The following is a 57671-nucleotide window of genomic DNA, read 5'->3' as shown; positions in this document are numbered from 1 at the left end:
GCGCAAGACCAAGGCTACCATCGGTGTTGCCGTCTTCACATGGAACAATGATGATGATAACAATACATATATAGCTGCGCCTGATGAAGATGAAAAGAAGTTTGATGTGGATAAGGTGACTGGTTTTGAGTTAAGTGGAGCATTCAGAAGCTCGGGGCTCTCTGTTGACGCTGAATACAACCTCTTCAAGGCTGACACAGTGGATGCAAATGTTACCAAAGGTATCTACAAAAACGGCAGCACTGATCTTAAAAACTACTCCATTGAGGGAGGGTACATGATAGTGCCGGACAAGCTTGAGATCGTTGCAGCTTATCAGGCACAGGATGCTGATAACTACGCAGACGTATGGACCCGCACATCTGTTGGTACCAACTGGTTCATACAGAAACATGACATCAAGATGCAGCTTACATACAGGATGGGCAAAAACCTGAAGGGCGTTTCGAATGATGATGAGAACGAGCTCTTCCTGCAGGCACAATACGTATTTTAAGGATTGCGGAATCAGGATTAACGGATAATGCCGGCACTCATTTCCAACCCTCCTTTGGGCAGGGGCTAAAGCCCCTGCCCATATTTTTGTACAGGATGAAGTCGAAGAATTCCGGCTTAAGGTTAAGTTGATTTTTTAATCCTGCCTTCAACTAAAACACGAAAGAGCCGAAAACTTAAAGGTACCTTAATAATCACGTAACATAGCTGTGCTACTATTGAGCTTATCAATACAGGCAGAAACCTGCATATACGGAATGCCGAGGATTGCAGGGCAATTGGCTGCTTTTTCATCAAAACACTTTTAAGAAGGGGGTAAAAATTATGTGTCCCAAGTTTAAGGATGGTATTTGTGAGGTTGCCGGTATTGAGCCGGAACATCTTGAGTGTGCAGATGGGCGTTGCTGCTACATGAACAGTTATGAATACGAAACCTGCAGGCTCTACATGGTGGATTGTATAGTGAATTGCAAAAACACACTTGATGTGACGGCTGATGTGGCGGCATAAAAAAGAGGGGGAAAGATAGATGGAATCAGTACAGGAGCATTCCCTGTCAGTTGGAAGACTGGTAACATCCAGGGAATATATACCACCGTGCACTGCAGTCACCTGTGTGGCTGAAAGGTTTTTTAATTCGAGCAGTATGGATGCTGTGGCACTGGTTGAATGCAGAGAACCCGTAGGACTTGCCACAAGGTCCAAACTGCTCTTCAGGTTGTTCAGGAGATTCGGGTTTGAGCTTTACGGGAAAAAGCCTATCATATCAATAGCCGATTCCGAACCGCTTATTATACACGAAGATGAAAGGCTGGATGTGGCTATGGATACAGCATTGGACAGGCCCACAGATAATGTTTATGACGATATAATAGTGGTGAACAACAGTGGAAATTATATGGGGCTTCTTTCCGTAAAGCAGATGGTGATACAGCAGAGTAATGCCCTTGTAAACAGCGTTATCCAGAAAGAGATGGCAAGGGAAAAGGCAAAGGACCTTGAGAAGATTAACAGGATCAAATCACAGTTTATCGCAAATGTCACACATGAGCTCAGGTCGCCGTTAAATGCCATAATCGGGCTGACAGAACTTATGAAGATGTCGTATGAGAAAGGGAATATAGAACAGATGAAGAACCGCCTGGCCATGCTGATGTCCAGCTCAACCTATTTAAGGGCCATTGTAACCAATGTCCTTGACCTTTCAAAGCTTGAGGCCGGAAAGATGGAGGCCGTCAACGAGAGATTTGATATGGTCCCGATACTCCGTGAGGTAGCTGCCACTACACGAGTGCTCCTTGGGAACAAACCTGTAAGTGTTGAAGTGATTGCCCATGATGGACCTGTATTCATGGTATCAGACCCGGTCAAGGTCAGGCAGATTCTGACCAACATTATTAACAATGCTGCAAAGTTTACAGAGAGCGGCAGGATTGTTCTGGCCCTTGGCTCTGAAAAAGAGAGGCTGAAAATATCAGTAAGCGATACCGGTATAGGCATCAGGGAAGACAACCTCAAGAAGATATTTGAGGCATTCAGTCAAATAGAGTATGCCGGGACCAAAAGGTATGAGGGGACAGGGCTCGGCCTGACCATAACCAGAAACCTGCTGACTATTTTGGGAGGCAGTATCTCGGTCTCGAGCAAGCCTGGTGAAGGCACGACCGTGGATATTTATCTGCCATTTAAAAATAATGGGAAGAAGGAGTTATAGATGGAAAGAACTGCAAGAAAGATACTGGTTATAGATGATGATGAGAGGCATCTTGTTGCTGCAAAAGGGCTTTTGGAGGATGCAGGGTATGAGGTGGTTACCCACAATCACTGGATCGGCTCTACCAGTGCAGTGATGAAACTCAAGCCTGACCTTGTGCTGCTCGATATTAATATGCCGGCACTGTCCGGTGACAGACTCTCCATGCTGTTCCGTACTAACGGCAGTACCAGGAATGTGCCGGTGGTGTTTTACTCATCAAATGATGAAGACAGCCTGAGAAAGTCGGCTTTGAAATGCGGGGTTGCAGGGTATATATGTAAGGGGGATGTCTTTGAACTAAGGAGAAAGGTCGGGTTTTATCTCGATACGGCCTGCCGGGAGACGTGAAATTAAAGCACGAATCCGTTGTCCGGAGGTAAATGGTTGTTGGAAGCGATATGACAGACTCTTCACTCATTCTCGTCGGGCATCCGGCCCTCCTCCGAGGAAAGTATCACGATTCACCATCCAGGTGAATCTTTTGTGATACTTAAATCCGTTCAGAGTCAATCATATCACTTCCTTTTCTTGATCAAGGCTTTTTGCTGAATCCGGTAAAAATTAACATTTCTTTAATACCCCTGTAACATGCACCTGCTATCTTAGAGTCATGGTATTCAGAGAATTCCATGACTGGGAAGGTGAATAAAGGACCTGTTTTTTCTGGAAGCGCGCTGTTTGGTAAAAACACTGCTTTTTTATGGAGGAGGGAAGGATTAATGAAATGCCCGTTTCTTAGAGACTGGATAGTATCATCCTGCAGGGCTGGAGATACCCCTTATATGCCGAGCCGTTTTCAGCTTCTGGAGTATTGTAAAAACAAGGACCACAGAAAATGTCCTTTCTATTCTGATATGCAGGGTCAGGTAGCGAGTCTTCAGGGTGCTAAATTAGCGCCGGGTTGAGGACTGATGACTAGTAATCGCATGCATAAAAATCCAGGCCTTTTCGTGACTATGGTAAACGGAGAGATTATACAATGAAACAGCTCTATAGATCGGACCTGCATGTGCATTCAAACTTTTCCAACAAATCCTCCATCTGGGCAATGAGAAAGCTTAACTGTCCGGAGAGTTTTACCTCGCCCCGTTTTATTTACAATACAGCCAGAAAGATGGGCATGGACTATGTAACGATAACAGACCATAACACAATAGATGGTGCACTGGAGATTGCCCACATGCCCGGTGTCTTTATAAGTGCTGAGGTTACAGCATACTTTCCGGAAAACGGATGCAAGATTCACGTTATCGTTCTGGACGTATCCGAGAGCAGTTTCAGGGAGCTTATGACCCTGGGAAGAAATGTTTACGAACTTGTAGCATATCTCCAGACGGAGGGCATTGTCCATTTTGTCTCTCATCCCCTTTACGACATGAATGAAAAGCTGACTGTGGATGTCATTGAGAAGATGCTGATGATGTTTGATGTCTTTGAGGTGAAGAATGGTGCAAGGGCGGAGCAATTTAATTCGTTGATAAGCAGCGTTGTATCTTCACTCGACCCTGATAGTTATGAAAGACTGTTGGACCGGCATGATATATCTCCGTGCAGTGTGACCTCCTGGCATAAGGCAACGGTTGGGGGCTCTGATGACCATAGCGGATTTTTTATTGCGAGGGCATATACGGTTACCCGGAAAGGCAGGACTTTGGATGATTTCCTGGCCTCGATAGGAGAGAAACGTGTGTGGGCAGAGGGGGATGACGGCGACCCCTTGACCCTTGCCCACAGCATATATGGTATTGGCTACAGATTTTACTCTGAGAGACTGAAATCAGGGACCAGGAATGCGACCCCGTTTATCGACTATCTGTTAAACAGATTATTTGACGAGAATTCAGGAAAGGTTTCCCTTATCGACAAGATAAAGTTCTTTGTAAGAAAGAATATCCCTGAGATGTATAACTCTTATGATGACAGGAGTTTTGAGGAGATACTCGACCGTGAGGCAAAGAGACTTGTTAATGATATGAGCTTTCTGAAGAGCATCAACAGTGAGGACAGAAACAGGAGGATATTCAGGATAACGAGTTATCTTGCAAACAGGATGATATACATCTATACAAATCAGTTGCTGAAGATACCATCCAGTAACGGCATTTTCAGGATACTACAGTTATTAAACAGTATCGGGATGGTTCATCTGCTCATCTCGCCATACTATGTCGCATTCTTTCATCAGCACCGGAGTAAGAGGCTTATGAGCGGGTTAAAGGGACGGTTTGGACTCAATGGCTCCGGGGGCTGCGAAAAGACCGTGCTCTTTACAGATACCATTAATGAAATAAACGGCGTGGCCATTACAATAAAGAAGCTGATCGAGACATCAAAAACCAGGGGTGTTGAGCTGACAGTGGTTACATGCAATAATCAGGAGACAGGGGCAGGGGACGGAATAATGAATTTCAAGTCTGTTGGAGAATTTGCAATTCCGGAATACCCTGAGCTCCGCCTGCACTTCCCCCCTATTCTTGATGTGGTTGATTTTCTTGAAAAGGAAGGGTTTACCAGGATTCATGCAAGCACTCCCGGAATCCTTGGTCTCCTGGCCCTCCTTGTATCAAAGTTGATGGACATCCCGATCTCGGCAACGTATCACACGGATATCCCTCAATACGTAAAGAGTCTTACGGACGATGTCTTTCTTGAAAACACTGCCTGGAACTATATAATCTGGTTTTACAGTCAGATGGATGAAGTGCTCGTCCCGTCCAAAAGCACCGAGAATCAACTTATTGAAAAGGGTCTGTCCCCTGAAAAGATAAGGCCGTTGCCCAGATGGGTTGATACCGGGGTCTTTTCTCCAGAGAAGAGGAACGAGGCCATGTGGCAGAGATACAGTCTGAACGGAGAGATGAAGTTTCTCTACGTTGGGCGTATCTCAAAGGAGAAAAACCTTGAGCTTCTGGCCGATGCCTTTATTGAGACGATCAACCGGGGGTTTTGTGTTGACCTTGTTGTGGTCGGAGACGGGCCGTACAGGTCTGAACTTGAGAAGAGATTGAGTGGATATCCTGTTTTGTTTACAGGTTTTCTTGAAGGAGAAGCACTCTCTGCAATATATGCCTCTTCAGATGTCTTTGTCTTTCCAAGTACAACCGATACCTTTGGAAATGTAGTGCTTGAGGCACAGGCGTCGGGTTTGCCGGTTATAGTTTCTGACAAGGGGGGGCCAAGGGAGTTAATGATAAACAATGAAACAGGTATTGTTATAAGTGCCGACAACAAAACATTGTTGGCAGACGCCCTTGCGCTTTTTTTAATGAACAGGGAAAAGACCGGAATCATGGGTGAGAGTGCAAGGCGGTTTGTCGAGAACAAGGCCATACACCCCAAGGATATGTACTCTACAATTCTCAGGGATTCCTTTGCCGGGGCCGTGGTTGAATGACCGCAATCGGAACACTTTTGAAGAAAACCATCCCCGGACAACTCGTTATTCAGTACACGGATATCTGCAATGCACGCTGTCCGCAGTGCGGGATGAGGGTTTCTGAAAAATTCCCAAGATCAAAACTCTCTACTGATGTGGTAAAACAGATAATTGATTCTGCCTCACAGAGGGGGATGCAGGCCATCTCTTTTACCGGCGGCGAGCCCTTTCTCTTTTTTGATGAGATAATCAGGATGATAAAGTATGCAGGGGATGCCGGCATTAAATATATAAGGACCGGGACAAACGGTTTTCTCTTTGCAGATCATGACAGCCCGGGATACCGCGACAGGATTGCCGGGATTGCAGAAAAACTTGCTGAAACCGGGATTTATACCTTCTGGATAAGTATTGACTCAGCAGTTCCCGAGGTTCACGAATCCATGAGGGGGTTACCGGGGGTAATCGAGGGCATTAAAAAGGCCCTGCCCATATTTCACGAGCACGGGATTTACCCGTCGGCAAACCTTGGGATAAACAGAAATATAAACGGCCTTTTTCCCGGAAGAAAAATGGATGCAGTGGAGTTTTATGAGTATTTCAGGGGGGCATTCAAGAACTTTTTTGACTTTATCATAGATATGGGTTTTACTATTTCAAATGCATGTTATCCCATGAGCAGTGACAGCGGTCCTGTACATAATGACGCTGTTTACAGGGCAACGTCAGAGGATGATGTTGTGAAGTTTGCAGCACATCAGAAACCGCTGCTCTTTAAAGCCCTTTTTGATACTATTCCAGCCTACAGGTCGAGGATAAGGATCTTCTCTCCAAGGAGCTCCCTCTTCAGCCTGATAAGGCAATATACTGCCGGAGACTGGAACTGCTATCCCTGCAGGGGTGGAGAGGAGTTTTTCTTTATAGATGCCCGCAGTGGTGACACCTATCCGTGCGGATACAGGGGAGACGAGAGCCTCGGCAAGTTCTGGGAGATGGATTTATCAGATAAGGATTGCAGGCCTGTTTGCAGGAAATGCGACTGGGAGTGTTTCAGGGATCCCTCTGAACTTTTTGGCCCCTTCCGGGACCTCACCTCATCCCCCCTCGGTTTCTTTAAGCGGATGGTGACGGACCGTGCATACATGAAACTATGGATTCAGGACATCCAGTACTACAGGGCCTGCGACTTCTTCAATGGCCGGACGTTGCCTGATTTAAAGAAACTTTCAAAATGGGGTAGTGCCTGATCCTGAAGGTGTCGCATGAGCAATTTATGCGATTCTTCTGTCCTGTTTTGACAGTGATAAAGACCCCATTGACATTGTGATTTGAGTCTTGAACTGGCAACGCTACTCGTGACTAAACCGGTTTTTTTATTTTCAATGAATTACGTTTAAACCATTCTGCTGCGTCTTCCACAGGGATTTTTCCATGTGCCATACCAAGGGTAAAACGCTCAAGATCCTTTTGACTTGTTTCTATTATGAATCCATTCATCTGAAGAAGAATACCGGCAGACGTTATTGCTGTCCTTTTGTTGCCATCTACAAATGGATGATTCTTGATGAGGGATTCCATAAGGGCAGCAACCTTATGAAAGATATCAGGATAAAGGTCCTTTCCGTCGTATGTCGCTTTTGATCGTCCCACAGCTGACTGAAGAAGTCCAACATCCCTGATACCATGGGACCCCCCTGTTTCATCAATCAGCCTGCTATGTATGAAGAGTACCTGTTCTGCAGAGAGATATCTCACTTTTTGGCAAGTTCTTTAAGGGCAGGACGGTATTTTTTGACGAAATCATTTACCTGTGCAACAAAATCCCTGTTAATTCCTTCTGGATATTCCTTTATCCTTGCCGGTTCAATAATAATGCGGGAATGTTCCTCGTCCAGCTTTACATCAACTTCAGACCCTCGAGAAAGGCGTAGTTTCTCGAGAAGGTCATTAGGGATTGAGACCCCCTGGCTGTTCCCTATTTTGCATATCTTTCTGTGCATAACTACCTCCGGTGTTTGTTATAACCTTATTATAACACAGGCCCGGGGGCAGGGCAACATCAGCCCCAGGTTCCCGCCGTTTTTCGGTGCTTTTTGTGCTTTCCCGGACTGTTATGTTGTGCTGACTCCAGTTTTAAATCTTCTCCCTCCATCGCGGATTACCTTCCGCTTTTAGCGAAAACAGCATTGTCCCGGCACCTTAATTCCGAAGGTGCCTGTAACATTTGCAATTATCCGGGTTTCCTGATAATATTACATAAAGAGGGGTATTTTGTTATGAAATCGAGAAGAAATCAAAAAAAGCTTGTTAATTGCCATTATTTTTGCTATATTTACAGAAAGCATCCAAGCTGGTTAAAAAGAGATCGCAAGTAACGGTACAGAAGTGCCAAATTTGACAGGTTGTTTATCACTCAAAAGTCTGTTGGTATCGTGCAGTCCCGCAGGGGCAGCTTATGGAGGGGGAGGAGTTCAGTCGGGGGGAAACTATCACGTACGGTTCTTGAGGGGGAACCTGGCCGAAAGGCACAGCGACCTGCCAACGCCGCAAATAACCGGGATATTCGCATAAACTGAAAATAGAGAAGCGTCCTATGAACAAATCAAACTTTAAAAGTGATCCCTGGCTCTGGGTTATTTTTGTATCAGTGCTGGCAATCGGGGTCATTGCCGGAGGCTATTGGTACGACCAGAAACAGATCCAGATGATTCGCAACTCAAAATGTCATGAATTGAGAACCATAGCGCAGCTTAAAATTAATCAGATTGTTGCTTGGCGTAATAAATCCATCTTTGGCATTCAGGTCTATGCATCGAGTCCTTTATTCAGGGGATCTGCCGTGCGATGGCTACAGGAAAGTGAAAACCCCCGCCTGAAAGATCAAATCCTTAAAGAATGGGAACTAACCCGAAAACTTGACGGGTTTAAGAACATTATACTCGCCGATTTGGATGGTAATATAAAATTATCGCTCAATCCTGATGTAACAAGGCTGAGTCCCCTTACAAGAAAAATGGTTAATAAAGCAGCAACCACGGAAGATGTTGTGTTTGGTGATTTTTTTCAAAGTCCCTCCAACAGTGCTATATATATTGACGTGACTGCACCGATTCTCAACACAGCCGGCCAGCCGGTTGCAGTGCTTGTTTTACAACTCGATCCGGCAAAAGATCTGTATCCGTTCATCAAGTTCTGGCCGAACCCGAGCCCGAGTTCAGAAACGCTGCTTGTAAGTAAGGATGGAAAGGTACTGTTTCTGAACAAGCTGCGGTACAATCCTCAGAGTGCTCTGACCAAAAGCCTTCCGCTAACACGGCTAACTAATCCGGCAGTTCAGTCGGCTTTAGGGCAGGAAGACATTTTCGATGGCAAAGACTATCGCGGTGTAACGGTCGTAGCCGATATTTCTCATGTGCCGGATACGGATTGGTTTCTGGTTACCAAGGTGGACAAAAGTGAGATTCTGGCTGATGCCCGCGAACGCTCACTTTATATCGAGATGATTGTGGTTCTTCTTTTAGTGTTGGCCGGTACAGGAAGCGGATTCATTTACAGACACCAACGTGAAAGAATCTACCGGAAATTATATAGTGCTGAAAAAGAGCACAATGATATCCTGGAGGAGTTCCGCATTACCCTTTACAGTATCGGTGACGGGGTTATCTCGATGGATAAATTCGGCAGGATTCGTCATATGAATCCTGTGGCTGAAAAGCTTACCGGCTGGAATGAAGCCGAGGCCCGGGGCAAGCCGCTTGGGGAGGTGTTCCACATAATCCATGAAAAAACGCGCAAAGTGTTGAACGATCCAGGTGAGAGTGTTCTCCATAAAGGGGGGATGGTTAAGCTGCCCGAGGATGTCCTTTTAATAGCCCGTGACGGTACGGAACATCCAATTGCCGACAGTGCCGCACCTATAAACGGAAACAGGGATAAGCTGATAGGCATTGTGCTGGTTTTCAGTGACGTTACAAAGGAGAGGGAGGCCCGGCGTGCATTGCGTGAAAGCGAAAGACGCTATCGTAATTTTTTCATGGATGACATTACCGGAGATTTTATTGCGACTCCAGATGGAGAGCTGCTGGATTGCAACCCGGCATTTCTCAGGATGCTGGGGTTTAAATCCGTAGAAGAGGCCAGGAAACACAATATGACAACCCTGTTTTCCTCACCTGAAGCAAGTGATGATCTTTTGAACCTTCTTATCAAAGACAAGAAAGTGCTTGATCATGAACTGGAAATGCGGCGTGTGGACGGAAAGCCCATCCAGGTGATTGAGAACGTCTTTGGGAAATTTGACAGCAACGGTAATCTTATCGAAATCCAGGGTTATCTGATTGACATTACTGAGCGGAAAAGACTGGAACAGCAGCTCCTGCAGGCTCAGAAGATGGAGGCCGTGGGCCGACTGGCCGGAGGTGTGGCCCATGATTTCAACAATCAACTTAGTGTGATTATGGGATACAGTGAAATGGCGTTAGAGGAGACTGCCAAAGCAGGCAGCGTCCGGCACGACTACCTTCAGGAAATCCTGAGAGCCGCTCAGCACTCTGCCGATCTTACCCGCCAGTTGCTGGCCTTTGCCAGAAAGCAGATTATTTCACCCAGGGTGCTCGACCTGAACAATACGGTAACGGACATACTCAAGATGTTGCAGCGGCTTATCGGCGAGGATATTGAGCTGATCTGGAAGCCTGGCGCTGATCTTGGTAAGGTGAAGATCGACCCGTCACAGATTGACCAGATACTGGCAAATTTATTGGTCAATGCCCGGGACGCTATCAGCGGTGTTGGAAGGATTATCATCAGAACAGAGAATGTCGTATTCGATGAGGCCTATTGCGCCGATCATTTCGGATTTATCCCCGGCGAGTTTGTTCTGCTGGAGGTAAGCGATAATGGTTGCGGCATGGACAAGGAGACGATGGACAATATCTTCGAACCCTTCTTTTCTACAAAGGAACATGGTAAGGGAACCGGCCTTGGACTGGCGACCGTATATGGCATCGTAAAGCAGAATGAGGGCTTTATCAACGTCTACAGCGAGCCGGGAGAAGGGACAACGTTCCGGATTTATCTGAGCCGGTTTGCCGAAGAAGCTTCCTGTGTTCCGGCGGCACCCGCACCTGAGACAGTTCAGCAGGGGACAGAAACTGTTCTGTTAGTGGAAGATGAGGTAACGATTATGAAAATGGCAAAACATATGCTTGAAAAGCTGGGCTATACGGTATTGGCTGTCAGTACCCCGGCGGAAGCTCTGCGACAGATCGAGACCTATCCGGAAGACATTCACTTGCTGATTACAGATATAGTGATGCCGGAGATGAACGGTCGGCATTTAGCTGACCAGCTCTGTTCCATAAAGCCTTCACTGAAGTGTTTGTTCATGTCTGGATACACGGCCAATGCCATCGCCCACCGCGGCATACTGGAAGAAGGAGTGCACTTTATCCAGAAGCCGTTTTCGATCAAGGACCTTTCAGCCAAAGTACGTGAAGCACTGGCATCTGAATAGAAGGTTAAAAAAAACTGACAAACTTATCCTCTTTTATGTGATAAACAAGTCTGGCTTTCAAGGATGATATATTGCACCATCTATCGTATTGAGTTTCAACACGGGGTACTCTATTAGTATGAACACAGTTTCCGGAAAGGATTCTGCCCAGCTGATAGAGAAGAAAGTTTGGGAATTGTGGAGGCCCCCCCTGGAAAGATGGTCTTTCCAGGGGGAAGTAAAGTTTATATATCGTAGTAAAGGAAGAACTCATAGGGGTGAGGCCTGAGCCTCAGTTCATTAACCTCGTTCTCTCTCTTGTATTTTATCCATGTCGTAAGTGCATCTTCAGTGAAGACATTTCCCTTGAGCAGGAACTCATGGTCTTTTTCAAGACTCTCAAGTGCCTCATCAAGGCTGCCTACCATCTGGGGTACCTTTGAGAGTTCCTCTGGCGGAAGCTCATAGAGGTCCTTATCAAGTGCCTCGCCGGGATCAATCTTGTTCTCTATTCCGTCAAGGCCGGCCATCAGCAATGCTGCAAAGGCAAGATAGGGGTTGCATGAGGGATCCGGGAATCTTACCTCCACCCTCTTTGCCTTTGGAGAAGGAGAATACATTGGAATCCTTATTGCCGCAGAGCGGTTTCTTGCTGAATATGCAAGATTAACCGGTGCCTCAAACCCCGGAACAAGTCTCTTGTATGAATTGGTTGTGGGGTTTGTGAGTGCGGCAAGCGCCCTGGCATGTTTCAGAAGTCCTCCGATGTAGTGAAGCGCCATCTCACTGAGGCCTGCGTATTCATTACCTGCAAACAGGGGTTTGCCATCCTTCCAGATGCTCTGGTGGGTGTGCATTCCTGAGCCATTGTCTTCAAAGATGGGCTTTGGCATGAAGGTAGCAGTCTTTCCATGTGCATGGGCCACGTTCTTGACTATGTATTTGAACAGCATGAGCTTGTCGGCCATATTTACAAGGGGGGAGAATCTCATGTCAATCTCGCCCTGGCCTGCTGTTGCCACCTCGTGGTGCTGGGCTTCGATATGTATTCCACACCTTTGCATTATAACGACCATCTCCGTCCTTAAATCCTCAAGGCTGTCTGTAGGCGGTACAGGGAAATACCCCTCCTTGTGTCTTGGTTTGTAACCGAGGTTGGGGCCCTCATCCTTTCCGGAGTTCCAGATGCCTTCTTTTGAATCAATAAAGTAATAGCCGCTCTGGGCATTCTGGTCAAACCTTATGTCGTCAAAGATAAAAAACTCTGCCTCCGGGCCAAAGTATGCAGTATCACCTAACCCTGTGGACTTGAGATACTGAACTGCCTTCTGTGAGATGTATCTTGGATCTCTTGAGTAAGGTTCCTTGGTAATCGGGTCTACAATGTTGCAGACAAGACCGAGAGTCGGGTATTTTCTGAATGGATCAAGCATTGTGGTCTCAGGGTCAGGAATAATCAGCATATCCGATGCATTGATTGCCTGCCAGCCCCTTATGGATGAGCCGTCAAAACCAACACCCTCTTCAAAAGTCTCTTCTTTCAGTTCATCAACAGGTACTGAAAAGTGCTGCCATACCCCTGGAAAATCAATGAACTTGAAGTCAACCATTACTACGTCGTTTTCCTGAGCAAACGTTAAGACATCCTTTGGCGTCATAGACTACCTCCTAAAGAATTAAAATTCGTTGGTTTATCGGTATTGGGTTTGCCGATAAATTTACTATAAATTTTTCGGCTTTGTCAAGACAAAGTTTTGTCAAGAAAAAAATTTATCATAAAAATTCATTGCCCTTTTATGATATTCAGGGTATATCTTCTGCGTATGCGCAAGCATCTCTTCAACGTCAACCCCTTCTTCGTCCTTAAACCATTCCCTGAGTATCTCCGGTGTAACCTCTATATGAAACTGCAGGGCATATACCCGGCTGCCGTACCTGAATGCCTGATTGGGATAGGCTGATGACGAGGCAATCCTTACCGCGCCTTCAGGCAGGTCAAAGGTGTCACCGTGCCACTGAAAGACCTCTGCAACGGGTTTCCCGTCAATCGCAATGGTTGAGAAGACCTCGTCTTCCATTCCCTCAGGTGTTATGTCAACCTTATACCAGCCTACCTCCTTGACATCACCGGGATAAACCCTTGCCCCAAGGCAATGAGCGACCATTTGGGCTCCCAGGCAGACACCAAGGACGGACTTGCCCCTGTTAATGAAGTCCTTTATCAAGTCCGTCTCCTGACGGAGGTAGGCGTATCTGTCCATCTCGTAAACAGCCATCGGTCCACCCATTACTATCAGATGCGAATACTCCCCTGTGTCGGTAATCAGCTCGCCCTTTGAGAGCTCGAGTATGGTATAGGAAATACCCTTGTCCTTGAGAAAGTCCTCAATCGTTCCCGGCCCTTCGACCGGGATGTTCTTTACAATCAATACCGGCATAACCTTTTAATCTCCTTGACAAGATTTTTAATTCCGCCTGCGGCCCGGCGGTTCCGTTTACAGGTTATATCCTGTCTCACCGTGCTGGCTGAGATCAAGTCCCACAACCTCTTCTTCCTCTTTAACCCTGAGTCCGATTGTCCAGTCAATCACCTTCAGTATGATAAGGGTGACAACTCCGGAATAAAGAATGGTTGCAGCACTCGCAATAACCTGGGCTGTAAAGAGAGACGGGTTTCCGAAAAACAGGCCATCGGCACCACCGGAATTTACTGCGGTTGATGCAAAAAGACCTGTAGCCAGTGCCCCCCACAGACCTCCTACTCCATGGATGCCGAGTACATCAAGTGAATCATCATATCCGATCTTCGGTCTGACATTAACGGCAAGATAACAGAAGACGCCTGCACCGAGACCTATCAGGATGGCAGACATGGGACTTACAAAGCCTGCTGCAGGCGTTATGGCAACAAGTCCGGCTACAGCGCCGCTGACCGCACCAAAGGCTGTGGGTTTTCCCCTGTAGCCCCACTCTGTAAGTGCCCAGCTCATGGCCGCTGCTGCAGCAGCGGTGTTTGTTGTTACAAAGGCAAGGGAGGCCAGTCCTCCGGCTGTAAGTGCACTGCCGGCATTAAACCCGAACCAGCCGAACCACAGCAGTGCAGCCCCCAGGATAGTCATTGGAAGGTTATGAGGCATTATAGCCTCCTCCAGATACCCCTTTCTCTTTCCAATAATAACCGCGGCAGTAATGGCTGCAATGGCTGAGTTTATATGGACAACTGTGCCGCCGGCAAAATCAAGGGCGCCAATTTTTGTTCCGATCCATCCGCCCCCCCATACCCAGTGACAAACCGGAGAGTAGACAAAGGTTGTCCATAGCACAGTAAAGATCACCAGGGCCGAAAACTTCATCCTCTCTGCAAAGGCCCCTGTTATAAGGGCAGGTGTGATGATGGCAAACATCCCCTGAAACATCATGAATGCAAGGTGGGGCACTGTTGGGGCCAGTGGAGCGGGTTCCTGTCCAACACCCTGCAGGCCCAACCACTTCAGTCCGCCAACAAACCCGCCTATGTCAGGGCCAAAGGCAAGTGTATACCCCCACAATACCCAGACAATACTCACAATACACAGGATTATAAAACTATGCATTATGGTGCCGAGGACATTTTTGCTCCTCACCATTCCGCCATAAAAAAAGGCAAGCCCCGGGGTCATCAGCATGACAAGAGCTGTGGACATCAATAGCCAGGCAGTATCGCCTGTATCGATCCCCGTTGCTTCCCCTGCAAATGCGCTGTTGCAGGAAAGGAATACCAGAAAACCTGTGAATAGCGAAATCAAAACCAGTTTTCCATTTATCAAGGAGCCCTGGCTTCCAACTCCTGAGTCCTCTTTTTTCATCATATCGCTTCCTCTCCTCTCTCCCCTGTCCTGATCCTCACCACATCCTGCAGGTTATAAATAAATATCTTGCCATCCCCTATCTCGCCTGTCCTTGCAGCTTCCTGAATAACATCAATAACCTGATCGAGTTTTTCATCAGTCACGGCCACCTCTACCTTGATCTTTGGCAGGAATCTCACCTCATACTCCACACCCCTGTATACCTCCATGTGACCCTTCTGACGCCCAAAACCCTTTACCTCAATAATGGTCATACCTTCCACCCCGATGTCCGTCAGGGCTTTCCGTACATTGTCAAGCCGAAAATGCTTGATTACAGCAGAAACCATCTTCATTGGAAATACCTCCTGTAGTATTTAAAATTCTAAGAGATTTACGTCCGGCAATAATCCGGCGATTGCCGGCAGTCTGCGATAATTTACAATATTCGTGCCATCCGTGAAATGCCCTGTTTTCAGGGACAGTGAGCCCTGCCTGTCCTACATTTTTGTATGGCCTACAAAAATGTCATACAAAAATGTAGGAATGCGCGTCCGATCAGAAAAAGACCTGATTCAGATATCCATATTAAAGATTTATTTAATCACATCCATCCCCATATACGGTCTCAGCGCTTCAGGAATAACCACTGTGCCGTCCTTCTGCTGGTAGTTTTCAAGGATTGCCACAACCGTTCTTCCTATTGCAAGCCCGGAGCCATTCAGTGTATGAACGAATCCTGCGCCCTTTTTGCCTTCCCTGCGGAAACGGATGTTTGCCCTGCGGGCCTGAAAGTCCTCGAAATTTGAGCAGGAAGATATCTCCCTGTAACGGCCCTGCCCCGGCAGCCACACCTCAATATCGTATGTCTTTGCAGCGGAAAAGCCAAGGTCTCCGGTACATAGCACCACCACCCTGTAAGGAAGTCCAAGTCTCTGCAGGATATCCTCTGCATTTCCTGTAAGTCTCTCAAGCTCTTCATAGGATTCTTCGGGCCTGACGAACTTTACCAGCTCAACCTTGTTGAACTGGTGCTGCCTGATGAGTCCTCGGGTGTCCTTGCCATAGGAGCCTGCCTCACGTCTGAAGCAGGGGGTGTAAGCCGTGTAGTAGATGGGCAGGTCTTTTTCATTCAGGATCTCATCCCTGTGGATGTTGGTCACCGGCACCTCTGCTGTCGGGATGAGATACAGCTCCGGATCAGCAATTCTGAAGAGATCCGGCTCAAACTTCGGGAGCTGGCCTGTAGCGGTCATGCTCTCCCGGTTAACCAGGATTGGCGGGAAGACCTCTTTATAGCCTTTTGAGGTGTTCAGGTCAAGCATGAAGTTCATGAGTGCCCTCTCAAGCCTTGCCCCATGGCCCTTCATCAGGGCAAACCTTGCCCCTGCAATCTTTGATGCCCTGTCGAAATCAACAATATCAAGGGTTTCGGCGATATCCCAGTGGTTCAGGGGTTCAAAATCGAACTCTTCAGGCTTTCCCCACTGCCTGATCTCCAGGTTATCACTCTCATCCCTGCCAACGGGTACTGATTCATGGGGAATGTTGGGCAGATTCAGGAGAAAATCCCTGACCTTTATATCAACACCCTTCAGCTCCTCATCCAGGGCCTTTATCCTCTCCGAGACCTTTTTCATCTCGCTGATCAGGTCTGTGGCATCACCGCCGCCCTTCTTCAGGCTTCCAATCTGATCAGAGACCACATTGCGCCTGTTTCTGAGCTCCTCCACCTCCCTGATTACCTCCCTGCGCTTCTCCTCAAGAGAGAGGAACTCATCAAGTGCTATCTCATAACCCCTCTTTTGCAGTGCATCCCTGACAACCTGAACATTCTCTCTGACAAACCTTGCATCAAGCATATAAAGCTCCTTTTCAGTAAGATACGATAAGTAAATAAATTATACTATAAGTGACCGGTTTATATTAAAATACAGGGGACTTGAAAAAGGCAAAATGCAGGGCCGTTAATTAGAAAATGCAAGGGCCGTTGATTAATAAGACAGGAAAGTTTATAAACCTTCTTATCAGGGACAGGCCGGCCCTCACCTTAAAGATAGGGGATATTGTCAAGGCCGAGGTTTTGAATATCACTTCCGGCAACACTGTCTCCATCAGGCTGAAAAACACGGTTCTTAAGGCAACGACAGACATTCCCCTGCAAAAGAATGAAACCCTTATGCTCAGGGTAGAGGGCAAGGGAAACGAGATAAGGCTGAGGTTGGTTGGAGGAGGGAGGGAGTCTTCAGAGACTCTGAAAAGCTCCATCCTCTCTGCCCTTGATAACCTCAGGGGTGCAAGACTTGAGGCGGGGGAGATGGGAAGACTGAGGAGCCTGATTGAGACGCTTCCCGGATCCGTCAGGGAAGTGCTCCCCCAGCTTGCATCACTAAAAAGATTCTTCCCTCAGATTGAGATGCTCGCATCGGGTATTTCGAAGGATCTAATAGAGTCCTCCGGCATATTTTTTGAGTCAAAATTAAGGCTGCTTACCCTGAGGCTCGTTACAGATGATATGCTGAAACAGGAGCTTCAACAGAAGACCATGCTCAATACCGGTACTGAGCCGGATGTTGAAAAAGGACTTGCACGGATTATCAGGGACGACCTCAAGGGTACCCTTCTCAGCATTAAAGGCGCGCTAAGGGATGCAGGTGTAATTGAGCAATTAATTCAGAACAACATAAAGCCTGATAATCTGAACACGGCTATAGACAAACTCATCAAAAACATAGAGTTCTTTCAGCTTCAGTCAAGACTGAATGAATCGTTACAGGTCTTTATCCCCCTCTTCTGGAAGGATTTGCGGGATGGAGAATTGATATTCAGGGAATCATACAGGGGGAAGCCCGAAGAGAGGGCGTATTCCTGCATTGTCAACCTTGATATAGAGGGGACCGGCAGGATAATGGCCCATATCCTTATGCAGTCAGGGCGTTTCCATATCAGGTTCATTACAGAGAACCGGGCCTTTGTTGAAGCGCTGAAGGAGGGCTTGCCCATGCTTGAGAAACAGTTTAAAGCCTCCGGCCTTAAAGTCGGCAGCATCAGTGCGAGGCATGAGGAGAAAGCAGACTTCAGCAGCGCCATTTCAGAAGGACTTGATATAAGGGTATGAAGGAAGAGCGGAAAAAGGCAGCAGCCCTGAAATACAGACAGGGTGTTGATGCGGCACCGAAAGTAGTGGCCAGGGGCAGGGGATGGCTTGCCGAGAGGATAATCGCCCTTGCCCGTGAGCACGGGGTGCCCATCCATGAGGACAAGGCCCTGGTGGAGATACTCTCCACCCTTGATATGTATGAAGAGACACCGCCGGAACTCTACAGGGCTGTGGCTGAGGTGCTGACATTTATTTATAAAATGAACGGAAGGTGCAAATGACAGGGTATACAGGAAAAAGCATCAGGATAGACCTCTCGGAAGGAGTTTGGGATATATTTGAGACCCCGCCGGAACTGTGCGAGAAATATATCGGGGGACGGGGTTTTGGTGTGGCGCTGATCAGGGAGCACATTACAAAACCGTTTGATTCAGAGGATATGCCGATAATATTTGCCTCCGGCCCACTGGTCGGTACCTCTGCCCCCACATCAGGAAGGCTCTCCGTGGTCTCAAGGTCTCCACTCACATCAACGGTTTTTGACTGCTCTGTCGGGGGCAGGTTTGCAACCGAGCTGAAGAGGGCGGGGTTTGATATGCTCATTATCTCCGGTCTATCCAGAGAGTGGGTGACGATAGATATTCAGGACGGTAATATATCCATAAAGGACGCAGGGGGGCTTTATGGCAGGAATGTAGAAGAGACGGCAGCAATTCTTGGTGATGACGGGTCCACGGCCATAATCGGCCGTGCAGGAGAGCGGGGCGTCAGGTTTGCTTCAATTGTATTTGACGGACACTACCTTGCAGGCAGGGGCGGGCTTGGGGCTGTTATGGGGGCCAAGAGATTGAAGGCAATAAAGATAAGGGGGACAGGAGAGGTAAAGGTCGCTGATCCCGGGGCATTGAAAAAGGCAAGGGAGGAGATAATGAGGCTGCTCAGGGCCTCACCTGCAGTATTTGGTGAGTTCGGCCTCAGCGAATTCGGTACGGCAGCCCTTGTTGACCTTATCCATGCAAGGAGGATGGAGCCTACGGAGAATTTCAGAAAGAGTGTATTCCCCAAGTCCGGCCAATACTCGGGTTATTCAATGAAGACCGCCTATCATACAAAAAAGAAAGGTTGCAGGGGGTGCCCCATACTATGCAAGAAAGTGGGCAGGGCAGGTGAGGTTATGCCTGAATTCGAGACGGTCTCACATTTTGGCGCCCTCAACGGCAACAGTGACCTCCAAAGTATTGTCGAGGCAAACCGCCTCTGTAATGATTACGGCCTTGACACCATTACAACTGCATCCACCATTGCCTGTTATTCAGAGTTTTCAGGCAAGAGGCTGTCGCCTGAGGAGCTCCTCAGGCATGTAGTGCTTATAGGGGAGAGGCAGGGTATTGGAGACGCCCTGTCCGAGGGTTCAAGGAGGTTTGCAGAGTCAAAGGGTGTGCCTGAGCTCAGCATGACGGTAAAGGGACTTGAGCTTCCGGCCTACGACCCCCGGGGCGCCTATGGCATGGCCCTTTCCTATGTCACCTCAAACCGAGGAGGCTGCCACCTCAGGGCATATCCGATAAGTTACGAGATACTCAGAAAGCCTGTGGCTGTTGACAGGTTCTCCTTTGTGGGCAAGGCCAGGATGGTCAAGATATCCGAGGATATAAACACAGTAATAGATTCCCTTACAGCATGCAAGTTTGTCTTCTTTGCAGCCTCCCTTGAGGAGTATGCAAAGGCCATAAATGCAGTGACGGCAAGGGAGTATGATGTGCAGTCACTCGTGAGGGCAGGGGAGCGTACGTGGCTTCTTGAAAGGCATCTCAATACACTGAACGGCTTTTCAAGAAAGGATGACGACCTGCCGGAGAGGTTTTTCAGGGATGCGGGGTATTCAGACGAGAACGTGACAATCCCGCCAATCAGGAGGAAGGATTTTGATGATACCCTTGACAGGTATTACAGAATCAGGGGCTATGACGAGGAGGGGAGAGTTACAGAAGAAGATGAAAGAGCTGATTGACAAATATGCCGACAAGCTCGTTTCACAGGGGCTTGCCAAAGGGTCTGAAATACTCTCCCTTGCCATAGATGAGGAGATATACTCAAACACTACCTCAGACCTTCACTTCATCAGCCTTCAGGCCCTGAAAGAGGTTTTTGGTCTGATGAATATCAATTCCCTGCTCTTTGCAGTTCCGGAAGAACCCCGCAGAAGCATCATCAGGGCCCTGCTCAGGTACGGTCTGTCCGAACTCCCGGACTACAGGGCCATTATCCCTGAGGATTGTGAGACAAGGACATTTTTTCATGATATACCGGTGATAGATTCTCCGGACCCGCAGAAGATAGCCCATGTCCTTTCAGAGAGGAAGTCAGCCGTTGTTGAGACCGGGACCGCCATTGTAAGCTACGGGACCATCTCTCCGGAGCAGGCATTTATCTCATACAGCTCGGCCTGCTTCTCCACCTTTGTTAAATACTTCCATGACCACCTGATCTATCTTGAAACCTGCAAAAAAAATAATCTGAAACCGGACAGGGAAAGAATCAACGGGTTTGACAGGATAAAGGCTTTTTTGTATCCACAGCAGGCAGGCCTTGAAGATAGCGGAAGTCTTCATCAATTGCTCAAAGGCCCGCCGGAAGACGAAGCCATGGTATATTCAATGATGGTAGAGGCAGGCAAAAGACTTGTGACGGAAAGGCTGGTGGATTCCTTCTTCGGAAATATGTCCTCTTATTTTGACAGCAGAATATATATCAGTGAAACCGCTGCCTCCCTTGACGAGCTTGAGGGCTGTATAGATGCCGTGCCTGTTGACGGCTCCTCATCCGTCGGAATAACCTCCTCATCCGAGTTTGCAACCCACAGGGCCATATACCGGATGACCCCATTCCGCTTCATACTGCATGGTCACCCGAAGTTCTCTGTTATTATGTCCATGCACTGTCTCAAGGAGTGTCACTTGCGGGGGCAGTGCTACAAGGCATGTCCTGAAAAAAGGTATGTCTGCGGTGTGCCGGTTGTTCCTGGTGAAGTAGGAACCGGTCCAACAGGCATGGTCAGAACCGTTCCAGAGGCATTTAAGGAATCAGACGCTGCCATTGTATACGGACATGGTATCTTTACAGCAGCAGAAGAGGATTTTAACCGGCCCTTTCAGAGGATGAAGGAAATAGAGGAAAACTGTGAAAAAGAGTACTTCAGGATAGTTGGCGAATTAATGCAGGAGGTTTCCACCTGCTGATACCACACCCTAAGGACAACCTGTTGATGGATATCTACTCAAGGCTCTTCTCAACCTTTGGCCGTCAGCACTGGTGGCCGGGTGACGGCCCTTTTGAGGTGATGGTGGGGGCAATACTTACCCAGAACACTAACTGGGGAAATGTGGAGCGCGCAATAGAGAACCTGAAGCGGGCAGGGGCCCTGACACCTGCGGCCATCCATGAGATGAGCCAAGAGAGGCTTGCCGAACTGATCCGGCCTGCAGGGTATTTTAATGTTAAGGCCAAGAGGTTGAAGGCCTTTATTGAGTTCTTTATCAAGCACTATTCGGGAAGGGTTTCGAAGATGAGAAAGGTTGATACCGAAACCCTGAGGCGTCAGCTGCTGAGTGTTAACGGCATTGGGCCCGAGACCGCTGACTCCATGCTCCTCTACGCCCTTGAAAGGCCGGTTTTCGTTATAGATGCCTATACAAAGAGGGTGCTTTCAAGACATGGGATTATGGACGGCTCAGAGTCCTATGAGAGATTTCAGGAACTTTTTCATGCCGCCCTGCCCCGTGATGTGCAGTTGTTCAACGAGTATCATGCACTCCTTGTAAGGCTGGGCAAGGATTTCTGCAAACCAGGGCCCCGCTGTGAGGGGTGTCCGCTATCCGGACTCTTTTCTTAGCCATTCCACTATATAATACCCCCCGCACGGAGGGCCGGGATTGCCTCCCCTGAAGTCACAGCCATCAGCGAAAAACTCACACCTCCTGCATATCTCCTCCAGTATATAGGCGTCCCCTGAAAAGTCAGGTGTAATCTCCTCCGGTACCCTCTCCAACTCCCCGGTTGAGTATCTCTCTGCCAAAAACCTGTAAGTCCCGCAGAGGAGGTCCTCTTTCCCTTCCTTATAATACCTGCAGTATCTCCTGCATATAATTTCAGTTATTTTTCTCGTCTTCACGGGTAGCCAACGCTGTTTTGCGTCCTTAATCTGATTATACCGGAACAGGCCAGGGAAGGAAAGGGGTCAGGTCTCAACATTTGACATAAGGGGGTGTAAATGATAAGATTTACCCATGGCAAGACCTTTAAGACTATCCTTTGAGAATGCTGTTTATCATATAACAGCAAGGGGAAACCGTAAGGAAAATATCTTTTATGGTGATGATGACAGGCGGATATTCCTTGATAAAACAGGAGAGACGTGCGATAAATATTCCCTTGTGTGCTATGCCTATTGCCTGATGGATAATCATTATCACCTTTTTATAAAGACCCCGCTTGCCAACATATCAGAGGGGATGCACTACCTGAATGCCTCCTATACCAACTGGTTTAAGGCAAAGCATAAGGTCGTGGGTGTAGTGTTTCAGGGGAGATACAAGTCAATTGTAGTTGAAGAAGACAGTTATGCAGTTCAGCTCTCGGCCTACATCCATGCAAATCCTGTTCGGGCCGGTATGGTTAATAATCCCGAAGAATACCGATGGAGCAGTTATCCTGAATATATCGGGAAAAGGAGGCCTGTAGCACGGCTTGATACCGAGTTTATCCTTAAACAGTTTGATAAAGACCCCCGCAGGGCACAAAAGAAGTATGAAAACTATGTGCTTAAAAATCTTTATATGGAAAATCCTCTGAAGGACTCATATAAGGGCATTGTCCTTGGTAAGGGAAGGTTTATAGAAACAGTTAAAGAAAAGATTCAGTCCGTTGGGCGTAAAAGAGAGATATCTGAGACAAGAGAAGCAGAAGCATATACGCCGGAGGAGATTATTCAGCACGTCATGGGGGAACTTTCGATCAGCCGTGAAGAGATATTCAGCAAGAAACGTGGAAATATGTATCGTCAGATGGCGCTTTACCTGCTGAAGAGATATACATCACTGAGCCTCAAAGAGATAGGCGAGATGTTTCGAATGGACTATGCTGCAGTATCTCAGGCATGTAAAAGGTATGAAGACAAGATAGGAAAGACAAGTAAAGACAGTTAGTTATGTTGAATGTTGAGACCTGACCCCTCCCCTTTTAGGCTTTGCGGCTCCTCCTGAACATATTAAAAAGTGTTTTGACCTCTTCGCTTTTCAGTATCAGGGCAAGGAGGAAGTAGAGACCTGCACATAATAGGATGGTTCCGCCAAGGTAAAGGCTCTTTTTAAGCACCTCTCCGCTGCCCCTCCAGAGGGGGCCATGCAGTATTGACCATGCTGCGAGGCCCATTATGATTGAGGCAATGAGGGTCTTCAGGAAAGAGGTCAAAACCCTCCTGTACTCCACACTCACTATCTTCCTGTTGAGGAGGTAGAAGAGGAGGGAGAAGTTGACACCTGATGATACGGAGTTTGCAAGTGCAAGCCCTCCGTGCTTCAGCGGTCCCATGAGCAGGAGGCTCAGGATGATATTCGTTGCCAGGGAGAGCAGGGCCACCTTTACCGGAGTCCGGGTATCCTGCATTGAATAGAATGCCGCAACCACAACCCTTACCCCCACCATGGACCATATGCCCAGAGAATAAAAGACAAGGGCAAAGGCAGTGCCTCTTGTAGCAGTGTAGTCAAACTCTCCCCGCTGAAAGAGGAGATTTACGATTGGATATCTCAGGGCGATCAGCCCCACCATTGACGGAACGGTTATAAAGAAGAGGAGCCTGAGGGTAGAGGAAAAATCCTTTCCCAGTGATTCCATATCACCCTTGGCAGCATGTGATGAGAGCGCCGGCAGGGCAGCCATTCCCATGGCAACCCCGAATATCCCCACGGGAAACTGAATGAGACGCATGGAGTAATAGAGGTAGGCGATGCTTCCCTGCGGCAGAAAGGATGCGAGGATAGTGCTCACGAATATATTGATCTGTGATACTGCAAGGCCGAGGGTTAACGGAAGCACCAGTACCGCCATCCTTTTGAGCCCTTCGTTCCTGAAGTTGGTATCTATCCCATAGGTGTAGCCCTTTCTCAGATACAAGGGTATCTGGGTGGCATACTGTACGATCCCCCCCACTGTGACCCCAATGGCAACAGCGAGGATCGGCCTGCTGAGATGGGATGACAGCAGGATTATTGTAAAGATAATCGCTATATTAAACCATGCAGATGAAAGGGCGGGTATAAAAAATACCCTCTCTACATTAAGGACACCCATTGTCAGGGCTGCAAGGCTGACAAACAGGAGGAAGGGAAACATTATCCTTGTCAAAAGCACTGTGGTGGCTAACTGCTCAGGTTGGGTAAACCCCGGGGCTATGATTCTGACTATTACCGGGGCAAAGATAATCCCTGCAACGCATATTGATCCAACAACAATAAGTATGAATGTGAAGGTTATTTTCGCAAGCCTCCGAGCCTCTTCCTCTCCTTTTTTTATCTTGGTCTCTGTAAGCACCGGGATAAAGGCTGACGACATTGAGCCCTCGGCAAACAGCTCCCTCAAGAGATTGGGGATGCGGAAGGCCACAAAAAAGGTGTCTGAAAGCCCGGTTGCACCGAAAAACCCTGCTATTACCACATCTCTGACAAATCCGAGGATACGGCTGATAAAGGTAGCAAAGGAGATAAGGGAGGCTGACCTTGCAATCTTCCTGCTTTCTGTCATGGGGTTGATTATATCAAGTCGCCAGCCCGTCTTGCCAGGCTATTAAAAAATAGTGATAAGTCAGCTGCGTGGTTGACAGCATTGAGAAGCAAACAAAAACGTACGATAATAACAAAATTGTAGTCCCATACAATTTTGTATGGTTGCATTGAAAGTTAAAAGTCAAATAAATCAACAGGTTATCAGGTGGCACGGTTTTAGCTATAGTATTAACTAATTGTATTTATGAGGTGAGAAGCAATGGATTCCCTGAAACACAAAATTGAAGACCTGGAGCGGGGGGAGATACTCAATGCCCTCAGGGAGAGTAACTGGGTCAAGGCAAAGGCAGCAAGGACCCTTGGAATTACGGAGAGGATGATAGGCTATAAGATCAGAAAATACGGCATTAAGGCAGGAATGGGAAAGGCGGAGGGGACTTCCCTTGAGAGATAGGACCCCTGGGGCCTGTTCAACAATATTCAAGGAGGTGATGTGTAGAAGGACTTTTGTGAGCTTTTTGTGTAAAGGACAGGATGTAAAAGGCATAATGAAAAAAAATTTAAAAAAAAAGATTATAGGAGGATAGCATGAAGACTCTCAGGATATTAGCTGTAAGCATTGTGGCTTTAGTTTTATTTTCCGGCATTGCCAATGCCACACCATCTACACAGATATGGATTCCCTCAACGGATATTCAGCCGTACAAAACGCCTCATTACGGTTTTGATTCGTATATTGGAACAGAGGGAAACGGAATAGTGACAAACATTGGATTGACTGTCGGCGTGTTACCATTTGAGAAAATTCAGATGGAAGCCGGGATCGATTACAGGGACATGGATGGAGCGCATGATTCTCCCATGTTGTTCAATGCAAAGCTTGGCGTACCGGAAGGGATACTTTTCAAAGGAGCCCCTGCACTTGCTGTCGGTGGTTATGATTTTGGTACAGAAAAGGATGTCTCTGACTCCAACATATATTATGGTCTTGTAGCAAAGAGCTTTGACAAGATCGGAAGGCTCTCTGCAGGCTACTACGTCGGTAATGATAAGGTACTGGTTGACATCAATGGCGATAAGGACAATACCGGCGTTTTACTCTCATGGGACAGGACGATTTCCGAGGTATCAGACAAACTCTGGGCCGCTATAGACTATCAGGGCGGGGACAATGGTTACGGTGCACTGAGTTTTGGAGTTGCTTGGAAGTTCGCCCCAAACGTTGGAGTGATTGTCGGCTATGACATTTATAACGAAAGCAGCTACAAACCAACTGCAACACTACAGTTGGATATAGATTTTTAAATAAGAGCAGAGAGTCTTGATTTTAAAACTGGAGCTCTGGAGGCAATAAATGAAACGATTTTTAGTTGTAATGATAATAGCCCTACTGTTGTCTTCGGCAGGCATTTTGTTTGCTGAAGAACAGGGGAGTTCCAACCCTCCTGAAGTTGTCGTGGTTGAGCAGTCGGTGACTGCTCAACCGGCAACTGAGGAAGCGGTGATAACGGCAGCTGAAGTGCAGACAAACGCAGACTTTGTCTGGACCCTGATAGCTGCGTTTCTGGTCTTTTTCATGCAGGCGGGATTTGCCATGGTGGAGACCGGTTTTACGCGGGCAAAGAATACCGTAAATATCCTGATGAAGAACCTGATGGATATGTCCATGGGTGCACTTGCATACTGGGCGGTCGGTTTTGCAATAATGTTCGGAGTTACCACAACAGGCTGGTTTGGAACCACAGGCTTTTTTCTGAGTGATTTTGCGCAGGACAAGGACCCGTGGACACTTGCTTTCTGGATGTTTCAGGTGGTATTTGCCGCCACTGCAGCCACTATTGTCTCGGGAGCCATGGCAGAGCGGACAAAGTTTGTGGCCTACCTCGCATACTCAGTAGTGATAAGCGGCCTGATCTATCCGGTATTTGGTTCATGGGCATGGGGCAGTCTCTACAAGGGTAACGGCTGGCTCGAAGGACTTGGCTTTATTGACTTTGCAGGCTCTACTGTTGTCCACTCCGTGGGCGGATGGGCTGCCCTTGCAGGGGCCATTGTCCTGGGTCCCAGAATCGGAAAATATGTTGATGGGAAGACCAAGGCCATCCCCGGCCACAATATCGCACTCGGCGCACTGGGTGTCTTTATCCTCTGGTTTGGCTGGTATGGGTTTAACGCCGGCAGTACCACCACTGCCACCAAGGATATAGCTTTAATAGCGGTCAATACAACTCTGGCTGCTGCTGCCGGCTCAGTGGGTGCAATGCTGATGTCATGGATAATGTTCAAGAAGCCTGAGGCAACCATGACGTTAAACGGTGCCCTTGCCGGTCTTGTGGGTATCACTGCAGGCTGTGCCAATGTCCTTCCGGGCAGTGCCATACTGATAGGCCTCATTGCCGGATTTATAGTCGTCCTCTCGGTGGTCTTCGTAGACCAGGTACTGAAGGTTGATGACCCTGTCGGTGCAGTCTCTGTTCATGGAGTCTGTGGTGCGTGGGGCACATTTGCTGCTGGACTATTCAATGCCGAGGGTGTTACCTTAAAGATACTTGGGGTACAGCTTATTGGTATAGGGGCTGCATTCCTGTGGGTATTTCCAACGGCATTTATCCTGTTCAAGTTGATTAAGGTGACTATCGGCATAAGGGTAAGCGCTGAAGAAGAACTTGAAGGTCTTGATGTTGGAGAGCACGGTATTGAGGCTTATCCTGACTTTCAGATTCATCCATCTGCAAAGGGTTTAAAGTCATGATGAACTGGCTTAAAAAGTGAACAGGAGGAGAAGATGAAGAAGATAGAGGCAATAATAAAACCCTTTAAACTTGATGAAGTAAAGGATGAACTGCATAAGTTGGGGGTTCAGGGTATGACCGTGACGGAGGTGAAGGGGTTTGGCAGGCAGAAGGGCCATGTTGAGGTATACAGGGGTGCAGAGTATGAAGTTACCTTTGTGCCGAAAGTAAAGTTGGAGATAGTGGTTCCTGATGATATGGCGGAAAAGGTAATTGAGAAGATTATCGAGAGTGCAAAGACGGGCAAGATTGGTGACGGAAAGATATTTGTCACGCCAGTTGGCGAAGCTTACAGAATCAGGACCGGAGAAAAAGGAGAAACAGCGCTTTAGCTTTAAAGGAAGGGGGGCTGGTCAGCCCCCCTTCCTTTATTTCAGGTTCTGCAGTTCAATTCCATACTTTTTTATTCTGTAACCAAGCTGTCTGGGGGTAATGCCAAGTGCCCTTGCAGCCCTGTGCTGAATATAATTGTGTTCCATTAATGCCCGTATAATTCTCTCGCGTTCAAGGTTCTGAACCTCGTGACCAAGGGTATGCTCTTCGTAAAAACAGGAGTTTTTCTTTGTGGAGATTCGTGTATCGGTAGATGCAAGATTAAACGGGAGGTCTTCCGGTACAATTATATCTTTTTCCGTCATTATGACAAGCCGTTCCACTGTGTTGGCAAGCTCCCTTACATTACCCGGCCAGGAGTAATCACTGAAGATAGAAAGCGCATCTTCTGAAATCAGCACCCGTTTATTATAGGTTTTGTTGAACTTGTCCAGATAATAGTTCAGAAGCAAGGGAACATCCCGTTTTCTCTCTCTCAGGGACGGAAGGACAATGGGAACCACATTTAATCTCCAGTAAAGGTCTTCCCTGAAATTTCCCTGCTTGACCTCTTCCAGCAGGTTTTTGTTGGTAGCAGAAATAACCCTTACATCAGCCTTTCTGGACCTGGAAGAGCCGACACGCTCAAACGTGCGTTCCTGCAGCACCCTTAGCAGTTTTGCCTGGAGCCCTAAAGGAATCTCGCCTATTTCATCGAGGAATATACTTCCTCCGCCAGCAAGCTCAAACCTGCCTGTCCTGCTCGTTGTTGCTCCCGTAAAAGCCCCTTTCTCCACACCAAAGAGTTCGACCTCAAGGAGATTGTCAGGCAGGGCTGCACAGTTTACAGCAACATAAGGACCTTTTGCACGGTGGCTCTGATAATGAAGCGTTCTTGCAATCAGTTCCTTTCCTGTTCCGCTCTCACCCAAAAGCAGGACGGTTGTATCTGTACCGGCAACCTTCATCACGGCCTTCAGCACACTCTGGAACTTTTCGGATTCGCCGATAATGTTTGGCAGGCTGTACCTTTCCTTCAACTGGACCCTGAGAGACTCCCTCTCCTGTTCGGCCTTTCTGTAGTTTTCCCAGAGTTTTACAAACTGGGCAATCAGTGATGCCACTATTTTCAATACCCTCAGGTCGTCATCCACACTGCCGTGTTCTTCAGCATATATCCTGTCTGCACTGATCACCCCAAGTATCTCGCCCTTCAGTTCAATAGGAATACAGAGGAAAGAGACCCCGTGTTTTTTTGGTCTTGATGCTGTTCTGTTCAGAAACTTTGGTTCTTCTCCAATGTTAGGTATAAACATGGGGGAGCCTGTTTTTATGACCCTGCCGACTATTCCTTCACCTATCCGGTATTTACCGCGCTTGACTTCCTCTTTTGTCAGTCCATGAGCAGCCACTATGCGCAGTTCATCTGAAAGCGGGTCGAGCAGAAAGACACATCCCCTCTGCATTTCGAGAAGGCTTCCGAGTATTTTCATTGCAGCGCGGAGGTTCTCTTCAAGGTCAAAAGAAGCAGTGAGGACACGGCTCACTTCGAGGATAGCACTCAGTTCCCTGTTCTTCCTGACTATCAGTTCTTTTTCTTTATCCATAAGGGTCTTCATTTCTTTGTTATCTGTGTTTCTTCTGCATCAAAGGGAACGTAGTGAAGTTGTTCATAGCTGTGAAGTATCCGTAATAGAATCACGTTATGATTTGGGCCCTGCTTTTGTATGAGGTCGGCATAAAATTGCCGTAGCAGTATTTTCCTATTTTAAAACAAAAATGTAAGAAAATGTCAAGAAAAGGAGGGTGGGGTCAAACCAATGTTGCATAAATGTGAGGTTTTTGGGCTATAATATGACGTCATGTCAATACTTACAGATTTCTTAGATGAGCCCAAGATAGCCTACTTCTCAATGGAGATAGGTCTTCGCAGGGAGATGCCCACTTACAGTGGTGGTCTGGGTGTGCTTGCAGGCGACACCATCAAGTCTTCTGCGGACCTGAAACTGCCTCTGATTGCTGTAACCCTATTGAGCAGGAAAGGTTTTTTTGAGCAGGATATTACACCGGAGGGCAGGCAGGTTGAGTACCCCTCGGAGTGGAACCCATCTGACTTCATGCAGCTGCTGCCGGAAAAGGTGACAGTTGAGATAGAAGGCCGAGAGGTTTTTGTCAGGGCCTGGCTCTATATTGTGGAGAGTATAGTTGGTGGCAGGGTGCCCGTCCTCTTCCTTGATACCGATATAGAGGAAAACAGCCCTGAGGACAGGACAATAACGGATTATCTTTACGGGGGCGACCGCTTATACAGGATAAAGCAGGAGATAGTCCTTGGCATAGGCGGGGTCAGGCTGATAAGTGCCCTTGGTTTTGAGATAAAAAAGTATCACATGAATGAAGGACACTCAGCCTTTCTTACCCTTGATCTTCTCAGACGGTACAGGAGGAGTATAGAGGAGGTCTGGGATGAAAAGCTGGTCTGGGATACAGAGAAGGTAAGGGAAATGTGTGTCTTTACCACGCATACCCCGATTGAGGCAGGACATGACAGGTTTTCTTTTGACCTGGTGGAAAAGTGTCTTGGTGACTTTATTCCACTTGACATACTCAGGGAGCTTGGCGGAGAGGAGGAAAACCTCAACATGACCCTCCTTGCCCTTAATCTCAGTGATTATGTAAACGGTGTTGCAAAGAAGCACCGGGATGTCTCGCGGATTATGTTTCCCGGATATGAGATACACGCGATCACTAACGGCGTCCATTCCTTCACCTGGACATCGAACAGCTTTAAGAGACTGTTTGACCGCTACTTTCCCGGCTGGGCCAATGAGCCGGAGCTGCTTGTTCGTGTTGAAAAGATACCACATGAAGAGATATGGCAGGCCCACATGGATGCGAAAAAGAATTTGATAGATTATGTTAATGAAACGACCGGAACGGGCATGGATCATGATACCCTGACCATTGGGTTTGCAAGAAGGGCGACAGCTTACAAGAGGGGCGACCTGCTCTTCAGGGATATTGAAAGACTGAAAAAGATTGCCGGCGGGAAGGTACAGATCATTTATGCCGGCAAGGCACACCCTCAGGATGAACCGGGAAAGAAGGCGATAGAGAGGATATTTTCCTATATCGGACAACTTCGGGACGATTTAAAGATTGCCTATCTGAAAAATTACAACATGGATATTGCACTCAGGATGGTTTCAGGGGTGGATGTATGGCTTAATACCCCCTTAAGACCCCTGGAGGCATCCGGGACGAGTGGTATGAAGGCAGCCCATAACGGGGTGTTGAACTTCAGTGTCCTTGATGGCTGGTGGATTGAGGGATACATTGAGGGATATACAGGCTGGTCCATAGGGGCAGCACCCTCGGAGTTGGTTCCTGATGAGAACGCTGCAGACAGAAGGGACTCAGAGGACCTTTACAACAAGCTTGAACATGAGATTATTCCTCTTTACTATAATGATCGTGACGGCTGGATACGGATGATGCAGCATGCCATAGGAAAGCTTGCATACTATTTCAATACTCACCGGATGATGCGCCGTTATGTTACAGAGGGATATCTTTAGCGGCTGGATTTCCCCCCTTCTTTCCTCATACGCAGAAACCTGGTAAACAGCGTGTCTCTTCGTACTTCAGTCCTGAACCCCGCTGACTCAAAGGCATCACGGGTCTTGTCCATTGCCTCCCTTCCAACCTCAATTGCAGGCTCATAGATGGAGAGGATGCCGTTGACCTTAACGGCCCGTGCAATTTTTCTTACGCCTTCCGGTTTCCTCTCTATTTCGTGGAAGGCATAATAAATAAAGGCCACATCAGCAAACGCATCCGGAAGATCAATATCCGAGACGTTCCCGTGCAGTACCTCTACTTTTCCGGCACACCCGGCAATACGCTTTTTCAGTTTCTCCAGCATCCCCGCCTGCAGTTCAACGGCATACACCTTCTTTGCCGTCCGGGCAAGCATCTCGGTAAAAAAGCCGTTTCCTGCACCCACCTCAAGGACAACGCTCTCCCCGGTTATGCCGGATTCCTTCAGGACTTTCTCCCTGTTGGTCAGCGCCTTCCTGGCAGGGTTATACAGCATAAACGACAGCCACGATGGACAGACCATTTTAAAAGCTCCCTTGTGCCGATGGTTAAATTGTTACATCACCTTTGCTTTAGTAACTCCAAGGTATTATAATTAAAGATTACAGAGTAATAAAACCTTAAAGAAGGAGGGAGTTTTTGAACGGTTTTGGATATCAGAAAAAGAAGGGGAGCAGGATCAAGAAACTGGCCGTGATTCTGCTGCTCCCATTTATCATACTTGTTCTCTCTTACACGGCATATAAACTATTTCTTATCCCACCCCCAGTGGTAGCGGGGATAGATGCCTTTAAGCTCCTGCCTGCTGACAAAACCATAACGGTTCATGGTAAAAACCTGAAATCCATCGAGGTCTCTGTTACCCAGGACCTGAAATCCGTGGAATTGTTGCAGGATGAGCCTGCAGTTATGGAGAAGACTTACATACTGCAGATAAAACCAAAGGACCTGGGGCTCAGGGACGGCCCTGCAGTTATTACAGTACGTGCAAAGTCGGGGATTTTAAAGAAAGTGGAGTATAAGATAGATGCCTTGATTGATACAGTGGCTCCAAAACTCAGGGTAGTGAATGCCCCGTCGGTGGTTTACCAGGGCATGGGCACGGTTGCCCTGCTCATGGCAGAGGGGGCTGATTCCGTCTTCATAAGGATTGATGATGGAGAGCCATTTAAGGCATACAAAACTTCTGACGGGTCAGACAGTGATTATGTTGTTTTCTTTCCTGTTCCTTTTGATATAAAAGACAAGGCGGTCTTTTATGCGGTAGCCCGGGACCATGCCGGAAATCAGACCATAAGGACCCTGCCTGCAAAGGTAAAGAAAAAGACCTTCAGGAGGTCATCCATCAGGATAAGTGATGATTTTATAAACCGTGTGGTTTATCCATTGTTTAATGAATCCGAGCTCCCCGATCCGGTCAGCGCCTTCCTCAAGGTCAACGGGGAATGGAGAGACAGGGACGTCAAAAGGCTTGGCGAAATAGGCCGGAAATCTGAACCCCGGATGCTCTGGAAGGGGCGTTTCCTGCAGTTAAAGAACAGCAAGGTTATGGCTGCATATGGCGATCGCAGGGAATACCTGTATAAGGGAAAACCTGTCAGCCGGAGCGTACATCTTGGGTATGACCTTGCCTCGGTCTCAAATGCCCCGGTTAAGGCGGCAAATTCAGGTATTGTGAAATTTGCAGGCGACCTTGGCATATATGGAAACACCGTGATAATAGACCATGGACTCGGGTTGATGAGTCTGTATGGACATCTGTCTGAAATCCTGGTAAAGGAGGGACAACCGGTCAAAAAAGGAGAGTTGATTGCAAGGACGGGATCAAGCGGTCTTGCAGGTGGAGACCACCTTCATTTCGGAATCCTTGTCCAGGGAATCGAGGTCTCTCCTTTATACTGGTGGGATTCGCGGTGGATAAAGGCTAATGTTGGTTTAATCGATTCTATGGTCTCAAAAGGCCTCAGGAAAAACCGGTAAAACAGGTGCATGGGCAATAATCTTCCTTTCAGAAAGAGCAAAAAAGGGATAGTCCTGAATATCCGTGTTGAGCCCCGTTCCTCAAGGGCCGGGGTAGTCGGTGCGTTGGGTGATGCCCTTAAGGTAAAGCTCACATCAGCCCCTGTGGACGGAGCTGCCAACAGGCAGCTCATAGAAGTGCTTTCAAAGTTTTTCAGCATCAAAAAGGGTGCAATTCATATCCTCAGGGGAGAGACCTCCAAAAACAAGGTCGTCGAGATAGAGGGGCTTGAGGAGATGCCCTTCTGTAATCCAGAGTTGTGTAATCCAGAGTAATGATCGAGATAGAGAGTCTTCCCTTAAAGGAACTGCCCGTACGATACCTCTTGATGCATTTGAAGGAAGAGCCGTTTCCCCCGTTCGAGTCTGCCGTTGTTATGCCGACAACAAGGTCTATCAGGCACCTCATCCATTTAATAAGCAACGACTCTTCAGTTCCCGTTGTCCTGCCATATTGCTTTGAGATGAAGGAGTTTGCCCTCAGATGTCTTGACTCAGGCGGCTCAGGGGTTGTTCCGGATGAACTGAGGCTTCTTTATCTGCAAAAGGCTGTCAGAGGGCTTGATACAGAGAATCTCCTGAGGCTCTTTGGAAGGGAGCATGCGAGGTATTATGAAGACTTCATGAGGTTTGCCTCTGTCGGCAGGAGGCTGCTGAGATTCTATGAAGAGGTCTTTGCCGAGGGGGTCGGGTTTGAAGACCTCAGGATAAACGCCCTGTACACGGATTACGAAAAGGATGTGATGATACTTGAAGAGATTGCATCCATTTACAGGGATATATTAAAGCGAAACGGCCTCATTGATCTGATGTTTCTCAAAGGAGACTTCCTCTCTTCAGGGATGTCACGATTCTATAGCCCCACCTTCTTAAAAAGGTTCAAAAAGATTTATATCCTTATTGCCGGCAGGCTCAGCAGTTTTGAATTGAGACTCATGGAAAAGGCCTCGGATGTGGTGGATATAAAGGTGTTTCTCCATTATGAAGGTGTTGCGGATAGCGAGATAAAGAGGATATCCCGGACCCTTGCCGGGGAGGCCTCTTTGCCTCCTGAAATACCCGTAGCCCCCTACCCTGCCTTTATTGAGGTTGAAGAGTTTTCACTTCCCGAGGAACAGACCGGGTTTATAATGGACTCCATCAGGAAGTCAATCGGTATGGGTATAAGCCCTGAGGAGACGGTTGTGGTTCTTCCTGACGATGGATTAAAAAGGACCCTTCATGCCTTTGACAGAGACGGTATACTAAACTTTGCAATGGGTTTTGAGATGAGAGATACGGTCTTCTACTCATTCCTGAAATCCCTTGAGACAATGCTCACCTCGTGTGACGAGAGGGGCACTTATGACACACGGGCTGCCTTGAACTTTCTGAGCCATCCCTTTGTACGGGGACTTGCAGGTGAGGGCTATGAGCTCTTTGTAAGGGATGTAAAGAGGAGGAACAGGCTCTTTGTCGGCCCGGAGGAGTTATGCATGACAGGGGAACTTAAAGAGGTTTTTCAGGAGATTGAAGGGATATTCAGCAGGAAGACGGGTTTTAAGGAGTTCAGCAGCCGTATCAGGGAGTTCATGGGATGGATAATGGAGAGGAACTCCTCATTGATTGAGAAGATCCGGGAGAGTCCCGAGTTTGTGGGTGCGTGCAAGGTCTTTTTTGAAAGGTTGATCATGCTCGGCATGCTTCCATATGAGGTCTTCTGGCCCAAGGGGTCTCCTCTGGGGCATCTCGTCTATCTGAACGAATACATCAAGAGTGTCACCTATCCTCATACGTGGGGTGGGCCTGTTACAGTGATGGGTATGCTTGAAACGAGGGCACTGGGATTCAAGGCTGTCATTATCCCTGATATGAACGAAGAGTTCATGCCACCGGCAAGTGAAAAGGATATGTTCCTGAATACAGAGATAAGAAAGCGGGTGGGACTGCCGACCTTCCTTGACAGGGAGGAATTAAGCAGGACGTATTTTAACGGTCTCCTGAAAAAGGCAAGGGCGGTCTTTTTAAGTTATGCCGGCTCTGAGGGGAGGAGGCCGAAGAGCAGGTTCATTGAAGAGATAGCAATACAGCGCGGAGGGGGGCAATTCGAGACAACCTCGTCATACAGTGCCGGGAAAGTGGCTCCTTCATTGCCGACTGTCTCTATCCAGGCGAAGTCTTTTGTTCCGGTAAAGGACAGCCGAGTCCTGAGGCTGATTGAGACGATGGAGCTGACCCCTACGTCTCTCAGGACATACAGGGAGTGCAAGTTCAGATTCTATCTGAAATACATAAGGAAGCTCAGGGAGAAGGAGGAGATATCAGAGGAGTTGCAGAGGGTCGATGTCGGCAATATCTTTCATAGTGCGATAAAAAATGTCTACAGCAGGCTCTTTGGGTCCTCTCTACAGGACAGAAGTCAGAAGACAGGAATCAGAAAACAGAAGTCTGAAGACGGAAGTCAGGCCGGTCTCTTTACCCCCCAGCCATCCGATTCCCCTGCCATTTCCTGTGAGAAACTGACAAGTGAGCTGAAAAGCGAGGTCCTCAGAGAGGCAGCAAGTTACGATATATTCAGAAAAAGCCATCATGCAAGGCTTGAGATCGAGGTATTTATTGAGAAGCTGAGGGATTTTGTGGACTCAGAGAAGGGGGTATTTGAAGCAGGATGGATGCCGGCATATCTTGAGTTTCCTGTTTCCATGAAACTGAAAGGGATGAGGTTCAGGGGAAAGATAGACAGGGTTGACATCTTTCAGGGCCCTGCTGAGTCCGCGCGCACCAGGGGTCTTATTATTGATTACAAGCTCTCCGAGATAAACGTCAGGGACAGGACGGTCCTGGATGAAAATTTCAAGGAGTTTCAGCTCCCGCTTTACCGCCTTATGCTCAGGGAGACGATTAAGGGAATGGACGTGGAGGGCCTTGCATACTATGACCTGAAGAGGAGCTTTCGGCTCAGGAGGGTCTTTGAAGATCTGACGGACGGGGAGTTCGCAGGACATATCGAGGGGCTTGTAATGGAATTGAGAGACAGGGAGCAGGGGTTTGAGAAGACAGCTCAGGAAAAGAACTGCAGGTACTGCTCTTATACGGATATATGCCGGTGAATATGGATAGAGGCGCACTCGATATACTCTCCCCGGAGAAAAGCATAGCGCTTAAGGCATCTGCCGGAAGCGGCAAGACCTTCAATCTGAGCCTCAGGGTGGTGAACCTGCTTTTAGCGGGCGTTGAGCCTGACAGGATACTCTGCCTCACCTTTACAAACAAGGCGACCAATGAGATGTATGAGCGGATAATCAAAACCCTCAAATACCTTGCACATGAGCTTCCGGAGGATAGTGGACAGGGGGCCCTGCAGGCACCAAGGGAAGAAGCTCTCCTGCTTGCAGAGTACTGGATGCAGCAAGGGGTGGGAGAAGAGCGTGCCGGGGTTCTGAGGTATCTAAGGAAAAAGGCGGGGAGCATATATGAAGGGGTTGTCAGGGAGATTTCACGGCTGAGGGTTTCTACGATAGACAGCTTTTTTAACTCCGTTCTCAGACTCTTCCCCTTTGAGGCGGGAGTATTGCCGGATTTCAGGATAATTACAGAGTCTGAAGAAGACGGGATTTACAGAAGGGCCTATGATGAGTTTATTGCAGGGATTCATTCTGATGATTCCATGAGGCAGCTCCTTAAAAACCTCGTGCTGCTGAGCGGTTCTGCTGAACTTTCACCATTCAGGGTCCTTGATGGTTATTTCAGGGAAATGCTTTCAATAAGGACGGAGATCGAGGGGAGAGAGCAGGAAGTCAGGAGTCAGGAGTCGGAAGCGGGAAGTCGGAAGCAGGAAGTCAGAGGGCTGCTTGATGAGTTTGATGTGCTGAGAGGGCTTGAGAAGAAGGTGAGGGCTGATGCAGCGTCTCTTGCCGGAAGAATGAGGCGTCTCTATCCGGAGCTGGGCAAGAGGGCGATTTCAGAACTTAAAAAATATGAGGAATCCCGAATAAAAGACCTGCCTGCCCTTACGAGCCTTGCAAAGGAGCAGTACACTGATTACAAATACTTTTCCTCCCTTGAGTATTTACCGGAGATACAGGATTCCTTTGATCTGCTTAAGGAGGAGATGAGGGATTCCTTCAGATATAAAAACCGCATATTTCAGCGCATAACCCTTTACCTCTTCCTGAGGTTTCTCCAATACCCGGACAGGACGAAGCAGAGCCTCAACGCCCTGAGCTTCAATGATGTTACGAGGATATGTTACAACCTCCTCATCGGTAATGCCCTGATCGATGAAAATCCCGATTATTTTTACTTCCGCCTTGACAGCCGGATCGAGCACCTGCTGATCGATGAGTTTCAGGATACAAGTATTACTCAGTGGAAGATTTTAAAACCCGTTGCAGATGAACTGACCTCGGGAATGGGACAGAAGGAGAGGGTAGGGTCTTTTTTCTATGTTGGTGACCCAAAACAGTCTATTTACAGGTTCAGGGGTGGTGAGAGCAGGCTCTTTGATGCCGTACTTTCCCATTATCCCGAAAAGCTGCAGGCCCGGAGCCTCAGGAGAAACTTCCGTAGCGGCAGGGTTATCGTGGATTTTGTCAACAGGGTTTTTTACGATGTTGCAACACAATACGGATACGACTATCAGGAGCAGGAATCCACACTCGAGCGGGAAGGATACGTTGACGTGAGGTTTATCACAAGGAAAAAGGGAGCAGCTTCAGACATGGATTGTTTCACGGACCTGAAGATGCAGACAGTGCTTTCTTTTGTGGAAACCCTTCTTAACAGGGGTGTTCTTCCGGGCGATATAGCCGTGCTCTGTCAGAAAAACAGGACCTGCGAGGAGTATGCCGAGTTTTTGAGAGTCCGCGGCTACGATGTGCTGACAGAATCCTCCGAGGCTCTTTTAGAGCAGCCTTCGGTCAGGGCGGTAATGAACCTGTTAAACTGGCTTGCAGACCCTCAGCAGGCAGTCTATCTCTTTGGCTTCCTCTTCTCTGTTGAGGGTCTCCTTGATGAGGGAGGTATCAGGCAGTTTTTTCATAAACGGGATAATCTTTCTGCAATATCCCCTATCCTTTCAGAAAAACTCTCCAGGCTGCAAAGTGTATCGGGTCTGATACCTGTTTACAGGCTTGTAGAGAAGATTATCTGGGAGTTTGACCTGCACAGGGCCTTTAATTACGATCCCAACCTTCTCTGCCTTGCAGGTATGGCGACCTCAGAGGAGATTTCGGATCCGTTAGGCATTGAGGATTTTATAGCATTTATGAATAGCCGTTCCTCCACAAAGGCCCTTATTCCCTCAGGTGTCTCGGAAAAGTCCGTGCGGCTCATGACCATTCATAAGGCAAAGGGGCTTGAGTTTCCATATGTAATCCTGCCTGAACTGGATATCAGGATGACGTTTGATGCCAGAAATACGCCAATCATAATAGACCATAACGAAGATATGACGGTAAAGGGGCTGTACCTGAGCGAGAACAAAAATATTGCCGCACTTGTTACCGAGCTTAATGACATACGGGTTCGGGAGGAGGCAAGGATAAGGACGGACCGCCTGAATTATCTCTATGTTGCCCTGACAAGGGCAAGGGATGGACTTATGGTGGTTGCGGAGAAGCCAGAAGTGTCAGACTCCCGGCACTTGTCTGATATTCTTTGCAGGGTTTTGGAGACCGGGGGGCAGGATGCAGGCAGCATATACCGGGCCGGCTCACTCCCTGATGAAGAAAAAGGGTTGGAGTCGACTGTAATTAAAAGAGATGCCCCCTCCACTGGATCCGTCTCCTTTGCCGGGTCGACAGTCTCCCTGAAAGATATGCTCCAGGGTGGGCCTTCCCGCATTGAGGGCCCCTCCCTGGATGATGATGGAAGTTTAGAGAACCCGGATGAATACAGGGACAGGCTTTTCGGAGAGGCATTTCATTATGCTGTAGAGATGCTGGGGGATTTTTCTGCAGATTCAATACCGGAATCAATTGACAGGGTCAGGCAGAGATATGTATCGTTGGATGAGGGTGCAATAATCTCCATTGAAAGGCGGCTGTCAAGCCTTGTTGATGACAGTACTTTCCTTGAGCTCGTACACGGGCAGGTCCGGTTGCCGGAGGTGTCTTTTGTAAAGAATGACTCTCCGTACAGGGTTGACTTACTCGTCTTTGATGGTGAGATAATAAGGGTCATGGATTTCAAGACAGGTCATGACACCTCACTCCTGGAGGGATATATAAAGCAGGTCGGTAATTATATGCAGATAGTGCGGGAATGTTTTAGAGAGGGTGTTTCAGCAGTAGAGGGATACCTTGTGTTTGCCGGAGAGGATACCGTGAGATTTCACAAGGTGCAACTGCAGCAACCTATGCAGTAAACTATATAAAACCTTTAAAGATTATTGGGGTGTGATATGATTAGAAGGCTAACGGTTGTATTTTGTGTATCGCTCTTTTTTACTCTCTTGATGATTGGTTCGTGTGCTTCTGTCCCTGTTATTCCGAATGAAACAATAGTTGAAGGTACGGTATCCGAGTATGCAATTGTTTCCTCGAGGCTGGCAGGTATTCAGCCTGAACAGGTCCTTTACAGAATAACCATATACATTGAGACGACCAAAGCCGTTGGTAATGGGCCGGATTTCCTCAGGGACAAGGTTGGTAAGGATATCCCTTTTTATACAAAAGAGAAACTGCCTCCGCAATTGTTTGGCAGGAAGGTGCGGGCAAGGGTTCAGTTCAGGGGTGATGAAAGGGGAGGTCTCTTCTGGGTAAGGGATATAGAGATGAGATGAGGGCAGGATTGGTTAGCATTGTTGTCTGTGTATTTCAGGTCTGTTTTTTAATCGGACTCATGTGGATGGAGAAGGCCGAAGCGGTTGTGGCTGCCCCGGTTGAGCAAATTCTCAGGCAGGCTGACGGGAGCGAGTTTCCTGCCCGGCAGTGGGGTGACAAGTGGTCGCACGGTTGGGAGACGTTAGACGGGTATACCGTTATCCGTGATAAAGTTACGGGAAACTGGATTTATGCCACTACAGACGGCAAGGGAAGGCTTGCACCTACGTCCCTGGTTGTTGAAATTGAACTCCCCGTTGGGTTAAAACTGCATCTCAGGCCGACCGGAAAGGCCGCGCTGAAAACCCCTCAGGACAAGGCAGTAAAATCTGCCAATACGCCTCAAAGAGTGGTGCCTCCCTCAGGGACTGCGAATATCCCCGTCATCCTCATAAATTTTAATAATACGACAACGATATACAACACGCCGGATTTTGATACCCTCCTTTTTGGTACAGGAAACAAGAGCATGAAGGACTACTACGAGGAGGTCTCCTACGGTGCCTTCAGCATATCACCCGGCCCGGCCAGTGTTGTGGGATGGTACACGGCGGCGAATACTCATGACTACTATGGCACTAATGATGCAAAGGGGTGGGATAAGTGGCCCGGTGATCTCGTTTACGAGGCTGTTGTGGCAGCAGATGCCACGGTTGATTTTTCCGCCTATGATTCAGACGGGAACTGTTACGTGGATGTAGTGGGAATAGTCCATCAGGGTACCGGTGAGGAGGTAGGTGAATCCTCGACAGATATATGGTCCCATAGCTGGGACCTCGCCAGTGCCAGGAACTCCGGGAACAGTAACTACGGTGCCTATACCACGGCCGATTCAGATGCGGCCTGTCCGGACGGTTATATTATTAACAACTACATCATCATGCCGGAGCTTTATCAGTCCACTCCTTCGGCAGCACAGTCAACGATAGGTGTCTTCACCCACGAGTATGCCCATGCCCTGGGGCTACCAGACCTTTACGATACTGATGGCAGTTCGTCCGGAATAGGCAAGTGGGGTTTGATGGGTGCCGGCACATGGAACTATGTAACGACCCTTGGAGACACCCCTGCACATATGTCGGCATGGAGCAAATACCGCCTTGGATGGATAGCTCCGACTCAGGTTACAGACAGCCTCACTAATGAGGCAATTGATTCGGCAGCCACAGCGATGGATGTGTATCAGCTTCTCCCCGGGAGTCCGGCTACCGGTGGCGAATATTTTCTGGTTGAAAACCGGTATCGTGTAAGTGGTACTTTTGATGAGGGATTGCCGGGAGAGGGACTTGCCATATGGCATATAGACGAAAGCCGGCCAGATAATAACAATGAATGTTCTCCACCCGCTGACTGTTCGAAAAACCATTACAAGGTTTCCGTTGTGCAGGCCGACGGCAATTGGGATCTTGAGAGACGGAATAACAGCGGGGATGACGGCGACCTTTATCCCGGTTCTACGAATAATACGTCTTTTACAGGCTCCAGCACTCCGGCCAGTCAGTTATACAGTGGTCTGAGCAATATAGCTGAGGTAACTTCAATCAGTCCTCCTCAGTCAACCATGACGGCAACCCTTTCAGTGTATCCAAATATATCGGTTGATCCATTATCAATCGATTTTGGAATCGTAGAGTTGAGTGATAACCCCTTATCCCGAAGCTTAACTGTTACCAACTCAGGGCAAACACCTCTGGTGACAGGCACGATCAGCATTCAAGGTAGAGATATGCAGGATTTTGTCATCCGGCAGGATGAGTGTTCAGATCTGACCATAGCGCCCCGGGAAAACTGTAAGGTTGATCTGATTTTTTCGGCTACTTCATATGGATTAAAGGAAGCAACCCTTGTTATACCATCCAATGACCCTGATACACCTGATGCAGAGGTATCCCTGAAAGGTTTGGCAGGGGCTGCCGGTGATAACTGGGACTGCTTTATTGCGACAGCAGCATACGGCAGTTACCTTGACCCGCATGTTAAGGTTTTAAGGGAGTTCAGGGACAGATGGCTTATTCCGGATTTCAGATTCCGGATTTTAGATCTCAGGTTTAAGGTCCCCAATATTATTGGAAGGAAGTTTGTGAGGCTCTACTACAGATATTCTCCGCCTGTAGCTGATTACATAAGGGCGAATGAGGGACTGAGGGCGGCTACCAGGTTGGCATTGACGCCCCTGGTTTACGGTATAAAATATCCTGGAGCTGCAATTGCAGCCGGAATGTTCCTTGTTGTACTTGTAATACGTAGAATACGTAGAGCAGCAGTTCAGTAGAAAACTGACCCGCCGCCGTGGACTTGTCATTCAGTCGACGACGGCGGGGTCGGGAAAAAATCATCTCTTTTACGGAACGGTTATGGAATCTCGAGTCTCTATGTTGGCATCGGGGTTATATATCCAGCCACTCAATGTTACATCTCGTACAGTAAAGGTAAAGGTCGTTCCGCTTGCCGGTCTTCTTATCCCGTCCGAGACCAGTGTTACTTTCCCTGCCGTGTTTGTTGTGCCATAGTCAGAATCAGATGTGGCCCCGCTCCAGTAACCTGAGACTGTTGCTCCGGCAACCGGAGCCCCATAGGCATCTACAATGGTGACAGTCGCCAGTGCTGAGGTGATGTTCCTTCTTGATGTTGTCTGGAGTGCCATGTTAATACTTGCTACGTGCATGGAAGGCTGTTCAACAACATTGGTAATGGTAACCGTAACGCTTTTTGAGTTATCAGAGGTGTTTGTCTCCCCTGCAACAACAGAGGCGCTGGCCTTCAGGACATGGTCTCCCAGGGTGGCATTGAGGGTATCCCAGTAAAAGGTCTCTGTTGTTGAGGTACCTGAAGTGAGGGCAACTGATCTGGAGCCTATCTCCACGCCGTCTGTGACGTCGGTTAGGGTTAAGGTGAAGGTTTCATAAAAATCGCCGGGGTTTGCCACGGTTACGTCAATAGATACCGTGTCTCCCGAAAAGGCTGAGTCAGGAGCAGTGATCTTCGTTACTGCAACATTATGAACAGGCTCTGGTGTGTATCCCAGCGCTGCAGCGGCATCCACCCTTCCCCATCCGTAAGTCTTATCCCATCCCGGCGCCCCCAGGTCCTTGGCTGTGCTCTGCAGGACCTGCCTGACATTATCCGGCCCGGTAACACCTGAAGCGATTACAAGGGCGGCAACCCCGGCAACATGCGGAGTGGCCATGGAGGTGCCCTGGTAGTAATAATAGCCCCAATCTGTTGGGCTGCTTCCAAAGGTCTGCTGAAGGATACCGTCTCCGTATCCATCGCCATTCTGGTCTACATTTGTGTCTCCTCCCGGAGCGACCAGATCCAGGCCAGGGCCGTAGTTGGAATAATAAGACAATGTTTCATCATACCGGGTAGCGCCTACTGCAATGACGTAAGCATTATAAGCAGCAGGATAGCTGATAACGTCTGTACCATCATTGCCGGCTGCAGCTACAATGGTTACACCTTTGTTGTAAGCATAAGCAAGGGCATCTTCCAGGGTAGTGGATGCACTGGACCCTCCTAAACTCATATTGATTACATCTGCACCGTTATTGGCGGCAAAATAGATTCCATCCGCAATCTCGGTATAGGTGCCGGACCCTCTGCTGTCCAGGACCTTTACCGGCATGATGGAGGTATTGAAGGCTATTCCTGCCACACCTGTATTATTGTTTGTGCTTTGAGCTATGGTACCCGTAACATGGGTGCCGTGCCCTTCGTCGTCATTAGGGTGAGAGTCATCATTGACAAAATCATAACCGGGTGCGAAATTTGTTTCAGCCAGGTCAGGGGCCTGTTCATAAGTTACAGTCCTGTTCCTTCCTCTTGCAGAACTGTCAATATAGTCCTCGTAAGCCACACCTGTATCTATTACTGCAACTACCACGCTGCTGTCACCTGTGCTGACCTCCCAGGCAGATTCCATATTGATTCCACCGTATTTGTCATTATAGAAGTTCCATTGGTAGGGGTATAAAGGGTCGTTGGGTATCCAGAAGGCGTGAGCAATATAGTTTGGTTCTGCATATTCAACGTAGGGGTTTTTATTGTAAATATCCACCAGCTCTTCAACGCTCTTTCCGGCAGGGACCTTAAGGCGGCTGAATCTCCCCTGCTTGCTTACGTAAAAGACGGATGTACCATGACCCCGGTTTATCTTTTCAATCGTTTCCCCTGTGACCCCCGGCTTGAATTTAACGACGATTTCGTCTTTCACAAAAGGGCCCTGGCCGAAACTTGTGCCTGCGAATCCCAAGACCAGGAAACTGACCAGCGCTGCAAACAAAATGTTTCTTATGCCTTTCATTTCCCTTCCTCCTCTGATGATGTTGCTGAGATTAAAACTACAGGATTTTCTGTTTATGTTAATCCCCGCTCCCGTGATAAAAAGTCTCCATCATAACGCTTTCAACAACCATTTATTGCCGGGTTCGGGTTGTTCTGTTTTTTGCAGGAATTTTGGCAATGAGATTTAGAGAAATTTTTTCTTTATCTGCAACGACTGCTATTGTTTATATTATATCACAGATTTATAAATTTGCCTGTTTCTGCTGCAGGGAGGCCCTTATAATTTTTGCCTCTTCAAAGCTTACCGTACCATTAAAATGTTCGACAACAGGCCTCAGGTTCCAGACCTGGAGGGTCAAAAAAAGCTTTTCCACGCTATTTCGCCTTGCGGGGTCAACGATACGGTCTATATCTATGTCACGGCCATCTCTTATCAGTTGTTCAAGATGCCCCGTGATTGTGGATATCGAAAGATTACGCGTCTCTGCAATCCCTTCCAATGACAGGCCCTCCCTGAAAAGCTCATATGTTTTTTCAACGGTTTCTCCCTTTCCCTTCTTCCGTAACGGATTGACAGGCAAGGCAGAATATTCATTATCAGGAACCGGGACACCGGGGTTTTCGTTCAGGTATGCCTTTATCTCCATTATAAAATCGTCTCCGTAGCGTTCAAGCTTGGCATCCCCGACCCCGCTGATCCTTTTCATGTCCGGCAGGGTTGCGGGATAATACCTGCACATCTCATGAAGGCTCCTGTCTGAAAATATTATATACGGAGGGACCTGCTGCTCTTCAGCAAGGGTTTTCCGCAAAACCCTGAGTCTCTTGAAGAGGTCCTTGTCAAAGGACTTAAATTCATCGTCCTGTACGGTACGGCGGCTTGTCTTTGTCTCCTCCCTTTTCAATGCCGTAAGTTTCTCTTTTCCGTAGAGTACGCTTTGACCTTTTTCCGTGAGTTTCAGTACCGGATACTTATCACCATCCTGGCGTATAACGTCCTGGGCAAGGAGTTCATCAACGAGGAACCTCCAGTGGTTTTTATCCTTGTGACTGCCTGCCCCGTAGGTTTTTATGGTGTTGTGCTGAAGCTCCCGGATACGCTTTGTATTGGCTCCTGTAACAATATCAATGATATGCCTGATCCCAAAGCGCTGACCAGTCCTTGACATGGCAGACATCAGTATCTGTGCATCAATCGTGATGTCAACCTTTTCAACAGTGCCGGTGCAAATATCGCATGCCCCGCAATTTTCATCCCCGTATTCCTCTCCAAAATATCCGAGCAGGTGTTTGCGCCTGCAGACATTATGTGATGCATACCTTGCCATCTGATTCAGTTTCTCTGTGGCGATTGTCCGCTCTTTGTCTTCAGGTATCTGATCAATAAAGTATCTGATTTTCGGAATGTCTCCCCTGCTGAAGAAGAGTATGCACCAGGCGGGCTCACCGTCACGCCCGGCTCGTCCTGTCTCCTGGTAATAGCTCTCGATATTTTTCGGCAAGTCCGCATGAATGACAAAACGGACATTTGACTTGTCTATTCCCATACCAAAGGCAATCGTTGCCACAATTACCGTCAACTCATCCCTGCTGAAGGCCTCCTGGTTCCTCTTCCTTTGCTCAGGCGTCAATCCTGCATGGTAGGGCAGGGCCTTAATACCGTTGGCTGTCAGAAAGTCAGCCATTTTGACAACGGAATCACGTGTAGTGCAGTAAATGATGCCGGACTCATCAGTATGCCCGCCAAGGAATTCCAGTATCTGTGATTCTATTGCAGTCTTTCCTGTTACCCGGTAAAAAAGGTTCTGACGGTTAAATGAGGCACGTACCGTATATGGGGATCTGAGCCCGATTTTACTGATTATATCTTCCTGAACCCCGGGGGTTGCCGTGGCTGTAAAGGCTGCAACCGGAATATTTGGGAAGACGCTGGTAATACTGGAGAGTCTCAGGTAATCAGGGCGGAAGTCGTGCCCCCACTCAGAGATGCAATGTGCCTCGTCTATGGCAAAAAGGGAGACGGGGATGTTTTTCAGTGTTTCAATGAAATCAGGCATTGCAAAGCGTTCAGGTGCAATGTAGAGGAGCTCCAGGGCATGATTTCTCAGCCTTTGATAAACTTCGGACATTTCCCGGGGTTTGAGGGAACTGTTTATAAAGGCCGTGGAGATGCCGTTTTCCAGGGCAGCATCAACCTGGTCCTTCATCAGCGCAATAAGGGGACTTACAACAACCACTGTCCCCTGCATTATCCTGGCGGGTAATTGATAGCATAGCGATTTTCCACCCCCTGTGGGCATCACAGCAAAAACATCCCTGCCCTTCAGGATATTCTTTATAATCTCTTCCTGATTCGGACGGAAGGCCTGAAAACCAAAAACCCTTTTTAATGTATCAAACATGTTTACCTTTAAATTCAACTTGAGTTGTGTAATTTTACCCGTGTCAGCATGAGGAGAGCAACTGAAGAAAATTCATTAACTCGATAAACATCCATTAATACAGTCTGAAGTCTTTTGCCTGTCAGACTAAAGGCTGGAGCTTGATGAACCGTATATTAAGGTATCGAAAATGAATTTTTTCAACTACTCTCCTCATGCTTTCCTTAATCGATGGTTATATCCACAGTGAAGAGTCTATCATATCGCTTCCAACAACCTTTTATCACTGGTTTTGTTAAGATAGCTGTTTTTTTACAAAAGACAGCAGTCCTCCGGAAAGCAGGAGGACACGGTCACGCTCACTCAGGTCAGTGAAGACGGTAAACTCCAGACCCTTTGTAAGGTTATTTACCCTGTATTCCTGGTTGGTGATGAGAGAGCTCCCGACCCCGGTAATGCTCAACACATCCCCCTCGTCTGTTTTATCCATATCCCCCGGGTTGGTGAATATCAGGGGAAGTATACCGAAGTTTATCAGGTTTGCCCTGTGAATCCTTGCAAAAGACTTTGCAATCACTGCCTGTATGCCAAGATACATTGGTGCAATGGCGGCATGCTCTCTTGAGGAGCCCTGTCCATAGTTTTCGCCCCCCATGATTATCCCGCCACCGTGCTCTTTTGCCTTTTTGGCCCTCTCTGCAAAGGTTGAATCAATATTATAGAAGACATATTCTGAGATCGCCGGGATATTTGACCTGAAGGGCAGTATCTGGGAACCTGCAGGCATTATATCATCTGTTGTAACATTGTCTCCAAGCTTTATGAGTACCTCAGCCCTTATCTCATCCTTTACAGGCTCTTTGAGGGGCACCTCTTTTATATTCGGGCCCTTTATTATCTCAACTCCGGAGCCGTCATCCAATGGTGCAAGGAGCATATTGTCATTAACAAGGGCGGCCTCCGGTTCAGTAAACTCATCCACCACAAGGCCTGTCTCAGTCGGGTCGACTATCTCTCCCTTTAGTGCCATCACGGCACAGGCGAGGGGATTGGCGAGGAAGACAGAGGCATCCTTGTTGCCGCAGCGGCCCCTGAAATTCCTGTTGTAAGACCTTACGGAGACATGTCCTGTGCCGGGAGACCCACCCATCCCGATGCAGGGCCCACATGAGGCCTCGAGCATCCTTGCACCGGCGGCTATCATGTCCGACAGGGAGCCATCCCGTGCGATCATCTCATAGACCTGTTTTGACCCGGGATTTATATGAAGGCTCACATGTTCTGCAATCCTGTTTCCTCGCAGGATCGATGCAACTGCCCTCATCGCCTGATAGGAGGAGTTTGTACAGCTTCCGATACATACCTGATGTACCTTTTTGCCCGAGATATCCCTGATCCTGACAACATTGTCCGGACTATGTGGCTGGGCAATCAGGGGCTCAAGGCTGCTCAGATCTATCTCGACAACCCCGTCATATTGAGCACCTTCGTCTGCCCTGAGTTCCGACCAGTCTTCTTCTCTGCCCTGTGCCCTGAGGAAGTGTGCTGTTCTTTCATCAGACGGAAAAACGGATGTGGTAGCGCCAAGTTCTGCGCCCATGTTTGTAATGGTTGCCCTTTCCGTGACATTGAGGTCAGCGACCCCCGGGCCGCCATACTCAAAAATCTTTCCCACTCCACCCTTGACTGTAAGCCTCCTCAGGAGTTCAAGAATGACTTCCATGGCTGTAGCCGAGGGCCGCCTGAGTCTACCTGCAAGCCTTACAAGCACTACCTCCGGCATTTTTATCTCAAAGGGCATCCCAGCCATAGCTGTGGCGGCATCCAGCCCGCCAACCCCGATGGCAATCATACCCATGCCGCCGTTTGTCGGTGTATGGCTGTCGGTTCCGAGGGTAATCCAGCCCGGGCTTGCAAACCTCTCAAGATTGACCTGATGGCATATTCCGTTGCCGGGCTTTGAAAACCAGGCGCCGAACCTTGCCGCTGCGGTCTGCAGGAAAAGGTGGTCATCAGGATTCATGTGGTTGGATTGAATCATGTTATGGTCAACATAGCTCACCGCAAGGGGGCCCTTTACCCTTTCAAGCACCATAGCCTCAAACTGGAGCCAGGCCATGGTGCCTGTAGCATCCTGTGTATAGACTTCATCCACTCTCAGGGAGACAGTTTCCCCTTTTTTAAGCTCACCCTTTACAAGGTGAGCCTCAAAAATCTTATGTACAATATTCTTCCCCACAACTTCCTCCATAAAAAGAATTTTTCATTGTCTAAATCAGTTAAAAATGCTATACTTAGCGTAAGTTTTCTGATAGGCTGGTCTATTTTAACACTTGGATGCATATTATGACCATGTGTTGGTCTAAAAGATATTTTTAATTTCCAAGGAGGTTTCAGGTGAAAAAATTTGGTTTTTTAATCCCCTTGACGGTGGTCTTTACGGTTCTACTCCTTATCACGCCAGGTAGAACTTATGCACTTGGTCTTGAGGCAGCAGTAGGATACTGGAATCAGGCCCCATCAGGTGATCTGCAGTACAGTAGTAATGACTTGGTTGAAAACAACCTTGATCTTAAGGAAAACCTCAAGTATGACAGCAAGGCCAGACCCTATCTCCGGGTAAAGGCTGACCTGCCGCTCTTTCTTCCGAATATCTACTTCATGGCAACCCCGATGAAGTATGAAGGCCAGGGGTCCAAGGATTTGAGCTTTACATTCGGAAATAAAACGTTTGATCCAACGGTTCCGTTTAATTCAGTACTGAAGGCAGACCACTATGACATTGCGGTTTATTACTCCCTGCCCTTTCTCAATACTGCCACTGCCGGCAGTCTCAATGTGGAATTGGGTTTAAACCTGAGGATTATTGACTTTGAAGCAAAGATCTCCCAGGGAGATCAGTCGGAATCTGCAAGCTATACCCTTCCGATCCCCATGATCTATGCCGCAGTCCAGTTAAAACCTGTTGATTTGTTCAGCATTGAGGCGGAGATAAGGGGAATTACATACGGTTCAAACAGTTATTATGACCTCATAGCCAGGATGAAGGTAAAACCCGTAGGCCCTGTCTTTATTGCCGGCGGATACAGATATGAAAAGATCAAGATAGACCATAATGACGTAAGGGCATCTATGGAATTTAAAGGACCATTCATAGAGGCAGGTGTAAGCTTCTGATTTCAGTAATTTTTTAGGCAAATACATATCCTTCTGAATATTCAGGAAGTCTGTGTTTTGTTATAAAAGGTTTTGGGGGCGATTTTCATATTTTCTTCATCTTTTTGTGTAAATATATTTGGTAGTATTTGTTTAAATTTGAAAAGGGGTTGAGGGGGGAATGGCTAACAAGGGAAAGAAGAAGCAGAAAGTTTCAGAGAAGAAGGGCAAACCCCCTGTTATCTGGATTGTCTTTGCCCTTTCAGTGCTCATCCTTGTACTTGCTGTCTCCGGTAAAATTCCTTTTACCAACTCGCAAAAAAACGACGGAAAGTCCTTCTTTGTCAAAGGGGGAGAGACACGTCCTGTGATAGATCCTGCAATGTTTACAGGTCTGACCCGTTCAGCTTATGCAGCAGCCCGGGAAAATCCGGAGGTTTTGGACCAGGTCTACTGCTACTGCAACTGTAGTGAGCCCCCTTTCTATCACAAGAGCCTTCTGAGCTGCTTTACAGGAAATCACGGGGCGGGTTGACTACTCTGTCAGCAGGAGGCCTTGAGGGCTTCCCAGACTTACAAGGAAGGTAAAAAAATCGAAGATGTCAAGGCAACAATAGACAGGGAATTCGGGATGTAGGATTCAGGCAGGCCGTTGGGTTTCAGTCCGGGATGTGCTGAGTATGTGTTTTATGAGGCGGAGTCTCTCCCGGAGACTGAGTTCAAAGTAAACGTTACTCTCCATCAGGATTCCCACAATCTCTTTTGCCTCACGTAAGACCATAATAAACACGCTCCTTAATTCTTTTATCGGCTGTCAGAACAAAAAATTTAATAGTAATAATTTAGAAGCAATTATTATGCCAGCATTCTGCTCGGGTTGATTAATTTATGAGGCGCAAAAACGTGCGCTCTTTAAGCCCCGTATGTTAACATATTTACCATGCGTGCATATGACATCATTAAAAAGAAACGGGACGGGGGGTGCCTGAACAAAGAGGAGTTTCAGTTCCTCATAAAGGGATACCTCTCTGAAGAGGTGCCCGATTACCAGGTATCGGCATTTTTAATGGCGGCATTCCTCAGGGGGCTCAATGTTGAGGAGACCATTACTCTTACAGACGTAATGCTCCATACAGGACAGATACTCGACCTTACCGAGATGGATGACCCCAGGATAGACAAACACTCAACCGGCGGGGTTGGCGACAAGGTAAGCATCATCCTTGCACCCCTTATTGCGGCTGCCGGTGTTACCGTGCCAATGATACCCGGCAGGGGACTCGGTCACACGGGGGGCACACTCGATAAGCTTGAATCCATTCCTGGTTTCAGGACAGAGATGAGTATTGCTGACTTCAGAAATATCCTTTGGGAAACAGGAGTTGCAATGATGGGGCAGACAGAGGATATTGCCCCGGCAGATAAAAAGCTTTATGCGCTGAGAGACGTTACGGCAACTGTAGAGAGCATCCCTCTTATTGCATCAAGCATTATGTCAAAAAAACTGGCAGAGGGCCTTAACGGGCTGGTGCTTGATGTAAAGGTGGGTTCCGGGGCTTTTATGAAGACCATGAAAGATGCTGAGGCACTTGCCGGCACCCTTACCAATACAGGTAACTCCTTTGGGGTCAGGACAGTGGCTCTGATTACAGACATGGATGAACCTCTTGGCAGGACCGTGGGTAATTCACTTGAAATCAAGGAGTGTATAAATGCACTGAAAGGCAGGGCGGACAAGGACCTCATCGAAGTGACGCTTACGCTCGGGGCATGGATGCTTTATCTCGCTGACTGGGTGGAAAAGGCTGTTGACAATCCCAGGATAGTGGTTCCGCGGATTAAGGATATAGATGAAGGCGCGCTTTCAGAGAAACGGGCGGAGCTTGAAGAGCTGATAGACTCGGGTAAGGCCCTTGAAAGCTTTATGGAGTTTGTAGAGCGTCAGGGAGGCAATTCCGAGATAGTTGCAAACCCTGCCTTATTGCCGGGGGCTGCTCACATAAAGCCGGTTCAGGCTGCTTCAGGTGGATACATACAAAGGGTGGATGCCGAAAAGGTGGGCATTGCCTCCATGCTCGTTGGGGCAGGCAGGCAGAGGCTTGAAGACAGGATTGACCATGGAGCAGGTATTTTGCTGAACAGGAAATCCGGAGCCGTTGTGCAGGAGGGAGACACCCTTGCCGTACTCCACTATAATGACGAAACCAACCTGGCTGAGGCATTTCAGCTTATGGAGGAGGCTTTTGAGGTAGGGGTGGAACCGCCGGAGCCAAGAAGAATGATTAAAAAGGTAATACTGTAAGCACCTGGTAATCTGTAATGTCTGCTACAGCAGGCCGTTTTCATAAAAACTGAAGTGTCCGTCTCGTGTAATAATAAAGTGGTCGTGGACCCTGATCCCCATCTCCTCGGATGTGTTCTTAAGGCGTTTTGTCAGTTCGATATCACTCCTTGATGGTTTCAGAAGACCTCCCGGATGATTATGTACGAGTATAATGCTGACGGCCTTGTGTTTCAGGGCGTATTCCAGTACCTTTCTCGGATATACAACAGCCTGGTCAACCGTTCCCTCCTGAATAACCTCTTCCGACAGGACTTCATTCTGTGAGTTTAGATAAATGACCCTGAACTGCTCATCCCTCAGCCACCCCATTGAGACCCTGCAATACTCTACCACTGCCTCCGGAGAAGATATCTTTGCTTTGTGAAATGTCCGCTCCTTTACACAGAGTTCCATAAGTGACTGCATGAGATTTATAAGAATTGCGGTCTTCTCTCCTACTCCGTCAATCTCTTTAAGCTCGTGAATCTCTGCCCCGAAAACCCCGGATATCCCGTCAAACCTTTTCAGAAGTGCCTTTGCAACAGCTTTTCTGTCCTTCCGTGCAACACCATAGGTGAGCAGCAACTCAAGGGCCTCGTAGTCCTGAAGGCCCTTTATGCCGTTTTCAACGAATCTCTTCTGGAGGCGACTCCTGTGTCCGAGATAATGGGAGGGGCTGTCATTTGGTTTCATTAATTCTGTAATCCACGAAGACCTTCAGGTCTTCCCTTAGTGTATGATAGACGGAACAATACTTTTCATGGGATAAAGAGATCGCCCTCTGCACCTTTTTCTCTGTTATGCCATCCCCTGACAGGTGAACAGTCATCCTGATTGTCTTGAAGTACTGAGGCGGGGTTGGGTTTCTCTCTCCCTCCAGGTCGATCTTGAAGCTTTCAATCCTGCACTTCATCTTCTGGAGAAAAGAGACCATGTCAATGCCCATACAGCCGGCAAGGCTCAGCAGCAGACTCTCTGTAGGCATGCAGCCCCACTCTACCCTGGCGTCAAAATCTATCTCATAGCCCCGCTGGGTTCTTCCGACAAAGATAAGGTCCTTGTCCCAGGTGAGAGTTGCCTTTGTAACCGGGGCAACCTTCTCCTTGTACCCTTCCAGTGAATTCTCAAGTGTCTCGATCTCCTCGGCATTACTCATTCTCTAACACCTCCCTGATAATTGATAGTTTTTTTGGTGATGAAGCAGAACATTCAGTTATGAAATTTTATAACAATAGGCGTTATTGTTTCAACCAGGGATACCTCTTCCAGAACTGCCGGGAGAAATCCCGTCAATTTCTGAAAGGGAATGCGGGTATAGAGTTTGAACGGTTTCAAATTATCACTTTTGTCTCACCCGGAAGGTGAGTCGAAGTACTTCGGGATCGGAGTCCCGGCCGGACGCCGGGACGAGAATGAGTGAAAACTCTATACCTCATTCCCTTTCTTCTATTACCATTTTGGAGTTCTTCGTCTTTAAATACACCCTTTAGGTTAAAATTAATGTATGGAACAGGATGGTGGAAAAAAGAGGGTGATCATAATCACCGGTCCTACGGGAGTGGGCAAGACAGGCTTTTCACTGCTCTTGGCTGAGGCACTCCGGACAGAGATTATAAGCGCTGATTCAATGCAGATTTACAGGGGAATGGACCTTGGTACTGCAAAGCCTTCCCCGGAACAGAAAGCGCGGGTCAGACATCATATGATAGACATTGTTGATCCCTCAGAGACCTATAGTGCAGGCAGGTATTTGAGGGACGTCTCCCCCCTGATCAAAGGGCTTCACAGCAGGGGAAAGCTCCCGATTGTTATTGGCGGCACAGGGCTTTACATAAAGACCCTTACAAGAGGGCTATTTTCTGCACCGGAAGCTGATCCTGAGTTAAGGGCTGCCTTGCTCAGGCTTGAGAGCAGGATTCCGGGGAGACTGTATCAGGAGCTGTTGAAGATAGACCCTCAGCGGGCCTGCACTATTGAGCCTGCAGACAAGAGAAGGATTATCCGTGCCCTTGAGGTCTCCTTAAAGGCTGGCAGACCTATATCCGAGCTCCAGAGGGAGTTTACCTCTCCCCTGCCCTACGAGTATATAAAGATAGGGCTTACGAGGGACAGAAAGGAGCTTTACAGGTTGATTGAGGAGAGGGTTGAAGAGATGTTTGCCCGCGGATTGGTTGATGAGGTTGCAAGGCTCCTCGGAATGAATCCCTCGGAGACCCCACTTCAGGCTATCGGGTATAAGGAGGTTTTAGGATACCTGAGGGGGAAGCTGGGGCTTGATGAAACGAAACTGATTGTAAAGCGTGCAACAAAGAGGTATGCAAAGAGACAGTCTACATGGTTTAAAAAGGAAGAAGGTATCCAGTGGGTAGATATAACCGGCCTGTTTTCGCCCGAAGAGGTTTTTGAGAAGGTGGAGAGAGAGACCGGGACAATTAACCGTTTTCCTCTGCCTGGAGTGTCCCGCAATTGGGTCAGTCACGAATAGCGCAAAAGCATCATTTACTGTGATGAATTCATCTTAAATCCTGCCCTGTAACCAGTTTTTCTGCTGGTAATTTTACCCTTGCCTTTGGCTAATACTTGTGCTAATATATTTTTACTGTCAGGGAGCATGTAGATGGGACCTGTTTTCACCTGCTGTTTCACCACTGTTTACGCTCATACCGGGCGTACACTTAACTTGTAGAGTAGCGGCAAACATGCATACACTATCTCAAAGCAAGGATACAACTTTTAACAGCAGAGATGCACTTGACAGGGAATGTGAGTCTGCAAAAAAGGCCCTTAAGCGAGAGTTTGGACTAAGACAGATCCTGGGCAGAAGCAGGGTAGTACAGGAACTCCATGAAAAGATAGATCGTATATCCGCATGTGATGTCAATGTCTTGATATCCGGCGAGACCGGAACAGGAAAAGAACTGGCAGCCAGGGCTATTCATTATCTGAGCTGCAGGGCTGGCAAGCCCTTTATTCCTCTAAATTGCGGTGCTATTCCGGAAAACCTTTTTGAAAACGAACTCTTTGGTCATGCAAAGGGTGCCTTTACAGATGCTGGTCTTCAACAGGTTGGACTTGTGAAGGAGGCTGAGTGCGGTACGCTGTTTCTGGACGAGATAGGTTCGGTCAGTCCCTACATCCAGATAAAATTTCTCCGTTTGCTGCAGGATAGTGAGTATAAACCTCTTGGAGACTCCAAGTTCCAAAAGGCTGATATTAGAATAATTGCTGCAACAAACAAAGACCTTGCAGGACTTGTTAAAGAGGGAACTTTCAGGGAGGACCTCTTCTACAGGTTGAATATAGTTTCCATATTTATACCCCCTCTGCGCAAGAGAAAGGAAGACGTTCCAATTCTGGTTGAGCACTTTACAAGGAAATACTCAAGGGAATACAACAAAGAGATAAAGGAAATAACAGACGATGCCATGGACATGTTTATCTCATATCCATGGCCAGGAAATATCAGAGAACTTGAGAACAAGGTCCAGCAGCTAATTGTGATGTCCACCTCCTCAGTAATAAGTGCTGGAGATATCCAACTACCTGCAAGCGAAGCAACTGCTAAGGAAATAGAGACAGAATATTTTAAGGTGGCTAAGGAAAGGGCCATTAATGCTTTTGAAAAAAACTACCTGTCCAATCTCCTGACAGAACACAGAGGAGATATGGTCAGTGCTGCCAGAAAGTCAGGAAAGAGTCGTACAGCCCTCTGGAACCTGCTCAGGAAGCACAACCTCTCCCCAAAACATTTCCGCTACTGATACAGGCTAACTGTTTAGCGATGGTTGACGCACTCAAAAAACCACGGTTAAGGGTTTAGCCTCCTCTCTGCGTCATAAAAAAGTAACGCTGGAGTCACCAGGAAATTACTCTCCCTATTAAACACTCTTAAAAAATACCTTGCAAATCAATACGTTACAAATCATCACGGTTTGGCATATCTATTGCTTCCTTCTATCTTAATTGAATCATAGAACTGTTTTAGAGGAGTTTTCAAGAAATTCAAACATTCAAAAAAGGAGGGTATCATGTTTAAGGAATGTAAATGTAGCTATGTTCCCCCATTTGTCCTTGAGAACCTGGTGAGGGCTGGGATTGAGGGAGCCCGTTTAGCCATTCATCAAAGCGAACTGAGCCGTGAAAAAAGAAGTGCCAAGGTTGTGGATATGGAAGTGTTTACAGGGGTTACTACTGCACCTCCAGGTACAGCATCCCGGCAGGTTTATGACTGTCAGAATAAATGGACACAAAGAGTTAAACTCGTCAGGGGTGAGGGCGATCCCGTTACCGGTGACGATGCTGTGAACGACACCTACGACTACAGTGCAACTGTTCGGGACTACTACAAGAATGTATTAAACAGGAATTCTATCGATAACCTCGGCATGAACCTGATCCTCAATGTACACTTCGGTGTTAAATATATGAATGCCTTCTGGGATGGTGATGAGATGACATTCGGTGATGGTGATGGCAATATCTTTGTGAATTTCACAAAATCCCTTGATGTGGTAGCTCATGAGTTGACACACGGAGTTACACAGTTCACGGCTAACCTGAAATATTATAGTCAATCAGGAGCCCTGAATGAACATTTCTCGGATGTCTTTGGTTCCGTGATCACACAATATCAAGAGAAACAAACTGCAGATAATGCGGACTGGCTGATTGGCGATGAGATTATGGGGCCGGAACTATATGGAGAGGCATTACGTTCCATGAAGGCCCCGGGAACAGCTTATGACAATCCACTCATGGGTAAGGACCCACAGCCGGATCATATGAAGGACTATTACTCAGGGTCTGGTGATAATCAGGGGGTTCATATCAACAGCGGCATCCCAAACAAGGCGTTTTACCTTGTTGCAATGGATATCGGAACCGATAAGGCAGCACTGATATGGTATACCGCACTACAAAAACTTTGGAGCACAGCGGTCTTTAACGATGCTGTTAAAATAACGGTAGAGGCTGCACGGCTTCTTATAAAGGACGGAAAAGCACCTAAGGGCGCAACACAGACGGTGCGGGCGGCATTCAAAGCAGTAGGGCTTCCACATTAGGAGAAGATGGAATAAAATTGCAAGTGACAGGGTATACTAAGTCTAAGATTTGAGGTACAACAATGCGCATCGATTTTGAGTGTTCCGGGGGATACGCTGGTCTACAGT

Annotated in this window: 47 protein-coding genes (1 of these 47 running past the window's edge); 30 read left to right on the top strand and 17 right to left on the bottom strand. The window is 47.8% G+C overall.

Annotated elements, in window-relative coordinates:
* The 6 genes from VST71_04445 to VST71_04420 all read left to right on the top strand — a co-directional run.
* Window positions 1–496: the 3' end of a porin gene (locus VST71_04445; GenBank protein ID MEC4684969.1), read on the top strand. The gene continues 683 nt to the left of window position 1, outside the view; 496 of the gene's 1179 nt are visible here — the last part of the coding sequence; the start codon falls outside the window, past its left edge; it ends in the stop codon at window positions 494–496.
* Between the two features lie 323 nt (window positions 497–819).
* The gene (locus VST71_04440; protein ID MEC4684968.1) at window positions 820–1005 is read left to right on the top strand and encodes a hypothetical protein; all 186 of its coding nucleotides are present in this window, start codon (window positions 820–822) and stop codon (window positions 1003–1005) included.
* Between the two features lie 19 nt (window positions 1006–1024).
* Entirely contained in the window at window positions 1025–2209 is a 1185-nt protein-coding gene (locus tag VST71_04435) for an ATP-binding protein (protein ID MEC4684967.1), read from the top strand.
* Window positions 2210–2599 (top strand): response regulator, encoded by a 390-nt coding sequence (locus tag VST71_04430; GenBank protein MEC4684966.1) that lies wholly within the window; start codon window positions 2210–2212, stop codon window positions 2597–2599.
* A gap of 631 nt (window positions 2600–3230) precedes the next feature.
* Window positions 3231–5645 (top strand): glycosyltransferase, encoded by a 2415-nt coding sequence (locus tag VST71_04425; GenBank protein ID MEC4684965.1) that lies wholly within the window; start codon window positions 3231–3233, stop codon window positions 5643–5645.
* Entirely contained in the window at window positions 5642–6874 is a 1233-nt protein-coding gene (locus VST71_04420) for a radical SAM protein (GenBank protein MEC4684964.1), read from the top strand. Before VST71_04425 ends, VST71_04420 begins: the two co-directional genes overlap by 4 nt.
* 112 nt (window positions 6875–6986) lie before the next feature.
* On the opposite strand, the gene VST71_04415 is transcribed toward VST71_04420, so the two are convergent.
* Window positions 6987–7382 carry a type II toxin-antitoxin system death-on-curing family toxin gene (locus VST71_04415; protein ID MEC4684963.1) on the bottom strand — a complete coding sequence of 132 codons (396 nt, stop codon included), beginning with the start codon at window positions 7380–7382 and terminating at the stop codon, window positions 6987–6989.
* Window positions 7379–7627, bottom strand: coding sequence for an AbrB/MazE/SpoVT family DNA-binding domain-containing protein (locus VST71_04410; GenBank protein MEC4684962.1), 249 nt, complete (start codon window positions 7625–7627; stop codon window positions 7379–7381). Before VST71_04410 ends, VST71_04415 begins: the two co-directional genes overlap by 4 nt.
* Window positions 7628–8220: 593 nt before the next feature.
* On the opposite strand from VST71_04410, the gene VST71_04405 reads away from it, so the two are divergent.
* The gene (locus VST71_04405) at window positions 8221–11142 is read left to right on the top strand and encodes a PAS domain S-box protein (protein MEC4684961.1); all 2922 of its coding nucleotides are present in this window, start codon (window positions 8221–8223) and stop codon (window positions 11140–11142) included.
* A 224-nt stretch (window positions 11143–11366) separates the two neighbouring features.
* Here the strand turns inward: VST71_04405 and glnA are convergent, their stop codons facing one another.
* From glnA to serS, 5 genes are all read right to left on the bottom strand, one after another.
* Window positions 11367–12779, bottom strand: a complete 1413-nt coding sequence (gene glnA, locus VST71_04400; GenBank protein ID MEC4684960.1) for a type I glutamate--ammonia ligase — start codon at window positions 12777–12779, stop codon at window positions 11367–11369.
* Window positions 12780–12878: 99 nt separating this feature from the next.
* Window positions 12879–13559 (bottom strand): type 1 glutamine amidotransferase, encoded by a 681-nt coding sequence (locus VST71_04395; protein ID MEC4684959.1) that lies wholly within the window; start codon window positions 13557–13559, stop codon window positions 12879–12881.
* Between the two features lie 57 nt (window positions 13560–13616).
* Window positions 13617–14969 carry an ammonium transporter gene (locus VST71_04390; GenBank protein ID MEC4684958.1) on the bottom strand — a complete coding sequence of 451 codons (1353 nt, stop codon included), beginning with the start codon at window positions 14967–14969 and terminating at the stop codon, window positions 13617–13619.
* A complete protein-coding gene (locus VST71_04385; GenBank protein ID MEC4684957.1) occupies window positions 14966–15304 on the bottom strand; it encodes a P-II family nitrogen regulator in 339 nt (112 codons plus the stop codon). Before VST71_04385 ends, VST71_04390 begins: the two co-directional genes overlap by 4 nt.
* Before the next feature lie 240 nt (window positions 15305–15544).
* Window positions 15545–16810: a serine--tRNA ligase gene (gene serS, locus VST71_04380; protein ID MEC4684956.1), complete on the bottom strand. Its 1266-nt coding sequence runs from the start codon at window positions 16808–16810 to the stop codon at window positions 15545–15547.
* A gap of 128 nt (window positions 16811–16938) precedes the next feature.
* Here serS and VST71_04375 point away from each other — a divergent pair, with 128 nt between their 5' ends.
* The 5 genes from VST71_04375 to VST71_04355 are packed head-to-tail and all read left to right on the top strand — an operon-like array spanning window position 16939 to window position 21940.
* Entirely contained in the window at window positions 16939–18066 is a 1128-nt protein-coding gene (locus VST71_04375) for a flagellar hook-length control protein FliK (GenBank protein MEC4684955.1), read from the top strand.
* Window positions 18063–18329 carry an EscU/YscU/HrcU family type III secretion system export apparatus switch protein gene (locus VST71_04370; GenBank protein ID MEC4684954.1) on the top strand — a complete coding sequence of 89 codons (267 nt, stop codon included), beginning with the start codon at window positions 18063–18065 and terminating at the stop codon, window positions 18327–18329. Before VST71_04375 ends, VST71_04370 begins: the two co-directional genes overlap by 4 nt.
* Window positions 18326–20059 (top strand): aldehyde ferredoxin oxidoreductase family protein, encoded by a 1734-nt coding sequence (locus VST71_04365; protein ID MEC4684953.1) that lies wholly within the window; start codon window positions 18326–18328, stop codon window positions 20057–20059. The genes VST71_04370 and VST71_04365 overlap by 4 nt, the downstream gene beginning before the upstream one ends.
* The gene (locus tag VST71_04360) at window positions 19977–21287 is read left to right on the top strand and encodes a class II aldolase/adducin family protein (protein MEC4684952.1); all 1311 of its coding nucleotides are present in this window, start codon (window positions 19977–19979) and stop codon (window positions 21285–21287) included. The genes VST71_04365 and VST71_04360 overlap by 83 nt, the downstream gene beginning before the upstream one ends.
* 26 nt (window positions 21288–21313) lie before the next feature.
* On the top strand, window positions 21314–21940 hold the full coding sequence (locus VST71_04355) for an endonuclease III domain-containing protein (GenBank protein MEC4684951.1): 627 nt from the start codon (window positions 21314–21316) through the stop codon (window positions 21938–21940).
* Here VST71_04355 and VST71_04350 read toward each other — a convergent pair.
* Window positions 21920–22219: a hypothetical protein gene (locus VST71_04350; GenBank protein ID MEC4684950.1), complete on the bottom strand. Its 300-nt coding sequence runs from the start codon at window positions 22217–22219 to the stop codon at window positions 21920–21922. The genes VST71_04355 and VST71_04350 overlap by 21 nt on opposite strands.
* A gap of 115 nt (window positions 22220–22334) precedes the next feature.
* Here VST71_04350 and VST71_04345 point away from each other — a divergent pair, with 115 nt between their 5' ends.
* A complete protein-coding gene (locus VST71_04345; GenBank protein ID MEC4684949.1) occupies window positions 22335–23252 on the top strand; it encodes a helix-turn-helix domain-containing protein in 918 nt (305 codons plus the stop codon).
* A 34-nt stretch (window positions 23253–23286) separates the two neighbouring features.
* Here VST71_04345 and murJ read toward each other — a convergent pair whose 3' ends face one another.
* The gene (murJ, locus tag VST71_04340) at window positions 23287–24849 is read right to left on the bottom strand and encodes a murein biosynthesis integral membrane protein MurJ (GenBank protein MEC4684948.1); all 1563 of its coding nucleotides are present in this window, start codon (window positions 24847–24849) and stop codon (window positions 23287–23289) included.
* Window positions 24850–25089: 240 nt separating this feature from the next.
* Here murJ and VST71_04335 point away from each other — a divergent pair, with 240 nt between their 5' ends.
* From VST71_04335 to VST71_04320, 4 genes are all read left to right on the top strand, one after another.
* The gene (locus VST71_04335; GenBank protein MEC4684947.1) at window positions 25090–25284 is read left to right on the top strand and encodes a helix-turn-helix domain-containing protein; all 195 of its coding nucleotides are present in this window, start codon (window positions 25090–25092) and stop codon (window positions 25282–25284) included.
* Window positions 25285–25418: 134 nt separating this feature from the next.
* Complete coding sequence (locus VST71_04330) at window positions 25419–26135, top strand: hypothetical protein (GenBank protein MEC4684946.1); 717 nt, start codon at window positions 25419–25421, stop codon at window positions 26133–26135.
* A gap of 49 nt (window positions 26136–26184) precedes the next feature.
* Complete coding sequence (locus VST71_04325) at window positions 26185–27582, top strand: ammonium transporter (GenBank protein ID MEC4684945.1); 1398 nt, start codon at window positions 26185–26187, stop codon at window positions 27580–27582.
* A gap of 33 nt (window positions 27583–27615) precedes the next feature.
* Window positions 27616–27954: a P-II family nitrogen regulator gene (locus VST71_04320; GenBank protein MEC4684944.1), complete on the top strand. Its 339-nt coding sequence runs from the start codon at window positions 27616–27618 to the stop codon at window positions 27952–27954.
* Between the two features lie 36 nt (window positions 27955–27990).
* Here the strand turns inward: VST71_04320 and VST71_04315 are convergent, their stop codons facing one another.
* Complete coding sequence (locus VST71_04315; GenBank protein ID MEC4684943.1) at window positions 27991–29541, bottom strand: sigma 54-interacting transcriptional regulator; 1551 nt, start codon at window positions 29539–29541, stop codon at window positions 27991–27993.
* Between the two features lie 255 nt (window positions 29542–29796).
* Here VST71_04315 and glgP point away from each other — a divergent pair, with 255 nt between their 5' ends.
* Window positions 29797–31512 (top strand): alpha-glucan family phosphorylase, encoded by a 1716-nt coding sequence (gene glgP, locus VST71_04310; protein ID MEC4684942.1) that lies wholly within the window; start codon window positions 29797–29799, stop codon window positions 31510–31512.
* Here glgP and VST71_04305 read toward each other — a convergent pair.
* Complete coding sequence (locus tag VST71_04305) at window positions 31509–32057, bottom strand: class I SAM-dependent methyltransferase (GenBank protein ID MEC4684941.1); 549 nt, start codon at window positions 32055–32057, stop codon at window positions 31509–31511. The two genes, glgP and VST71_04305, sit on opposite strands and share 4 nt — an antisense overlap.
* A gap of 116 nt (window positions 32058–32173) precedes the next feature.
* Here VST71_04305 and VST71_04300 point away from each other — a divergent pair, with 116 nt between their 5' ends.
* The 6 genes from VST71_04300 to VST71_04275 are packed head-to-tail and all read left to right on the top strand — an operon-like array spanning window position 32174 to window position 42628.
* Window positions 32174–33514 carry a M23 family metallopeptidase gene (locus tag VST71_04300; GenBank protein ID MEC4684940.1) on the top strand — a complete coding sequence of 447 codons (1341 nt, stop codon included), beginning with the start codon at window positions 32174–32176 and terminating at the stop codon, window positions 33512–33514.
* Window positions 33515–33523: 9 nt separating this feature from the next.
* Window positions 33524–33829 carry a DUF167 domain-containing protein gene (locus tag VST71_04295; protein ID MEC4684939.1) on the top strand — a complete coding sequence of 102 codons (306 nt, stop codon included), beginning with the start codon at window positions 33524–33526 and terminating at the stop codon, window positions 33827–33829.
* Window positions 33829–36642 (top strand): PD-(D/E)XK nuclease family protein, encoded by a 2814-nt coding sequence (locus VST71_04290; protein ID MEC4684938.1) that lies wholly within the window; start codon window positions 33829–33831, stop codon window positions 36640–36642. Before VST71_04295 ends, VST71_04290 begins: the two co-directional genes overlap by 1 nt.
* A 2-nt stretch (window positions 36643–36644) precedes the next feature.
* A complete protein-coding gene (locus VST71_04285) occupies window positions 36645–39899 on the top strand; it encodes a UvrD-helicase domain-containing protein (protein MEC4684937.1) in 3255 nt (1084 codons plus the stop codon).
* A gap of 36 nt (window positions 39900–39935) precedes the next feature.
* Window positions 39936–40316: a hypothetical protein gene (locus tag VST71_04280; GenBank protein ID MEC4684936.1), complete on the top strand. Its 381-nt coding sequence runs from the start codon at window positions 39936–39938 to the stop codon at window positions 40314–40316.
* A complete protein-coding gene (locus VST71_04275; protein MEC4684935.1) occupies window positions 40313–42628 on the top strand; it encodes a M6 family metalloprotease domain-containing protein in 2316 nt (771 codons plus the stop codon). The genes VST71_04280 and VST71_04275 overlap by 4 nt, the downstream gene beginning before the upstream one ends.
* 69 nt (window positions 42629–42697) lie before the next feature.
* Here VST71_04275 and VST71_04270 read toward each other — a convergent pair whose 3' ends face one another.
* The 3 genes from VST71_04270 to VST71_04260 form a co-directional block, all read right to left on the bottom strand.
* A complete protein-coding gene (locus tag VST71_04270; GenBank protein MEC4684934.1) occupies window positions 42698–44659 on the bottom strand; it encodes a S8 family serine peptidase in 1962 nt (653 codons plus the stop codon).
* 223 nt (window positions 44660–44882) lie between these two features.
* Window positions 44883–47042, bottom strand: coding sequence for a DNA helicase RecQ (gene recQ / locus VST71_04265; GenBank protein ID MEC4684933.1), 2160 nt, complete (start codon window positions 47040–47042; stop codon window positions 44883–44885).
* Between the two features lie 274 nt (window positions 47043–47316).
* Complete coding sequence (locus VST71_04260) at window positions 47317–49260, bottom strand: aconitate hydratase (GenBank protein ID MEC4684932.1); 1944 nt, start codon at window positions 49258–49260, stop codon at window positions 47317–47319.
* A 158-nt stretch (window positions 49261–49418) separates the two neighbouring features.
* On the opposite strand from VST71_04260, the gene VST71_04255 reads away from it, so the two are divergent.
* Window positions 49419–50198 carry a TIGR04219 family outer membrane beta-barrel protein gene (locus VST71_04255; GenBank protein MEC4684931.1) on the top strand — a complete coding sequence of 260 codons (780 nt, stop codon included), beginning with the start codon at window positions 49419–49421 and terminating at the stop codon, window positions 50196–50198.
* 160 nt (window positions 50199–50358) lie between these two features.
* Complete coding sequence (locus tag VST71_04250; protein MEC4684930.1) at window positions 50359–50814, top strand: CYCXC family (seleno)protein; 456 nt, start codon at window positions 50359–50361, stop codon at window positions 50812–50814.
* Between the two features lie 3 nt (window positions 50815–50817).
* On the opposite strand, the gene VST71_04245 is transcribed toward VST71_04250, so the two are convergent.
* Window positions 50818–50958 (bottom strand): hypothetical protein, encoded by a 141-nt coding sequence (locus tag VST71_04245; protein MEC4684929.1) that lies wholly within the window; start codon window positions 50956–50958, stop codon window positions 50818–50820.
* A 159-nt stretch (window positions 50959–51117) separates the two neighbouring features.
* Here VST71_04245 and VST71_04240 point away from each other — a divergent pair, with 159 nt between their 5' ends.
* Window positions 51118–52479, top strand: a complete 1362-nt coding sequence (locus VST71_04240; protein ID MEC4684928.1) for a thymidine phosphorylase — start codon at window positions 51118–51120, stop codon at window positions 52477–52479.
* Between the two features lie 24 nt (window positions 52480–52503).
* Here VST71_04240 and radC read toward each other — a convergent pair whose 3' ends face one another.
* Together radC and VST71_04230 are read right to left on the bottom strand one after the other, a co-directional pair.
* Window positions 52504–53193 carry a DNA repair protein RadC gene (gene radC, locus VST71_04235; protein ID MEC4684927.1) on the bottom strand — a complete coding sequence of 230 codons (690 nt, stop codon included), beginning with the start codon at window positions 53191–53193 and terminating at the stop codon, window positions 52504–52506.
* Complete coding sequence (locus VST71_04230) at window positions 53180–53656, bottom strand: OsmC family protein (protein MEC4684926.1); 477 nt, start codon at window positions 53654–53656, stop codon at window positions 53180–53182. The genes radC and VST71_04230 overlap by 14 nt, the downstream gene beginning before the upstream one ends.
* 348 nt (window positions 53657–54004) lie before the next feature.
* Between VST71_04230 and miaA the strand changes: the two genes are divergently transcribed.
* The 3 genes from miaA (at window position 54005) to VST71_04215 (ending at window position 57563) form a co-directional block, all read left to right on the top strand.
* Window positions 54005–54985 carry a tRNA (adenosine(37)-N6)-dimethylallyltransferase MiaA gene (miaA, locus tag VST71_04225; GenBank protein MEC4684925.1) on the top strand — a complete coding sequence of 327 codons (981 nt, stop codon included), beginning with the start codon at window positions 54005–54007 and terminating at the stop codon, window positions 54983–54985.
* A gap of 214 nt (window positions 54986–55199) precedes the next feature.
* A complete protein-coding gene (locus tag VST71_04220) occupies window positions 55200–56261 on the top strand; it encodes a sigma-54 dependent transcriptional regulator (GenBank protein MEC4684924.1) in 1062 nt (353 codons plus the stop codon).
* Between the two features lie 267 nt (window positions 56262–56528).
* Entirely contained in the window at window positions 56529–57563 is a 1035-nt protein-coding gene (locus VST71_04215) for a M4 family metallopeptidase (protein ID MEC4684923.1), read from the top strand.
* Window positions 57564–57671 lie beyond the last annotated feature (108 nt).

It is taken from the genome of Nitrospirota bacterium (assembly GCA_035873375.1).
In the GTDB taxonomy this organism is placed as follows: Bacteria; Nitrospirota; Thermodesulfovibrionia; order Thermodesulfovibrionales; family JdFR-85; genus BMS3Bbin07.
Note: the sequence above shows the minus strand (reverse complement) of the source record. Positions and strands in the feature narration are given on the sequence as shown.

Excerpts from the sequence above, each read along its gene's own strand:
- VST71_04220 (MEC4684924.1), top strand. The coding sequence starts at position 55,200 with ATGCATACACTATCTCAAAGCAAGGATACAACTTTTAACAGCAGAGAT.
- VST71_04230 (MEC4684926.1), bottom strand. The coding sequence starts at position 53,656 with ATGAGTAATGCCGAGGAGATCGAGACACTTGAGAATTCACTGGAAGGG.
- VST71_04335 (MEC4684947.1), top strand. The coding sequence starts at position 25,090 with ATGGATTCCCTGAAACACAAAATTGAAGACCTGGAGCGGGGGGAGATA.
- VST71_04325 (MEC4684945.1), top strand. The coding sequence starts at position 26,185 with ATGAAACGATTTTTAGTTGTAATGATAATAGCCCTACTGTTGTCTTCG.
- VST71_04290 (MEC4684938.1), top strand. The coding sequence starts at position 33,829 with ATGATCGAGATAGAGAGTCTTCCCTTAAAGGAACTGCCCGTACGATAC.
- recQ (MEC4684933.1), bottom strand. The coding sequence starts at position 47,042 with ATGTTTGATACATTAAAAAGGGTTTTTGGTTTTCAGGCCTTCCGTCCG.
- VST71_04430 (MEC4684966.1), top strand. The coding sequence starts at position 2,210 with ATGGAAAGAACTGCAAGAAAGATACTGGTTATAGATGATGATGAGAGG.
- VST71_04410 (MEC4684962.1), bottom strand. The coding sequence starts at position 7,627 with ATGCACAGAAAGATATGCAAAATAGGGAACAGCCAGGGGGTCTCAATC.
- VST71_04345 (MEC4684949.1), top strand. The coding sequence starts at position 22,335 with ATGGCAAGACCTTTAAGACTATCCTTTGAGAATGCTGTTTATCATATA.
- VST71_04320 (MEC4684944.1), top strand. The coding sequence starts at position 27,616 with ATGAAGAAGATAGAGGCAATAATAAAACCCTTTAAACTTGATGAAGTA.
- VST71_04305 (MEC4684941.1), bottom strand. The coding sequence starts at position 32,057 with ATGGTCTGTCCATCGTGGCTGTCGTTTATGCTGTATAACCCTGCCAGG.
- murJ (MEC4684948.1), bottom strand. The coding sequence starts at position 24,849 with ATGACAGAAAGCAGGAAGATTGCAAGGTCAGCCTCCCTTATCTCCTTT.
- VST71_04370 (MEC4684954.1), top strand. The coding sequence starts at position 18,063 with ATGAAGGAAGAGCGGAAAAAGGCAGCAGCCCTGAAATACAGACAGGGT.
- VST71_04360 (MEC4684952.1), top strand. The coding sequence starts at position 19,977 with ATGATACCCTTGACAGGTATTACAGAATCAGGGGCTATGACGAGGAGG.
- VST71_04215 (MEC4684923.1), top strand. The coding sequence starts at position 56,529 with ATGTTTAAGGAATGTAAATGTAGCTATGTTCCCCCATTTGTCCTTGAG.
- VST71_04365 (MEC4684953.1), top strand. The coding sequence starts at position 18,326 with ATGACAGGGTATACAGGAAAAAGCATCAGGATAGACCTCTCGGAAGGA.
- VST71_04420 (MEC4684964.1), top strand. The coding sequence starts at position 5,642 with ATGACCGCAATCGGAACACTTTTGAAGAAAACCATCCCCGGACAACTC.
- serS (MEC4684956.1), bottom strand. The coding sequence starts at position 16,810 with ATGCTTGATGCAAGGTTTGTCAGAGAGAATGTTCAGGTTGTCAGGGAT.
- glgP (MEC4684942.1), top strand. The coding sequence starts at position 29,797 with ATGTCAATACTTACAGATTTCTTAGATGAGCCCAAGATAGCCTACTTC.
- VST71_04275 (MEC4684935.1), top strand. The coding sequence starts at position 40,313 with ATGAGGGCAGGATTGGTTAGCATTGTTGTCTGTGTATTTCAGGTCTGT.
- VST71_04395 (MEC4684959.1), bottom strand. The coding sequence starts at position 13,559 with ATGCCGGTATTGATTGTAAAGAACATCCCGGTCGAAGGGCCGGGAACG.
- VST71_04245 (MEC4684929.1), bottom strand. The coding sequence starts at position 50,958 with ATGGTCTTACGTGAGGCAAAAGAGATTGTGGGAATCCTGATGGAGAGT.
- miaA (MEC4684925.1), top strand. The coding sequence starts at position 54,005 with ATGGAACAGGATGGTGGAAAAAAGAGGGTGATCATAATCACCGGTCCT.
- glnA (MEC4684960.1), bottom strand. The coding sequence starts at position 12,779 with ATGACGCCAAAGGATGTCTTAACGTTTGCTCAGGAAAACGACGTAGTA.
- VST71_04385 (MEC4684957.1), bottom strand. The coding sequence starts at position 15,304 with ATGAAGATGGTTTCTGCTGTAATCAAGCATTTTCGGCTTGACAATGTA.
- VST71_04295 (MEC4684939.1), top strand. The coding sequence starts at position 33,524 with ATGGGCAATAATCTTCCTTTCAGAAAGAGCAAAAAAGGGATAGTCCTG.
- VST71_04285 (MEC4684937.1), top strand. The coding sequence starts at position 36,645 with ATGGATAGAGGCGCACTCGATATACTCTCCCCGGAGAAAAGCATAGCG.
- VST71_04440 (MEC4684968.1), top strand. The coding sequence starts at position 820 with ATGTGTCCCAAGTTTAAGGATGGTATTTGTGAGGTTGCCGGTATTGAG.
- VST71_04405 (MEC4684961.1), top strand. The coding sequence starts at position 8,221 with ATGAACAAATCAAACTTTAAAAGTGATCCCTGGCTCTGGGTTATTTTT.
- VST71_04425 (MEC4684965.1), top strand. The coding sequence starts at position 3,231 with ATGAAACAGCTCTATAGATCGGACCTGCATGTGCATTCAAACTTTTCC.
- VST71_04280 (MEC4684936.1), top strand. The coding sequence starts at position 39,936 with ATGATTAGAAGGCTAACGGTTGTATTTTGTGTATCGCTCTTTTTTACT.
- radC (MEC4684927.1), bottom strand. The coding sequence starts at position 53,193 with ATGAAACCAAATGACAGCCCCTCCCATTATCTCGGACACAGGAGTCGC.
- VST71_04355 (MEC4684951.1), top strand. The coding sequence starts at position 21,314 with ATGGATATCTACTCAAGGCTCTTCTCAACCTTTGGCCGTCAGCACTGG.
- VST71_04435 (MEC4684967.1), top strand. The coding sequence starts at position 1,025 with ATGGAATCAGTACAGGAGCATTCCCTGTCAGTTGGAAGACTGGTAACA.
- VST71_04330 (MEC4684946.1), top strand. The coding sequence starts at position 25,419 with ATGAAGACTCTCAGGATATTAGCTGTAAGCATTGTGGCTTTAGTTTTA.
- VST71_04240 (MEC4684928.1), top strand. The coding sequence starts at position 51,118 with ATGCGTGCATATGACATCATTAAAAAGAAACGGGACGGGGGGTGCCTG.
- VST71_04315 (MEC4684943.1), bottom strand. The coding sequence starts at position 29,541 with ATGGATAAAGAAAAAGAACTGATAGTCAGGAAGAACAGGGAACTGAGT.
- VST71_04270 (MEC4684934.1), bottom strand. The coding sequence starts at position 44,659 with ATGAAAGGCATAAGAAACATTTTGTTTGCAGCGCTGGTCAGTTTCCTG.
- VST71_04390 (MEC4684958.1), bottom strand. The coding sequence starts at position 14,969 with ATGATGAAAAAAGAGGACTCAGGAGTTGGAAGCCAGGGCTCCTTGATA.